The 56,061-nt window shown below is 60.7% G+C and carries 57 protein-coding genes and 1 tRNA gene (2 of these 58 running past the window's edge); 30 read left to right on the top strand and 28 right to left on the bottom strand.

What is annotated here, in order from left to right; translation table 11 throughout:
* The 4 genes from WNE31_RS14975 to WNE31_RS14960 all read right to left on the bottom strand — a co-directional run.
* Positions 1-1,792 carry the 5' portion of an ATP-binding protein gene (locus WNE31_RS14975; protein ID WP_349980757.1) on the bottom strand. The gene continues 899 nt to the left of window position 1, outside the view, so the window shows 1,792 of its 2,691 coding nt (coding positions 1-1,792); the start codon lies at positions 1,790-1,792; its stop codon lies beyond the left edge, outside the window.
* On the bottom strand, positions 1,793-2,077 hold the full coding sequence (locus WNE31_RS14970) for a hypothetical protein (RefSeq protein WP_349980756.1): 285 nt from the start codon (positions 2,075-2,077) through the stop codon (positions 1,793-1,795).
* A complete protein-coding gene (locus tag WNE31_RS14965) occupies positions 2,074-2,442 on the bottom strand; it encodes a response regulator transcription factor (protein WP_349980755.1) in 369 nt (122 codons plus the stop codon). Before WNE31_RS14965 ends, WNE31_RS14970 begins: the two co-directional genes overlap by 4 nt.
* 70 nt (positions 2,443-2,512) lie before the next feature.
* Entirely contained in the window at positions 2,513-3,811 is a 1,299-nt protein-coding gene (locus tag WNE31_RS14960; protein WP_349980781.1) for a helix-turn-helix domain-containing protein, read from the bottom strand.
* 218 nt (positions 3,812-4,029) lie between these two features.
* Here WNE31_RS14960 and WNE31_RS14955 point away from each other — a divergent pair, with 218 nt between their 5' ends.
* The 6 genes from WNE31_RS14955 to WNE31_RS14930 all read left to right on the top strand — a co-directional run bounded on the left by WNE31_RS14955 (position 4,030) and on the right by WNE31_RS14930 (position 10,376).
* Positions 4,030-5,367, top strand: a complete 1,338-nt coding sequence (locus tag WNE31_RS14955) for a substrate-binding protein (protein ID WP_349980754.1) — start codon at positions 4,030-4,032, stop codon at positions 5,365-5,367.
* A 166-nt stretch (positions 5,368-5,533) separates the two neighbouring features.
* Entirely contained in the window at positions 5,534-6,565 is a 1,032-nt protein-coding gene (locus WNE31_RS14950; protein WP_349980753.1) for a branched-chain amino acid ABC transporter permease, read from the top strand.
* Between the two features lie 3 nt (positions 6,566-6,568).
* Positions 6,569-7,771, top strand: coding sequence for a branched-chain amino acid ABC transporter permease (locus tag WNE31_RS14945; RefSeq protein ID WP_349980752.1), 1,203 nt, complete (start codon positions 6,569-6,571; stop codon positions 7,769-7,771).
* A gap of 12 nt (positions 7,772-7,783) precedes the next feature.
* Positions 7,784-8,539 (top strand): ABC transporter ATP-binding protein, encoded by a 756-nt coding sequence (locus tag WNE31_RS14940; protein WP_349980751.1) that lies wholly within the window; start codon positions 7,784-7,786, stop codon positions 8,537-8,539.
* Positions 8,540-8,554: 15 nt separating this feature from the next.
* Entirely contained in the window at positions 8,555-9,310 is a 756-nt protein-coding gene (locus WNE31_RS14935) for an ABC transporter ATP-binding protein (RefSeq protein ID WP_349980750.1), read from the top strand.
* 157 nt (positions 9,311-9,467) lie between these two features.
* Positions 9,468-10,376: a DMT family transporter gene (locus WNE31_RS14930; RefSeq protein WP_349980749.1), complete on the top strand. Its 909-nt coding sequence runs from the start codon at positions 9,468-9,470 to the stop codon at positions 10,374-10,376.
* Here WNE31_RS14930 and WNE31_RS14925 read toward each other — a convergent pair.
* Entirely contained in the window at positions 10,303-10,959 is a 657-nt protein-coding gene (locus WNE31_RS14925; RefSeq protein WP_349980748.1) for a thiamine diphosphokinase, read from the bottom strand. The genes WNE31_RS14930 and WNE31_RS14925 overlap by 74 nt on opposite strands.
* Before the next feature lie 195 nt (positions 10,960-11,154).
* Here WNE31_RS14925 and WNE31_RS14920 point away from each other — a divergent pair, with 195 nt between their 5' ends.
* Complete coding sequence (locus WNE31_RS14920) at positions 11,155-13,338, top strand: hypothetical protein (RefSeq protein WP_349980747.1); 2,184 nt, start codon at positions 11,155-11,157, stop codon at positions 13,336-13,338.
* 115 nt (positions 13,339-13,453) lie between these two features.
* Here the strand turns inward: WNE31_RS14920 and WNE31_RS14915 are convergent, their stop codons facing one another.
* Positions 13,454-13,696, bottom strand: coding sequence for a DUF2842 domain-containing protein (locus WNE31_RS14915; RefSeq protein ID WP_349980746.1), 243 nt, complete (start codon positions 13,694-13,696; stop codon positions 13,454-13,456).
* A 14-nt stretch (positions 13,697-13,710) separates the two neighbouring features.
* On the bottom strand, positions 13,711-15,024 hold the full coding sequence (locus WNE31_RS14910) for an adenylosuccinate synthase (RefSeq protein ID WP_349980745.1): 1,314 nt from the start codon (positions 15,022-15,024) through the stop codon (positions 13,711-13,713).
* Positions 15,025-15,160: 136 nt separating this feature from the next.
* Between WNE31_RS14910 and WNE31_RS14905 the strand changes: the two genes are divergently transcribed.
* From WNE31_RS14905 to lpdA, 4 genes are all read left to right on the top strand, one after another.
* On the top strand, positions 15,161-15,556 hold the full coding sequence (locus WNE31_RS14905; protein WP_349980780.1) for a DUF6524 family protein: 396 nt from the start codon (positions 15,161-15,163) through the stop codon (positions 15,554-15,556).
* A gap of 275 nt (positions 15,557-15,831) precedes the next feature.
* Positions 15,832-18,486: a pyruvate dehydrogenase (acetyl-transferring), homodimeric type gene (gene aceE, locus WNE31_RS14900; RefSeq protein ID WP_349980744.1), complete on the top strand. Its 2,655-nt coding sequence runs from the start codon at positions 15,832-15,834 to the stop codon at positions 18,484-18,486.
* 85 nt (positions 18,487-18,571) lie between these two features.
* Positions 18,572-19,828 carry a dihydrolipoyllysine-residue acetyltransferase gene (aceF, locus tag WNE31_RS14895; protein ID WP_349980743.1) on the top strand — a complete coding sequence of 419 codons (1,257 nt, stop codon included), beginning with the start codon at positions 18,572-18,574 and terminating at the stop codon, positions 19,826-19,828.
* A 14-nt stretch (positions 19,829-19,842) separates the two neighbouring features.
* Entirely contained in the window at positions 19,843-21,570 is a 1,728-nt protein-coding gene (gene lpdA / locus WNE31_RS14890) for a dihydrolipoyl dehydrogenase (protein WP_349980742.1), read from the top strand.
* A 214-nt stretch (positions 21,571-21,784) separates the two neighbouring features.
* On the opposite strand, the gene WNE31_RS14885 is transcribed toward lpdA, so the two are convergent.
* From WNE31_RS14885 to WNE31_RS14870, 4 genes are read right to left on the bottom strand one after another with little or no spacing between them, the layout of a single operon-like run.
* On the bottom strand, positions 21,785-23,245 hold the full coding sequence (locus WNE31_RS14885) for an adenylate/guanylate cyclase domain-containing protein (protein WP_349980741.1): 1,461 nt from the start codon (positions 23,243-23,245) through the stop codon (positions 21,785-21,787).
* A 51-nt stretch (positions 23,246-23,296) separates the two neighbouring features.
* Complete coding sequence (locus WNE31_RS14880) at positions 23,297-25,075, bottom strand: SLC13 family permease (protein ID WP_349980740.1); 1,779 nt, start codon at positions 25,073-25,075, stop codon at positions 23,297-23,299.
* A gap of 44 nt (positions 25,076-25,119) precedes the next feature.
* Entirely contained in the window at positions 25,120-26,019 is a 900-nt protein-coding gene (locus WNE31_RS14875) for a DMT family transporter (protein WP_349980739.1), read from the bottom strand.
* On the bottom strand, positions 26,016-26,834 hold the full coding sequence (locus WNE31_RS14870) for a TIGR00282 family metallophosphoesterase (RefSeq protein ID WP_349980738.1): 819 nt from the start codon (positions 26,832-26,834) through the stop codon (positions 26,016-26,018). Before WNE31_RS14870 ends, WNE31_RS14875 begins: the two co-directional genes overlap by 4 nt.
* Before the next feature lie 202 nt (positions 26,835-27,036).
* Between WNE31_RS14870 and WNE31_RS14865 the strand changes: the two genes are divergently transcribed.
* Positions 27,037-27,273 (top strand): putative hemolysin, encoded by a 237-nt coding sequence (locus WNE31_RS14865; protein ID WP_349980737.1) that lies wholly within the window; start codon positions 27,037-27,039, stop codon positions 27,271-27,273.
* 3 nt (positions 27,274-27,276) lie between these two features.
* On the opposite strand, the gene WNE31_RS14860 is transcribed toward WNE31_RS14865, so the two are convergent.
* Together WNE31_RS14860 and mgtE are read right to left on the bottom strand one after the other, a co-directional pair.
* Complete coding sequence (locus WNE31_RS14860) at positions 27,277-27,831, bottom strand: 5-formyltetrahydrofolate cyclo-ligase (protein WP_349980736.1); 555 nt, start codon at positions 27,829-27,831, stop codon at positions 27,277-27,279.
* Between the two features lie 16 nt (positions 27,832-27,847).
* Positions 27,848-29,239 (bottom strand): magnesium transporter, encoded by a 1,392-nt coding sequence (gene mgtE / locus WNE31_RS14855; RefSeq protein ID WP_349980735.1) that lies wholly within the window; start codon positions 29,237-29,239, stop codon positions 27,848-27,850.
* 217 nt (positions 29,240-29,456) lie between these two features.
* Between mgtE and guaD the strand changes: the two genes are divergently transcribed.
* Complete coding sequence (gene guaD / locus WNE31_RS14850) at positions 29,457-30,749, top strand: guanine deaminase (RefSeq protein ID WP_349980734.1); 1,293 nt, start codon at positions 29,457-29,459, stop codon at positions 30,747-30,749.
* 103 nt (positions 30,750-30,852) lie between these two features.
* Here the strand turns inward: guaD and WNE31_RS14845 are convergent, their stop codons facing one another.
* On the bottom strand, positions 30,853-31,092 hold the full coding sequence (locus tag WNE31_RS14845; protein WP_349980733.1) for an Lrp/AsnC ligand binding domain-containing protein: 240 nt from the start codon (positions 31,090-31,092) through the stop codon (positions 30,853-30,855).
* 132 nt (positions 31,093-31,224) lie between these two features.
* On the opposite strand from WNE31_RS14845, the gene hisB reads away from it, so the two are divergent.
* Together hisB and hisH are read left to right on the top strand one after the other, a co-directional pair.
* The gene (gene hisB, locus WNE31_RS14840) at positions 31,225-31,812 is read left to right on the top strand and encodes an imidazoleglycerol-phosphate dehydratase HisB (protein ID WP_349980732.1); all 588 of its coding nucleotides are present in this window, start codon (positions 31,225-31,227) and stop codon (positions 31,810-31,812) included.
* A 3-nt stretch (positions 31,813-31,815) separates the two neighbouring features.
* The gene (gene hisH, locus WNE31_RS14835) at positions 31,816-32,454 is read left to right on the top strand and encodes an imidazole glycerol phosphate synthase subunit HisH (protein ID WP_349980731.1); all 639 of its coding nucleotides are present in this window, start codon (positions 31,816-31,818) and stop codon (positions 32,452-32,454) included.
* Between the two features lie 43 nt (positions 32,455-32,497).
* Here hisH and WNE31_RS14830 read toward each other — a convergent pair whose 3' ends face one another.
* Positions 32,498-33,238: an AraC family transcriptional regulator gene (locus WNE31_RS14830; protein WP_349980730.1), complete on the bottom strand. Its 741-nt coding sequence runs from the start codon at positions 33,236-33,238 to the stop codon at positions 32,498-32,500.
* A 94-nt stretch (positions 33,239-33,332) separates the two neighbouring features.
* On the opposite strand from WNE31_RS14830, the gene WNE31_RS14825 reads away from it, so the two are divergent.
* Positions 33,333-33,869 carry a peroxiredoxin-like family protein gene (locus tag WNE31_RS14825; RefSeq protein ID WP_349980729.1) on the top strand — a complete coding sequence of 179 codons (537 nt, stop codon included), beginning with the start codon at positions 33,333-33,335 and terminating at the stop codon, positions 33,867-33,869.
* A gap of 125 nt (positions 33,870-33,994) precedes the next feature.
* Positions 33,995-34,246 (top strand): WGR domain-containing protein, encoded by a 252-nt coding sequence (locus WNE31_RS14820; protein WP_349980728.1) that lies wholly within the window; start codon positions 33,995-33,997, stop codon positions 34,244-34,246.
* A 1-nt stretch (position 34,247) separates the two neighbouring features.
* On the opposite strand, the gene WNE31_RS14815 is transcribed toward WNE31_RS14820, so the two are convergent.
* Positions 34,248-34,646 carry a DUF2147 domain-containing protein gene (locus tag WNE31_RS14815; RefSeq protein WP_349980727.1) on the bottom strand — a complete coding sequence of 133 codons (399 nt, stop codon included), beginning with the start codon at positions 34,644-34,646 and terminating at the stop codon, positions 34,248-34,250.
* Positions 34,647-34,782: 136 nt separating this feature from the next.
* On the opposite strand from WNE31_RS14815, the gene hisA reads away from it, so the two are divergent.
* The 4 genes from hisA (at position 34,783) to WNE31_RS14795 (ending at position 37,296) form a co-directional block, all read left to right on the top strand.
* Positions 34,783-35,505: a 1-(5-phosphoribosyl)-5-[(5-phosphoribosylamino)methylideneamino]imidazole-4-carboxamide isomerase gene (gene hisA / locus WNE31_RS14810; protein WP_349980726.1), complete on the top strand. Its 723-nt coding sequence runs from the start codon at positions 34,783-34,785 to the stop codon at positions 35,503-35,505.
* Between the two features lie 107 nt (positions 35,506-35,612).
* Entirely contained in the window at positions 35,613-36,374 is a 762-nt protein-coding gene (gene hisF / locus WNE31_RS14805; protein ID WP_349980725.1) for an imidazole glycerol phosphate synthase subunit HisF, read from the top strand.
* Positions 36,371-36,688, top strand: a complete 318-nt coding sequence (locus WNE31_RS14800; RefSeq protein WP_349980724.1) for a phosphoribosyl-ATP diphosphatase — start codon at positions 36,371-36,373, stop codon at positions 36,686-36,688. The genes hisF and WNE31_RS14800 overlap by 4 nt, the downstream gene beginning before the upstream one ends.
* 68 nt (positions 36,689-36,756) lie before the next feature.
* Positions 36,757-37,296 carry a hypothetical protein gene (locus WNE31_RS14795; protein ID WP_349980723.1) on the top strand — a complete coding sequence of 180 codons (540 nt, stop codon included), beginning with the start codon at positions 36,757-36,759 and terminating at the stop codon, positions 37,294-37,296.
* Between the two features lie 4 nt (positions 37,297-37,300).
* Here WNE31_RS14795 and WNE31_RS14790 read toward each other — a convergent pair whose 3' ends face one another.
* The 3 genes from WNE31_RS14790 to rlmB all read right to left on the bottom strand — a co-directional run bounded on the left by WNE31_RS14790 (position 37,301) and on the right by rlmB (position 39,148).
* Positions 37,301-37,768, bottom strand: a complete 468-nt coding sequence (locus tag WNE31_RS14790) for a CoA-binding protein (RefSeq protein WP_349980722.1) — start codon at positions 37,766-37,768, stop codon at positions 37,301-37,303.
* A 203-nt stretch (positions 37,769-37,971) separates the two neighbouring features.
* Positions 37,972-38,274 (bottom strand): hypothetical protein, encoded by a 303-nt coding sequence (locus WNE31_RS18470; RefSeq protein ID WP_463407437.1) that lies wholly within the window; start codon positions 38,272-38,274, stop codon positions 37,972-37,974.
* Positions 38,275-38,368: 94 nt separating this feature from the next.
* Positions 38,369-39,148: a 23S rRNA (guanosine(2251)-2'-O)-methyltransferase RlmB gene (gene rlmB, locus WNE31_RS14780; RefSeq protein ID WP_349980720.1), complete on the bottom strand. Its 780-nt coding sequence runs from the start codon at positions 39,146-39,148 to the stop codon at positions 38,369-38,371.
* Positions 39,149-39,284: 136 nt separating this feature from the next.
* Between rlmB and WNE31_RS14775 the strand changes: the two genes are divergently transcribed.
* Positions 39,285-39,368 (top strand) — tRNA-Tyr (locus WNE31_RS14775).
* Positions 39,369-39,441: 73 nt separating this feature from the next.
* Here WNE31_RS14775 and WNE31_RS14770 read toward each other — a convergent pair.
* Genes WNE31_RS14770 through WNE31_RS14755 form a run of 4 tightly spaced genes read right to left on the bottom strand, consistent with a single transcriptional unit; the run spans position 39,442 to position 43,350 of the window.
* Positions 39,442-40,200: an SDR family NAD(P)-dependent oxidoreductase gene (locus WNE31_RS14770; protein WP_349980719.1), complete on the bottom strand. Its 759-nt coding sequence runs from the start codon at positions 40,198-40,200 to the stop codon at positions 39,442-39,444.
* On the bottom strand, positions 40,197-41,135 hold the full coding sequence (locus WNE31_RS14765; protein ID WP_349980718.1) for an SDR family oxidoreductase: 939 nt from the start codon (positions 41,133-41,135) through the stop codon (positions 40,197-40,199). The genes WNE31_RS14770 and WNE31_RS14765 overlap by 4 nt, the downstream gene beginning before the upstream one ends.
* Entirely contained in the window at positions 41,132-42,034 is a 903-nt protein-coding gene (locus WNE31_RS14760; RefSeq protein ID WP_349980717.1) for a bile acid:sodium symporter family protein, read from the bottom strand. The genes WNE31_RS14765 and WNE31_RS14760 overlap by 4 nt, the downstream gene beginning before the upstream one ends.
* Entirely contained in the window at positions 42,031-43,350 is a 1,320-nt protein-coding gene (locus WNE31_RS14755; RefSeq protein WP_349980716.1) for a flavin-containing monooxygenase, read from the bottom strand. The genes WNE31_RS14760 and WNE31_RS14755 overlap by 4 nt, the downstream gene beginning before the upstream one ends.
* A gap of 65 nt (positions 43,351-43,415) precedes the next feature.
* Between WNE31_RS14755 and WNE31_RS14750 the strand changes: the two genes are divergently transcribed.
* A complete protein-coding gene (locus WNE31_RS14750; RefSeq protein WP_349980715.1) occupies positions 43,416-44,078 on the top strand; it encodes a TetR/AcrR family transcriptional regulator in 663 nt (220 codons plus the stop codon).
* 9 nt (positions 44,079-44,087) lie between these two features.
* Here WNE31_RS14750 and WNE31_RS14745 read toward each other — a convergent pair whose 3' ends face one another.
* Together WNE31_RS14745 and WNE31_RS14740 are read right to left on the bottom strand one after the other, a co-directional pair.
* Positions 44,088-44,543 carry a hypothetical protein gene (locus WNE31_RS14745; RefSeq protein ID WP_349980714.1) on the bottom strand — a complete coding sequence of 152 codons (456 nt, stop codon included), beginning with the start codon at positions 44,541-44,543 and terminating at the stop codon, positions 44,088-44,090.
* 52 nt (positions 44,544-44,595) lie between these two features.
* Positions 44,596-45,039: a hypothetical protein gene (locus WNE31_RS14740; RefSeq protein WP_349980713.1), complete on the bottom strand. Its 444-nt coding sequence runs from the start codon at positions 45,037-45,039 to the stop codon at positions 44,596-44,598.
* A gap of 121 nt (positions 45,040-45,160) precedes the next feature.
* Here WNE31_RS14740 and WNE31_RS14735 point away from each other — a divergent pair, with 121 nt between their 5' ends.
* Together WNE31_RS14735 and WNE31_RS14730 are read left to right on the top strand one after the other, a co-directional pair.
* The gene (locus WNE31_RS14735; protein WP_349980712.1) at positions 45,161-46,165 is read left to right on the top strand and encodes a hypothetical protein; all 1,005 of its coding nucleotides are present in this window, start codon (positions 45,161-45,163) and stop codon (positions 46,163-46,165) included.
* An 80-nt stretch (positions 46,166-46,245) separates the two neighbouring features.
* Positions 46,246-47,061, top strand: a complete 816-nt coding sequence (locus WNE31_RS14730) for a phosphatase PAP2 family protein (RefSeq protein WP_349980711.1) — start codon at positions 46,246-46,248, stop codon at positions 47,059-47,061.
* Positions 47,062-47,067: 6 nt separating this feature from the next.
* Here WNE31_RS14730 and WNE31_RS14725 read toward each other — a convergent pair whose 3' ends face one another.
* The gene (locus WNE31_RS14725) at positions 47,068-47,997 is read right to left on the bottom strand and encodes a hypothetical protein (protein WP_349980710.1); all 930 of its coding nucleotides are present in this window, start codon (positions 47,995-47,997) and stop codon (positions 47,068-47,070) included.
* Between the two features lie 190 nt (positions 47,998-48,187).
* On the opposite strand from WNE31_RS14725, the gene WNE31_RS14720 reads away from it, so the two are divergent.
* Positions 48,188-49,480: an O-acetylhomoserine aminocarboxypropyltransferase/cysteine synthase family protein gene (locus WNE31_RS14720; RefSeq protein WP_349980709.1), complete on the top strand. Its 1,293-nt coding sequence runs from the start codon at positions 48,188-48,190 to the stop codon at positions 49,478-49,480.
* Between the two features lie 73 nt (positions 49,481-49,553).
* Here WNE31_RS14720 and WNE31_RS14715 read toward each other — a convergent pair whose 3' ends face one another.
* Positions 49,554-50,249: an SIMPL domain-containing protein gene (locus tag WNE31_RS14715; RefSeq protein ID WP_349980708.1), complete on the bottom strand. Its 696-nt coding sequence runs from the start codon at positions 50,247-50,249 to the stop codon at positions 49,554-49,556.
* Positions 50,250-50,412: 163 nt separating this feature from the next.
* On the opposite strand from WNE31_RS14715, the gene WNE31_RS14710 reads away from it, so the two are divergent.
* Positions 50,413-52,860, top strand: a complete 2,448-nt coding sequence (locus WNE31_RS14710; RefSeq protein WP_349980707.1) for a hypothetical protein — start codon at positions 50,413-50,415, stop codon at positions 52,858-52,860.
* A gap of 149 nt (positions 52,861-53,009) precedes the next feature.
* On the top strand, positions 53,010-53,870 hold the full coding sequence (locus WNE31_RS14705) for a 1-acyl-sn-glycerol-3-phosphate acyltransferase (protein ID WP_349980706.1): 861 nt from the start codon (positions 53,010-53,012) through the stop codon (positions 53,868-53,870).
* Between the two features lie 55 nt (positions 53,871-53,925).
* On the opposite strand, the gene hppD is transcribed toward WNE31_RS14705, so the two are convergent.
* A complete protein-coding gene (gene hppD, locus WNE31_RS14700; protein WP_349980705.1) occupies positions 53,926-55,023 on the bottom strand; it encodes a 4-hydroxyphenylpyruvate dioxygenase in 1,098 nt (365 codons plus the stop codon).
* Positions 55,024-55,175: 152 nt separating this feature from the next.
* Between hppD and WNE31_RS14695 the strand changes: the two genes are divergently transcribed.
* Entirely contained in the window at positions 55,176-55,631 is a 456-nt protein-coding gene (locus tag WNE31_RS14695) for an Lrp/AsnC family transcriptional regulator (protein WP_349980704.1), read from the top strand.
* A gap of 23 nt (positions 55,632-55,654) precedes the next feature.
* Positions 55,655-56,061, top strand: the 5' portion of a protein-coding gene (locus WNE31_RS14690) for a monovalent cation:proton antiporter-2 (CPA2) family protein (protein WP_349980702.1). It continues 1,468 nt past the right edge of the window; the window shows 407 of its 1,875 coding nt (coding positions 1-407); the start codon lies at positions 55,655-55,657; its stop codon lies beyond the right edge, outside the window.

The following is a 56,061-nucleotide window of genomic DNA, read 5'->3' as shown; positions in this document are numbered from 1 at the left end:
ATTCACGTTCCAGCTTGCGCAGGAAATCGGGGCTCGGTTCGGGCAGATAGCCGGATACGCCCTGCCGCCGCGCTTCGCGTTCAAACAGGGTCTGTGCCTCGCGCGCGCCCAGAATCCTCTGAGCCATGATCATCAGGTCTTCGGATTGGGCAGCAGTCCCACTCCAGCCCTGCGGGGTGGCGGAATGTTCATACACATTGACGAATTGCGCGCCCTGCAAGCGTTCCAGAGGCGATGGGAACCCGACCAGCGACGCGATGTAAAAGGTCAGCGCATTGAGCAGGATCGACCATAGGATCGCGTGCACCAGCGGGTCCAGCCCCTCGATCCCGAACAGGGCATAGGGGCGCAGCCATGACAGGCCGAACAACCCGTTTTCCATCGTCTCTGCCGACAGGAACGCCCCGCTGCCAAAGCTGGGCAGAAGCAGGCAATAGGCCCAGATCACGAATCCCACGGTGAGACCGGCAAAGGCCCCCGTACGCGTGGCCCCGCGCCAGAAAATACCCCCGATCATCACCGGCAGGAACTGGGCCACTCCGGCAAAGGACGTCAGGCCAATCGAGGCCAGCGCCGTTCCGCCCCCCGACAGGCGGAAATAGAGATAGCCGAGCACCACCACGCTCGCGATGGAAAACCGGCGCGCCATGATGACAACGGTTCTGACATCTCCCGACATCTGCGCCCCACCCCCCGTCGCGGCCAGCCAGATCGGCATCACGATATGGTTTGACACCATCGTCGACAGTGCCAGCGCCGCCACGATCACCATCGAGGTGGCCGACGAAAAGCCACCGATGAAGGACAACATCGCCAGCCCCTCTTTGCCGCTGGCCAGGGGTAGGGTCAGGACGAACAGGTCGGGGTTTGACCCTTCGGGCATCAGCTCCAGACCCATCACCGCGATGGGCACGACAAACAGGCTCATCACCATAAGATAGGCAGGGAAGGCCCAGGAGGCGGTTCTTAGGTGGCTTTCCGAGTCGATCTCGACCACCATCACCTGAAACATGCGCGGCAGGCACAGGAAGGCTGCCGCCGACAGGAAGATCAGGGTTGCCCAGCGGTCGCTTTGCAATTGCCACTGGCCGATCTCCGAAGTGTCGATCTTGTGCAGGATTTCCCCGACTCCGCCCGCCAGCCCCCACACGACAAAGGCCCCCACCGCCAGCAACGCAAACAGCTTCACAATGGCTTCGACCGCGATGGCGATCACCACACCGTGGTGGCGTTCGTTGACGTCAAGGTTGCGCGTGCCAAAGATGATCGTGAACACCGCCAGCCCCGCCGCGACCAGCAAGGCCGTTGAATCCTTGTCCACCGGGCCAGAGGTATCAAGCTGCGTCCCGGCAAAAACCTGAAAGCTGAGCGTGACCGATTGCAGTTGCAGCGCGATATAGGGCGTGGTGCCGATCACCGCGAAAATCGTGACGCCCACGGCCAGCAGGTTCGACTTGCCATAGCGCGACGAAATCAGGTCAGCGATCGAGGTAATATGCTGGCTGCGCCCGATGCGGACCAGCTTGCGCAACAGCCACCACCAACCAAGCATCACCAGCGATGGACCGATATAGATCGTCAGGTATTCAAGTCCGGACCGCGCGGCATTGCCCACCGCGCCATAGAAGGTCCAGGCGGTGCAATAGATTGACAGGGACAGCGTGTAGATGACCGAGGATCGCAACCAGCGGCTGCGCCCGCGCCGCGCAGCGCGTTCGGCAAGAAAGGCGATTGCGAACAGGAACAGCACATAGACAAGGCATACCGCGACAAGAATATTCATCGTGGCCATTCAGCGCCCCTCGTCCGTGGCATCGTCCGCGTCAAACTCTTCAAGCCCGAACCGCTTGATCGCCCGGGCAAAGGTCAAGCCAAGCACAATCAACGCCAGCCAACAGCCAAACAGGTAGATGATGGCCTGCGAGGTTGAAATGACGGACACTGGACCGGTGGGCCAAAGCACCGGTATGAACCACAACAGCGCCCCGATGAGCGGCAACATGCGGATCGAGTCAATCAGCCGGCGACGGCGATAGCTCTGTCGCTCGAGAAAAACGGGAGAACGGCGGTCGCTCACGCCGACGCCAGGTCGCGCACGACCTCGAGTACTTCCGAGTTGGAAAACGGCTTGGTCATGAAATGTGTGGCTCCAGCCCGTTCGGCCATTTCGCGGTCTTTCAATTGTCCGCGCGCGGTTAACATCAGCACCGGCAATCGGTCGGCATCATGTGTTTCACGAAGCTCTCGCAGGATGTCGAAGCCGCTCTTTCCCGGCAGCATGACATCAAGGATCAGGATATCCGGCGGATCCGCCAGCACCACCTCGACCGCGTCATGCCCGTTGGAATGTGTCGCGACGGTCCACCCATCCCGTGACAGGATGAAACTCACCGCTTCAATAATGTTCGGCTCGTCTTCAATAAGAAGAACGCGTTTCCCCATTCAGTTGTCCCTCCCGTGCGGTCTTAAGCCGCGTTCTGACATTCTTAGCCGCATGGCGCAAAATTCCAAGCTAAATCCCATCAACAAGGATCGAAGGTTCGCGACGTCCCATGCAGTCGACGCTGGGGCAGACGCGGCAGGTCGAGCCGACCTCGCGCCCTTCGGCCGTGCCACCCTCGACCGGCACCACAAGCATGTAGGCATGATAAAGGGGATCCTCGTTGAAGGTCACCTGACCAACGGGTTCGGTCACGGCATAGCAGTCAAACCGCTGCGCGTCGCGACCTGTGACCTTGACCGTTTGCCGGATCGGCCGCAAGGGCCGGTTCAGGGCTTGGAACAGTGGCCATTTCGGACAGGCCGCCGAGAAGCGCGGCACCGGAAACCCCTCGACCGGTTTGCGCAGGATCAGCGTGCCGGCCCCGTCACACATGATCAGGCCCATGCTGACCGGCAGGATATCCTCGGACAATACTGCAAGACGCCTGAACACGGCGGCAAGCGGTACGCGGAAGCGCCGCGCAAGGGCGGCCGGATCAATGCCGGTATCCGCAACAGCCTCTTGCATCTCCTCGCGCGGCATCCTGCGGGCATCGGCGCGCAACTGTTTCAGGGTCTGCATGGCCATATCGCGCGAGGCGCTGGTCTTGAGTGTGGCCTGGGCGGACACGAAGCTTTCAATCTCATCTGTTTCTTCTTCCAGATGCGGGAACCGGTATTTGTGCTCGGCCAGCATCATCTCGACCTCTTCCATAGGCGAAGTCAGGGTCGCCCCCGCATCCCCTGCCCCGTCAAGGTAAGACACCAGCCGCTGCGAGCTTTCGGCAAGACGCTGGCTGTCCTCGTTCAGGTTGCGATGAAACCGGTTGCGCCATTCGGGTTCGATCTCCTCGGTATCAACCAAAATCCCGGCAGTCGAGCGGATCGCCGTCACCATGGTCAATACCTCGTGCATTGAGGTCGCAAGATGCGGATCATGGGTCAGCCGGTCGGTCAGCGTGGCCGCCGTGCGTTCCAGCGCAGAAATACGCCGGTGCGATTCCGCCACCAACGCGGCCCAGCCGGGAAACCGCCCGGCGAATTCGTCGATCCGGTCCAACTCGGGTTTGGTCTGCGCCCCGTCCGCTGCCGCCTCTCGCAGGGTCGAAATCAGCGCCGCCTCGGCCCCCTCGCTCAGAAGTGAGGGTTCGACGTCCAGCACCTGCGCGATATGCACCAACAGCTTCCCGCCGATTCTGCGCCTGTTATGTTCGATCAGATTCAGGTACGAAGCGGAAATTCCGACCTCGCGGGCCAGTTCCGCCTGGCGCATTCCGGCCATCACCCGCCGCTCGCGGATACGGCTGCCTGTCAAAGTGTCGCGGGCCATAGTGTTTTCCTTGGCTTTTTCAATGGCTTTCTGCATTGCGGAAAAATTTCTTTACAATGCATACCGTGGTATTGTGGATTACTTTACAAAAAAATTGTTACTTTGAAAGCAGTTGTTGCGAAATTTTCCATCTAAACCCGATAATGGATTTGCACAAATGTGCCTATGGCGTGCGGAAGAGGAGCCGAACGCCATGATTCACAAAACGGGAGGATTACATGTCCAAAACAACCATGACTCGTCGTGGCGTACTGAAGTCGGGTGCTGTGGCCGGTGCAGGCGTTGCACTGCCCACCATTTTCACCGCGTCTTCGGCTGCTGCCTACACAAATGAGCCGACCGGCGGCTCCGTCACGCTGGGTTTCAACGTGCCGCAAACCGGCCCCTACGCTGACGAGGGCGCCGACGAACTGCGCGCATATGAGCTGGCTGTCGAACACCTGAACGGTGGCGGCGACGGCGGCATGATGAACACCTTCTCGTCCAAGGCGCTGAAGGGCAACGGCATCCTGGGCAAGAAAGTTGAATTCGTCACCGGCGATACCCAGACCAAATCGGACGCGGCCCGTGCATCGGCCAAGTCGATGATCGAAAAAGACGGCGCGGTGATGATCACCGGCGGTTCGTCCTCGGGTGTGGCCGTGGCCGTACAGGCGCTCTGCCAAGAGGCCGGCGTCATCTTCATGGCGGGTCTGACCCACTCGAACGACACCACCGGCAAAGACAAACGTGCCAACGGTTTCCGTCACTTCTTCAACTCGTACATGTCGGGTGCCGCTCTGGCGCCGATCCTGGCCGCCAACTACGGCAATGACCGTAAGGCCTATCACCTGACCGCGGACTACAACTGGGGCTACACCACCGAGGAAGCCGTGCGCACCTCGACCGAGGCCCTGGGTTGGGAAACCGTCGCCGCCGTGAAAACGCCGCTGACGCAGACCGACTTCTCGTCCTATATCGCGCCGGTTCTGCAATCGGGCGCCGACGTTCTGGTACTGAACCACTATGGCGGCAACATGGTGAACTCGCTGACCAACGCGGTTCAGTTCGGCCTGCGTGACAAGATGGTCAACAACAAGAACTTCGAAATCGTCGTTCCGCTCTACTCGCGTCTGATGGCGAAGGGTGCAGGCGCCAACGTGAAAGGCATCTACGGCTCCACCAACTGGCACTGGTCGCTGCAGGACGAAGGCTCGAAAGCATTCGTCAAGTCGTTCGGCACCAAATACGGCTTCCCGCCGTCGCAGGCCGCACACACCTGCTATGTGCAGGCGATGCTCTACGCGGACGCATGTGAACGCGCAGGCACCTTCAACCCGTGCGGCGTGGTCGAGGCACTCGAAGGCTTTGAGTTCGACGGCATGGGCAACGGCAAGACCTTGTATCGTGCCGAAGACCACCAGTGCTTCAAGGACGTTCTGGTTGTGCGCGGGAAAGAGAACCCGACTTCGGAATTCGACCTTCTCGAAATCGTGGAAGTCACCCCGACTGCACAGGTTACCTATGATCCGTCGATCTTCGGCGGCGAGCTGGGCACCTGCAACCCGGGCGCCTGATACGCCACTAACGGTCGCGCGCGCATCGTGCGCGACCGATCTCTTGGTCCGTCCCTCATTCAAGCTGTTAACCACTTGAGTGCTGCCCAAGTCTGGGCAGGCTGACGGACTTTTCATTCCGCTGACCGGGCGGAGCGACCCCAGACAAAACCTACGGGTGGGAACGATGGACGCAATAATTCTTCAAATCCTAAACGGGCTCGACAAGGGCTCGGCCTATGCGCTTATCGCGCTCGGGCTTACACTGATCTTCGGCACGCTGGGTGTGGTGAACTTCGCCCACGGCGCGCTTTTCATGATCGGCGCCTTTTGTGCCGTCACTCTGTCGCGGCTGTTCAACCTGAGCCACAAGGTCGCCGTTCCCGGAGAAACCGACTTCCTCGGCAATCCGCTGATGCGGGACCAGCCCTATCTCTACGATATCTTCGGCGAGGCCACGGGAGCCGCGCTGATTGACTGGGCGGTGCCGCTTTCGATCCTGTTCTCGATCCCGATCATGCTGGCCGTCGGCGTCATCATGGAGCGCGGCCTGATCAAGCATTTCTACAAGCGCGAGCACGCGGACCAGATCCTCGTGACCTTTGGCCTTGCGATCGTGCTGCAGGAAATCATCAAGTACTACTTCGGCGCGAACCCGATCCCGACCCCGGCCCCCGAGGCCTTCAAGGGATCGTTCGATTTCGGCGCGGCCATCGGGTTTGATCCGAACACGATCATCTATCCTTACTGGCGCCTTGTATATTTCGTCTTCTCGGTGATCATCATCGGGGCGGTATTTGCCTTCCTGCAATTCACGACCTTCGGCATGGTGGTGCGCGCCGGCATGGCCGACCGCGAAACCGTGGGCCTGCTGGGCATCGACATCGACCGTCGCTTTACCATCATGTTCGGTCTGGCCGCTGCGGTCGCCGGTCTTGCCGGGGTCATGTACACCCCGATCAACCCACCGAACTATCACATGGGTATGGACTTTCTCGTGCTGAGTTTCGTGGTCGTGGTTGTTGGCGGCATGGGCTCGCTTCCGGGTGCGGTTGCAGCAGGCTTCCTGCTGGGCATCCTCGAAAGCTTTGCCTCGATGCGTGAAGTCATTGACCTCATTCCGGGCATCAACCAGATCATCATCTACTTGGTTGCCATTATCATTCTGCTGACGCGTCCCCGCGGCCTGATGGGTCGTAAAGGCGTGATGGAGGAGTAACTCATGCTGGGCCTCAATAAAAAAGACACATCCCTGCTGTTGATCGTTGTGGTGCTGACGCTGTTCGCTCCGTTCATCCTCAACCCCTTCCCCGAAGGCTCTGCCATGGCGCAGTTCAATGCGGGCTATCCCGACCTGATGCAGCGTTTCGTGATATTCGGGATTTTCGCCATCGGCTTTAACATCCTGTTCGGTCTGACCGGATACCTGTCCTTCGGCCACGCCGCCTTTCTTGGCATCGGCTCTTACGGGGCGGTCTGGATGTTCAAACTCATCGGCATGAACGTGCTGCCCGCACTTGTTCTGGCCGTGATCGTATCGGGCCTGTTTGCAGTGCTGATCGGTTATGTCTCGCTGCGCCGCTCGGGGATCTACTTTTCGATCCTGACGCTGGCCTTTGCGCAGATGATGTTCGCGCTGGCCTATTCAGTTCTGACCCCGATCACCGGTGGTGAAACCGGCCTGCAACTGGCGCTGGACGATCCGCGGATCCTGGGCAGCTCGGTCGCCGAAGGTGGCAACATTCCGGTCCCGAGCCTGTTCGGTCTGGAAATGCGCAGCAGTTCGACGCTTGATATCGGCGCGTGGGAATTCACCTTCAACGTGGGCTATTACTTCTCGGCCCTGGTGATGATCCTGGCCTTCTACCTGTCGATCCGGATCTTCCGGTCGCCCTTTGGCATGATGCTGCGTGCGATCAAGTCGAACCAGACCCGCCTGAACTATACCGGTCTGAACCCCAAGCCCTATACGCTGGCCGCGTTCGTGATCTCGGGGATGTATGCTGGTCTGGCCGGGGGCCTGATGGCCTCGATGGACCCGCTGGCAGGCGCCGAGCGCATGTTCTGGACGGCCTCGGGCGAGGTGGTTCTGATGACCATCCTTGGCGGTGTCGGCACGCTGATCGGTCCGGTACTGGGTGCAGGCATCATCAAGTACATGGAAAACATCCTGTCCAAGATCAACTCGGATATCCTGCACAGCTGGTTCGCCTTCCTGCCCGATGGTCTCGAGGATTTCGTGGTCGCCATCATCTATCCGTTCATCGGTAAAGGCTGGCACCTGACCCTCGGCATCATCTTCATGCTGGTCGTGATCTTCCTGCCCGGCGGCCTCGTCGAAGGGGGACAGCGCATCGGCAAATGGATCAAGTCGCGCGGCAAGTCGGATAGCTCCGGCAAAGCCAAAACCGAACCCGCAGAATAAGGAGACTGACAGATGGCAATTCTTGAAGTCAAAGACGTTGGCAAACGGTTCGGTGGCCTGCAGGCTCTGGGCGACGTCAACCTCAGCGTGAAAGAAAACAGCGTTCACGCGATCATCGGCCCCAACGGGGCAGGCAAATCCACGCTGCTCAACTGTCTCGTGGGCAAGCTCATCCCTGACACCGGGTCTGTCATGTTCGACGGCCAGTCGGTTCTGGGCCGCACCCCTTACGAGATCAATCAGATGGGCATCAGCCGCGTATTCCAGACCCCGGAAATCTTCGGAGATCTGTCGGTTCTGGAAAACATGATGATCCCATGTTTCGCCAAGCGCGACGGCGCATTCCGGATGCATGCAATCGAAAACATGATGTCCGAAAAAGAGATCGTCGACAAAGCCGAGCACATGCTCGAAGAGATGAACATGGCCGACAAAAAGGACATGCACGCTGCTTCGATGTCGCGCGGTGACAAGCGGCGTCTCGAAATCGGGATGTGCCTTGCGCAGGAACCGCGCCTGTTGTTGCTGGACGAACCCACCGCCGGGATGGCACGGGCCGACACCAACAACACGATCGACCTGCTCAAGCAGATCAGCGACGAGCGCGACATCACCATCGCGATCATTGAACACGACATGCATGTGGTGTTCTCGCTGGCCAACCGGATCACCGTGCTCGCACAGGGCACGCCGCTGGTCGAAGATGATCCCGAGAACATCCGCGGTAACCCCAAGGTACGCGAAGCGTATCTCGGCGAAACGGCATAATCAGGAGAGACCCCAATGAACGTCAAACCCGACTTCTCCAAGGGCCATAACCTGGCCGAAACCGCCCCCGCCTTCCTGTCCGTCTGGAACATGGAGAGCTATTACGGCGAAAGCTACATCGTGCAGAACATCTCGTTCAACGTGCACGAGGGGGAAATCCTGGCCCTTCTGGGACGCAACGGCGCAGGCAAGACCTCGACCCTGCGCTCGATCGCCCGGATGGACAGCCCGCAGGTCACTCACGGCGAAATCTGGCTCGATCACCAGCCGCTGCACCTGATGAAAAGCCATCAGGCCGCCGCAGCCGGGATCGGGCTGGTGCCGGAAGACCGTTGCATCATTCCCGGCCTGACGGTCGAGGAAAACCTACAGCTGGCGCAGATCGCCCCGCCCATCGGCTGGTCGATTGAACGCCTCTACGACTTGTTCCCGCGCCTTGGGGAGCGCCGCAAACAGGAAGGCGTCACTCTTTCCGGTGGTGAGCAGCAGATGCTGGCCATCGCGCGTGCGCTGGCGCGGGACATCAAAGTTCTTTTGCTGGACGAACCCTATGAGGGCCTTGCCCCGGTGATCGTGGATGAGATCGAAAAGACCCTCCGCGTCATCAAGGAACAGGGCATCACCACGGTGATCGTGGAACAGAACGCGGTGCGGGCACTCGAGCTCGCCGACCGGTCCGTGATCCTCGACACTGGTGGCATCGTCTTTGACGGTTCTGCCAACGAAGTTCTGGCAAACGAGGAACTGCGCGCCGAATATCTGGCGATCTGATCCCCTCTCCTTCCCCGATGTCCGGCACTGATCCATAGGCCGGACTCACTCCCTGTCGGGCCGGTCCTTGTACCGGCCCGTTTTTTTGCGGCGCATCCCTCGAAAAAACACGCATAAGATGATTGCCAACACAAACAATCGCGCCTAGCATCACGGAATGACCCATGATCGTCCCCTTCTTGGCATTTCGCTGATGCTTGGTTTCTGCGTGCTCGCCCCACTGGGCGACGCGGTGGTCAAACTGATCGGTCAAACCGTTCCGCTGGGGCAATTGGTGTTGGCGCGTTTCGCGATACAGGCGGCGATCCTTTTTCCCGTGGTCTGGATGACGCGCCGCACGGTGCGCATGTCGCGCCGCGCCCTGCGCCTGACCCTGCTGCGCACCCTGCTGCACATTACCGGCATTGCCGCCATGGTCACCGCCCTGCGCTATCTGCCCCTTGCCGATGCGGTGGCGATTGCCTTTGTCATGCCCTTCCTGATGCTGCTACTCGGGAAATACGTCCTTGGCGAAGAGGTCGGCGCGCGCCGTCTGATCGCCTGTATCGTCGGCTTTGCCGGCACGCTTCTGGTGATCCAGCCCAGCTTTAGCGAGGTCGGCTGGCCCGCCTTCCTGCCCTTGGTCGTGGCATTGGTATTTTCGCTGTTCATGCTGGTCACGCGCCAGATCGCCAAGGAAACCGATCCGATTGCGCTGCAGGCGGTTAGTGGCGGGATGGCCACCGTTTTGCTGGTCCCGTTCCTTGTGCTGGGGCCGCATCTTGCCCTGCCCGAACTGACTCTTGTCGCGATACCGCCGCTGGAAACCACGCTGATGGTGTTCATCGGTCTCTTGGGCACGCTCGCGCATCTACTGATGACGTGGTCCCTGCGCTATGCGCCCTCGGCGACGCTGGCGCCGATGCAGTATCTTGAAATTCCCTTTGCAACTCTTCTGGGCTGGGCCATGTTCGGAGACCTGCCCGACACGCTGGCCAGTCTCGGGATCATGATTACGATTTGCTCGGGGTTGTATGTCCTGCTGCGCGAGCGGGCCATGAGCCGGATGGCGCCACAAGTGCCCTGACCGCGATTTCCAGACAGCTGTGCGGCAGGATCACCAGCATGTTCGGCGCGTCGACGGTCACCGTGACAGGGCCCGTTGCGCGGTTCGAGGTGGCAATCCGCCCTTCCGGCGCAAGGGCCAGTCCGTCAATCGGCCATTCCAACCCGTCGGATGTGCCCTGTACCGCCCCCATCGGGAACAGCGACAAGCGCGTGCCCGCTGACAAGTCTATCGTGAACTGCGGCGGACAGAGAAACACGACATCCTCTTCCCCCAGCAGCAGGCAGCGCCGGTCAGGATGCCCAAGAAGGCTGCTGTAGCAGGACAGCTGGTGGTCGATCCGCCCGCCCGTGAAGCCGACCCCGATGACAAGCGGCGCCTCAATATGGCGCAGCGCCTTGTCGAAATCCGTGCTGTCCTGTTCTGCGATATGCCAGAGGCGGTCTTCGGGAATGTTTGCCCTATGATTGTCGCTCAGAGAGTCGAGATCCCCGATCACGCACCGGGGAATGATGCCATATGGTAAACAATGACCGACACCGCCATCCGCCGCCACCAGAGTCGGCGCCAGCGCGCGGCAAAGAGCAAGGTCGCCTTTTCCCAAGTTTCCGGCGCCAATTAGCGTCACTGGTTCCAAACTGTGAACAATCCGCGCTGACATCCCAGATTTCACCCCGTTTCAGGAAACCCGCCACATTTGCGACACAAAATGATACGCTGACTTCCACAGAATCGGTCAGCTTTCGTCTTGCCTATTGTAGTAAACAGAAGCTCGAGTAGTGCAAAGGACCCACGTCTGATGGTTACAAACAGTAAAGTTTTGACAGTCTCCTATGGGACGTTCAGTTGTACCCTGGAAGGGTTCGACGACTCGTTCGATACAATGAAATCCATCGCGGAGTACTTCCGCGACCTTGCTGCCGATGACAGGTATTTCGGCGCCGAGCCCCCGACCCCGGATGCAGAAATGCTGGCCCGGATCGCCGAGCGTGAAATCGCGCGCCGCGTACAGGTCCGCACCGATCAGGGCGCCATCGTCCTGAGTGCTGCCCAGGATACGGCAGAGGCCCCGGCCCCGGTCAAAGAGCCAGCGCCAGAGGCAGAGACGACCCCAACGGATGCTCCTGTTACGGCTGTGACCGAAGACGCCATCGAGGACGTGGCGTCCGACACCGCCTCCGACGACATCACCCAGCCCCCCGAAACGGACGACACGCAAGAGGCCGCCGATACGGACGAGGTTGCACCGGAAGCTGAAGCCGCCGAACCAGAGGTTGAAGACGTCACCGATGCCATTCTCGAGGCGGTCACTGCCCCCGACGAAGCTGGCGCGGCAGAAGACACCCCCGTCGTAGAAGAAGCCAAGTCCCCCGCACCTGCCGAAGACGACATGTCTGACGACGCGGTTTCGAACCTGGTTGCCGATCTTGCCATGGAAGACGCCATGGCTGCGACGGCCCCCGAGAACACGGCTGAGGTCGAGATCGTCGCCGGTGACATCGCCGCAGAAACCGAGGTTGACCTGACCCGTATTGCAGCCGCCCTGGACGACACCGCCGTCGAGGATGCGGAAGAGTTCGAGATCGCGGCCGAGGCCGAGGCCGAAACCGCGTCTGAAATCCTTGCGCCGGAAACTGCCGAGGAAGATCCGCAATTCGACGAAGACAGCATCGCCGCCAAGCTGCGCCGCATCCGCGCCGTGGTTTCGCGTGTCGAGGCCCTGCCCGAGGATGAAGATTTCTCGGAAGACGAACATGCCGACAACGTCATGGGCGATGTGCAGGACCGCGAGGAGAACGCCGATGTTCTGACGCTGGTCGATCCGATCGCGCCGGTCGACGTGGCCGTGGACCTGCCCGAAGACGAAGAAGAGGTTACGCCGGTCCAACCCCGTGCCCGTATCCTGCGCATGAAGAAAGCCGATTTCGAAGAGGCCAAGGCCCGGGGGCAGCTTCTCGAGGCGGAACCGGTCGAGGACGACGAAGAAGATGCGCCCGAGATCCTGCCGGAGGCCCCCGCCCCGTCCAGCAGCCTGACCCCCGAGGACGAGGCCGACCTTCTGGCCGAGCTCGCCGCTGTCGAGGCCGAGCTGAAAGGCGAGCCGGTGGAACCGGCGGCCACCGAGGTTGCGATCGAGGCAGACAGCCTTGACGCCATCGAGACCCCGGTCGAAGTGGACGCACCCGAGCAACCGCTGCGCAAACCCCGTCTCGAGCATCTCGCCGAAGCCTCGCCCACATCCGAGGAAGGTGTCTCGCGCCTTCTGGCCGAAGCGGACCAGCAGTTCGACGAACCCGAAGGCAGCCGCCGCCGCAGCGCGATTGCACATCTGCGTGCCGCCGTGGCCGCGACCAAGGCCGAGAAAGGTCTCGCCAAATCGGACGAAGACGATTCAAGCGCCTATCGCGACGACCTTGCCAGCGTGGTGCAGCCTTTGCAGCGCGCCTCCGACCCGGAACCGGTAACGGAAGCCCCTGCCAAGCCTGCACGGCCCCGCGCCCCGGCCACTGCCACCGCTGCACGCGAAGCGACCCCGCTCAAACTGGTGGCGGAACAGCGCATTGATGCGCCCGAAAGCCCCGCACAGACTGACCGCACCCGGCGCGATCCTGTTCGCCCGCGCCGCGTGTCGTCTGCCGACCGGATGGAGCGTCCTGCCGCCGCTCCTGCTGCCCCGGTCGGCGCCCCCGAGGATGCAGACAGCTTTGGTGCCTTTGTCGAACAGACCGGCGCCCGGTCGCTGCACGATATTCTCGAAGCGGCCGCCGCCTACCTGACCTTCGTAGAGGGCCATCCGCGCTTCTCGCGTCCGATGGTGATGCGCCTGGCCCGCGATCTGGACGAAGACAACTTCAACCGCGAAGACAGCCTGCGCGGCTTTGGCCAGCTTCTGCGCGACAACAAGATCGAAAAGCTTGAAGGTGGGCGTTTCACCGCGTCTGACCGGATCCGCTATAAACCCGATGACCGCGCTGTCGGCTGAGGGTGGTTTTGTCCCGCGGGCAGGTGTTGTGCATCTTGAGTAGAGCACCTGTTCGCGGGACGATTTTTTCGAAATCTGAAAAAAGAAACGCGCCTCGAACGAGGCGCGTTTTGCTTTAAAAACCCTGCTCTTCCGGCGGGGCCTCGGGGTCTGCCTGACCAATCCCCTTGAAGATCGGTTTGAGCGGGAACACCCAGGCCAAACCGGCAACGACATAGATGATGAACTCGACAGCGGTCGGCAATTGCCACAGCGAAAGGCGGCTCAGGATGCCCCACGCCACGATCAGATACAGCGGCATGCCGATCAACAGCACCACCAGAGCCCAACGTCGTCTTGCCTTGTAGCTCAGAGCCATCTTGTTTTCCTTCGTCAGTCGGCGAACGGGTCCGTCACAAGGATCGTGTCGTCACGTTCTGGCGACGTTGAAAGTAGCGCGACCGGGCAATCAATCAACTCTTCCACGCGGCGCACATATTTGATGGCATTCGCCGGAAGCTCGGCCCAGCTGCGCGCGCCTTCGGTGGATTCGCTCCAGCCCGGCATTTCTTCGTAAATCGGCTTGCAGCGCGCCTGTTGATCGGCGGCGGTCGGCAAGTAATCAAGACGTTCGCCGTCCAGCTCATATCCGACGCAGATTTTCAGCGTCTCGAACCCGTCCAGCACGTCCAGCTTGGTCAAGGCAATACCGGTCACACCCGAGGTGGCACAGGTCTGGCGCAGCAGTGCCGCGTCGAACCAGCCACAACGCCGCTTGCGGCCGGTGGTGGTGCCAAACTCGTGCCCACGCTCGCCCAGACGCTGCCCGTCTGCATCGGGTTCACCATCCGGCCCCAGCAATTCGGTCGGGAACGGACCTTCACCCACGCGGGTGGTATAGGCCTTGACGATGCCCAGCACGAAATCAATCGCATTCGGGCCGATACCAACGCCGGTGGCCGACTGACCCGCGATCACGTTGGAGGAGGTCACAAAGGGATAAGTGCCAAAGTCGATATCCAGCAGTGCGCCCTGCGCCCCTTCGAACAGAATGCGTTTGCCCGCCTTGCGCTTTTCGTTCAGCACCTTCCAGACCGGCGCTGCATAGGGCAGGATCTTGGGGGCAACTTCTTTCAACTGCGCGATCAGGGCGTCGCGGTCGACCGCTTCGATGCCCAGACCCTTGCGCAGCGGATCATGGTGTTGCAGCGCACGGTCTACGCGCGCGACCAGCGTGGCCTCATCGGCAAGGTCGGCCACGCGGATGGCGCGACGCCCGACCTTGTCCTCGTAGCAGGGGCCGATGCCGCGGCCCGTGGTGCCGATCTTTGTGCCTTTCGAAGCCGCTTCTTCCCGCGCGCGGTCCAGCTCGCCGTGGATCGGCAGGATCAGCGGGGTGTTTTCAGCGATCATCAGCGTTTCGGGCGAAATATCGACGCCTTGCGCCACTACGGTTTCAATTTCCTTAATCAGGTGCCAGGGATCCAGCACGACGCCATTCCCGATCACCGACAGCTTGCCGCCGCGCACAACGCCCGAAGGCAGCGCGTGCAGCTTGTAGACCTTTCCGTCAATAACCAGCGTATGGCCTGCATTGTGCCCGCCCTGGAAGCGCGCGATCACATCTGCGCGCTCGCTCAGCCAGTCCACGATCTTGCCTTTGCCTTCATCGCCCCACTGGGCGCCAACGACGACGACGTTTGCCATATCCGGTCCTTTCACAGGTCAAACCCGCGCCCTTTTAGCGACCTTGCGTGCGACGCGAAACCGCAAATGTGCCGCAGGGCTGGACAGAAGCCGCAATTTTTCGCAAACCATTGGAGAAAAATTGATTGGAGACATGATGGGGCTGTTCCTGCGCTGGCTGTTTGCCTTCATCCTGCTGGCGATGACCTATAATCCGACCGAGTGGAATTATGTTCGCTGGTCGATGGCCCATTACGTTGACGAAACCCCTCTGACGGTGCTGCTTGGGCTGTTGCTGGCCATTGGCTACATCATCTACCTGCGCGCCACGCTGCGCTCAATCGGCGGGTTCGGCATGTTCCTTGTGCTGGCTGTGGTCGCCGCACTTGTCTGGGTGCTTTATGATTGGAAGATGCTTAGCCTCGAAAATCCGGACCTGAATACATGGATCGGCATTCTTGCGCTGTCTGCGGTGCTGGGCATCGGTCTGGGCTGGTCCATCGTGCGCCGCATGCTGTCGGGGCAGTATGATATGGACGACGTAGACGGCTAGCGCCGACTCAGTTCTGGCGGCTTCGGTCCTTTCCCCAAACTCTCTTCTGTATACTCCTTGCGCTGCCTTGGCAGCGACCCTGCCCCTTTGGGCGGATCGCAAACCCTTGGCTGGACAAGTTTATTTACCTTTTTTGTCATTTAGGGCCGAAATACCCAGAACTACGAGTTTCCCACTGGGTGCATGGCTGATATGACGCAGCGACACTACCCAATTGGTTTAATATTAAACTATAAGACCGAAACGCTACGTCAATCAGGAGGAGGACGCTGCGCATGGCGACCCAATTCGAAGACATCGACCCCATTGAAAGCCGCGAATGGCAAGAAGCCGTCGAGGATGTCATTGCCCGCGACGGGGCCGACCGGGCCCATTATTTGTTGGACAAAGCGGTTCAGCAGGCGCGCGCCGCCGGGGCCAACCTGCCATTCTCGGCAACCACCCCTTACCAGAACACCATCCCGGCCGACGATCAGGCGGATTTTCCGGGTGATCTGGAAATGGAATGGCGCATCCGCACCATCAACCGCTGGAACGCCATGGCCACGGTGGTGCGTCGAAACAAGGAATCTTCGGAATACGGCGGACATATCGCGTCCTTTGCCTCGTCGGCGGTGATGTATGATATAGGGTTAAACCATTTCTGGCGCAGCAAATCTGCCATCCATGGTGGTGACCTTGTGTTTTTCCAGGGCCACGTGATCCCCGGTATCTATGCCCGCTCGTTCATGGAAGGGCGCCTGACCGAAGAACAGCTTGAAAACTTCCGTTCGGAAGTGTCGGGCGAAGGTCTGTCCTCTTATCCGCATCCCTGGCTGATGCCCGACTACTGGCAGTTCCCCACTGTCTCTATGGGCCTCGGCCCACTCATGGCGATCTATCAGGCGCGGTTCATGAAATACATGCACAACCGCGGTCATATTGACATGGCCGACCGCAAGGTCTGGTGTTTCCTTGGCGACGGCGAGATGGACGAACCGGAATCGCGCGGCGCGATCGACCTTGCCGTGCGTGAAGGTCTGGACAACCTGATTTTTGTCATCAACTGCAACCTGCAGCGTCTTGACGGGCCGGTCCGCGGCAACGGCAAGATCGTTCAGGAACTTGAAGGCGACTTCCGCGGCGCGGGCTGGAACGTGATCAAGCTCCTTTGGGGCAAGGGCTGGGACCAGCTTCTTGAGAAGGACACCTCCGGCAAGCTGCGCCAGTTGATGGATGAAACCGTCGATGGTGACTACCAGACGTTCAAATCCAAGGACGGCGCTTTTATCCGCAAGCATTTCTTTGGCAAGTATCCGGAAACCGCCGCTCTGGTCGAAGATTGGACGGACGAGCAGATCTGGAGCCTCAACCGCGGCGGCCACGATCCGCAAAAGGTCTACACCGCTTTCAAGAAGGCAACTGAAAACAAGAACACGCCCACCTGCCTTCTGGTGAAAACCATCAAGGGCTATGGCATGGGCACCGCTGGCGAGGGGCAAAACACCACCCACCAGCAAAAGAAAATGGCCGAGGATCAGCTGCGTGCCTTCCGCGATCGTTTCAAGATCCCGGTAAGCGACGAAGACCTGCCCAAAGCGCCCTTCGTCAAGCTGAACAACGCGCAACAGGCGTATCTGGCCGACCGTCGTAAGGCGCTCGGTGGGGAATTCCCCAAACGCTTCCATGACGCGCCCAAGCTTGAAATTCCGCCGCTCGAGAAATTCGACGCCCAGCTCAAAGGCACGGGCGAGCGCGAGATTTCGACCACCATGGCCTTTGTCCGCATCCTGACCACGCTGTTGCGTGACAAGCAGATCGGCAAGAACGTGGTTCCGATCGTGCCGGATGAAAGCCGCACCTTCGGCATGGAAGGGCTGTTCCGCTCGGTCGGGATCTACAACCCGATGGGTCAGAACTATACCCCCGAAGACGCCGATCAGATGATGTATTACAAAGAATCGGTCAACGGTCAGGTGCTTCAGGAAGGCATCAACGAAGCCGGCGCCATGGCCGACTGGATCGCGGCGGCAACCGCCTACAGCAATCACGGCGTGCCGATGATCCCGTTCTTCATCTACTATTCGATGTTCGGCTTCCAGCGGATCGGCGATCTGGCATGGGCCGCAGGCGACAGCCGCGCACGTGGTTTCATGCTGGGCGGGACCGCCGGGCGGACAACGCTGAACGGCGAGGGTCTACAGCACGAGGACGGCCACAGCCATATCCTTGCCGGGACCATCCCCAACTGCATCACCTATGACCCGACCTTCCAATACGAAGTCGCCGTCATCGTGCAGCATGGTCTGAAGCGGATGTATCAGGATCAGGAAGACGTGTTCTTCTACCTCACGCTTATGAACGAAAACTATGCCCACCCCGACATGCCCATGGGCGTCGAGGCGGAGATCATCAAAGGGCTTTATCGTTTCAAAGAGGTTAAGAAACCGACCAAGAAGCACGTGACCCTGATGGGATCGGGTACGATCCTTGTGCAGGCGATCAAGGCCGCAGAGATGCTCGAAGAGGATTTCGGCGTCACTTCGGAGATCTGGTCTGCGACCAGCTTCAACGAACTGGCCCGCGATTGTCAGGACGTGGCACGTTTCAACCGCCTCAACCCGCTGGAAGAGCCCAAAACCTCTTTCGTGGCCGAGCAGTTGAGCAAAGCCAAGGGTCCGGTTATCGCCGCCACCGATTACATGAAGAACTACGCCGAGCAGATCCGGTCTTGCGTACCGGGCCGGTACACGGTTCTGGGCACCGACGGGTTTGGCCGCAGCGACAGCCGCGTCAACCTGCGCCGGTTCTTCGAGGTGGACGCAAACCACATCGCCGCTGCCGCCATGGTGGACCTGTATCGCGAAGGCAGCATCACCAAATCGGTGCTCGAAAAGGCACTCAAGAAATATGACATCGACGGCGCCAAGCCGAACCCGCGCCTGGTGTGATCGGGAACAGGACGCTTGCCGAGCAAAAGTGGAAACCGGTTTTGCGGTTAAGGCAAGCGCCCAACAAGAATGAGGAGACATTACAATGACTGTTGAAGTGAAAGTTCCCGATATCGGCGATTTCTCGGATGTGCCGGTTGTGACCGTTCTGGTCAGCGAGGGCGACGTGATTGCCGTCGAAGACCCGATTGTTGAGCTGGAAAGCGACAAAGCCACGATGGAAGTGCCGTCCTCTGCCGCCGGTAAGGTGGTCGAGATCAAGGTCAGCGAAGGCGACACCGTGTCCGAAGGCTCTTTGATCCTGATCCTCGAAGGCGAAGGCGCCTCTGAGGCCCTGGCAGAGAAACCCGCCGAAGCCCCTGCGGCAGCCCCTGCCCCTGCAGCACCTGCTGCGGCACCGGCCGCGCCGGTTGTGACCGATGCCGGGTTTGGCAAAGCTCATGCGTCGCCCTCCGTGCGCGCCTTTGCCCGCCAGCTGGACATTGATCTGGCATCGGTGAACGGCTCGGGCCGCAAGGGGCGCATCCTGCGCGAAGACGTCACCGCGTACCTCAAATCCTCGACCGCTGCAGCCCCGGCGGCTGGTGGCGCAGCGCAGGGCGGCATGGGCATCCCGCCGATCCCGGTGGTGGATTTCTCGAAATTCGGCCCTGTCGAAGACGTCGAGATGCCCCGCATCAAGAAGATCAGCGGCCCAGCCCTGCATCGCTCGTGGCTGAACGTGCCGCATGTTACCCACAATGACGAAGCCGACATCACCGATCTGGACAAGTACCGCAAGGAAATGGACACGCTGGCCAAGGAAGACGGCTATCGCGTGACGCTTCTGAGCTTTGTCATCAAGGCCAGCGTTTCGGCGCTGAAACAGCACTGGGAAGTAAACTCGTCGATCCACCCGGATGGCGACAAGCTGATCAAGAAGGACTACTACAATATCGGCTTTGCGGCGGACACGCCCAATGGCCTCGTGGTGCCGGTGATCAAGGATGCCGACCGCAAAGGTCTGGTCGAGATTTCCAAGGATCTCATGGAGTTGTCGGGCAAAGCGCGCGCAGGCGAGCTGAAGGCGGCGGATATGTCCGGTGCGACCTTCACCATCTCGTCGCTGGGCGGCATTGGCGGCACCTCGTTCACGCCCATCGTGAACGCGCCCGAAGTGGCCATCCTTGGCCTGACGCGCAGCAAAATGGCGCCGGTCTGGAACGGCGAAGAGTTCGTGCCGCGCCTGATGCAGCCCTTGTCGCTGTCCTATGATCACCGCGCCATCGACGGGGCTCTGGCCGCACGCTTCTGCGTGACGCTCAAGACCCTGCTTGGCGACATGCGCAAGCTGATGTGGTAAGGGAGAACATTAAAATGGAAATTCAAGTCCCTGATATCGGTGATTTTTCCGATGTTCCCGTGGTCAGCATCCTTGTCTCGGTCGGCGACACTATAGCCGCCGAAGACCCGCTGATTGAGCTGGAAAGCGACAAGGCCACGATGGAAGTGCCTTCGCCCGCCGCTGGCGTGGTGAAAGAGATCAAGGTGGCCGAAGGTGACACCGTCTCGGAAGGCAGCGTCATCATGATCTTTGAAGGCGCCGCAGCCGCAGAGGCCCCCAAGGCCGAGGCCCCTGCCGCCCCCGCCGCACCGCAGGCCGTTGCCGCGACCGGCACCGCAACAGGTGCGGGTGACGTGCATGCCGAGGTCGTCGTGCTGGGCTCCGGCCCCGGCGGCTACACGGCAGCATTCCGTGCTGCCGATCTTGGTAAGAAGGTTGTGCTGATCGAGAAAGACGCCTCGCTCGGCGGGGTGTGCCTTAACGTTGGCTGTATCCCGTCCAAGGCACTGCTGCATGCCGCCAAGGTCATGACCGAGGCCGAAGACATGGCCCATCACGGCATCACCTTTGCCAAGCCAGAGGTCGATATCGACGCGCTGCGCGGTTGGAAAGAGAGTGTGATCAACCAGTTGACCGGCGGTCTGGCTGGATTGGCCAAGGCGCGCAAAGTGCAGGTCGTGAACGGGTATGGCACCTTCACCGGCCCCAATATGATCGAGGTCGACAATGACGGCGCCAAGAGCACCGTCAGCTTTGACCAGTGTATCATTGCTGCCGGGTCCGAGCCTGTCACCCTGCCCTTCATCCCGCATGACGACCCGCGTGTGATCGACTCGACCGGTGCGCTGGAACTGCAGGACATCCCCGAGCGTCTGCTCGTGCTGGGTGGTGGCATCATCGGTCTGGAAATGGCCTGTGTCTATGACGCGCTGGGGTCGAACGTGACCATCGTCGAGTTCATGGACCAGATCATCCCCGGTGCGGACAAGGACATCGTCAAGCCGCTGCACAACCGTATCAAGGGCCGCTACGAGGCGATCCTGACCAAGACCAAGGTCACGGGCGTTGAGGCCACCGACGCAGGTCTGAAAGTGACCATGGAAGGCCCCGATGGCGAAAAGGTAGATACATTCGACAAGCTGCTCGTCGCGGTGGGCCGTCGCCCGAATGGCGCCAAGATCAACGCCGCCGCAGCTGGCGTGGCCGTAGACGAGCGTGGCTTTATCGCGGTCGACAATCAGCAACGCACTGGCGTGCCTCACATTTTCGCCATCGGCGACGTGGTTGGCCAGCCGATGCTGGCCCACAAGGCCGTGCACGAGGGCAAGGTCGCAGCAGAGGTCTGCGCAGGGCACAAGCGCTTCTTTGACGCGCGCGTGATCCCGTCGGTGGCTTATACAGACCCCGAGGTTGCATGGGTGGGCGTCACCGAAACGCAGGCCAAGGCCGAAGGTATCAAACTGGGCAAGGGATCGTTCCCATGGGCCGCTTCGGGCCGCGCGCTGTCGATCGCGCGTTCGGAAGGTATTACCAAGGTGCTGTTTGACGAACATGAGCGCGTGATCGGTGCAGGTATTGTTGGCCCCAACGCGGGCGACCTGATTGCCGAGGTGGCGCTGGCCATTGAAATGGGATCGGACGCGGTGGACCTTGGTCACACCATCCACCCGCACCCCACGCTCAGCGAAACGGTGAACTTCGCCGCAGAGATGTTCGAAGGCACCATCACCGACCTGATGCCGCCGAAGAAGAAAAAGTAAACGCAGCGCGCCGCCCTCACTCAAGGGCGGCGCGAAGCACTTGAATAACGATCATTAAGTCTCTGATACCAAGCCAAAAGTGCCTTCGGTATCACGTCGGTATTACGTCGGCATCGCGTCGGTACTGCAGTGCAGAAATTGCCGGGTCACGCGGCATTTCGGAAGCCCTTGGACTGCGCGCAAAACCTTCGGCTCGAACCTAATCTCCTTCCGCTTACCCTTTCCCGGCGCTTAGATCCTTCAACGCGGATCTCAGGAGCGCGACAATCTCTTGCCGCTTTCCGTCTTTCAGAAGCGCACGGTTGATCGTCAGCGAGATTGCATCATCGCTATGATGGATAATTTGCCCCTTCTCTGCCAGACCGTCATAAAGACCCGCCACGCGGTAGGTCCTGACCGGTTTGGCAAACCCCTTGACCGAAATCTCGCCCACAGGTTCGGCCAGCACCGTGTCTCGCACAAGGGACCAGGTTTCGTGCGCCAATAGAATGCCTCCCGTCTCTGCGGCGCTTTCCAGCCGTGCCGCAAGGTTCACCTCGCCGCCGATAATCGTGTAGTCCATCCTGTCCTCGGACCCGAAATTGCCAACCGTGCAATACCCGGTATTTATGCCGATGCGCATTTCAAAGGGGCGCTCGAGCCCCTGATCAAGCCAGCGCTGCCGCAGTTCGTACATGCGGCGCTGCATGGCGATGGCCATGCGTACAGCCTGAAGAGCATCCTGCTTGACTCCCAATGTGTCAGGGTCGCCAAAGTAGAGCACGATGGCATCGCCGATGAACTTGTCAAGATTTGCACCGTGTTCCTGCGCAATGCGGCTCATTTCCGTGAGGTATTCGTTCAATAGGTCGGTGAGCTCCTCGGACTGCATTTGGTCGGTGGTTTCCGTGAAACCCACGATGTCGGAGAAAAACACCGTGAGCTTCTTGCGTTTGCTTTCGACACGCACCTCCTGATCCCCCCTCAAAATCGCCTGATACAGTTGTGGAGAGATGTACTTGGCCAATTGACGGGAGACATTTTCGAGTGATTGGTTTGCCATTTCGACGCGAAACCGAGACTCCATCAGACCTTTCTCGGCGGTCGTTGCAGCCCACTCAAAAAGCCCAATCATTGTCGCCATCAGGAACGGCAAGCAAACTGAATTGAAAGCAAAAAACAGCGTGTCAAAGCGCGGTCCCATCGGTGTGAGTGGTCCATTTTGCAACGTCCAAGCCCCGGATAGAGCCAGAGCAACGACGAAGAGCGCGGCAATGGCCGCACGTGCAGGGCGCGGTGCAAAAGGCATTATCACCGCCATTAGGACGGAGTTCACGATGTAGAAAAAGAACGCTGGCTCGACGCCAAAGTAAAGTGTCGCGACCACCCCGTGCAACGGAATCTCAATCAAGACAGCAAGAATGTAAGCCACAACGCTGAAACGGTTCTGCACGCAGACTATCCAAACCGCCCAGCCCCAAATCACCACGCTGGCGAGGTTGAACAGAAACATAGGCATGTGCCCGAGCGCATAAAATATGAAAACAAATCCTAGATGCACCAGAAATGCCGATGGATAGCCGACACGCCCCATGACGTGCATTCGCATTTCTTGATCGCTCAAGCCGTCGGGACGAACCGAGAAGTAGTCCCGGACTTTTTGTGAGATGTCAGCCAAAGCCAATGCTTTTTCCATTTATTTCCTGGAAACAGCATACAGAAGTCAGGCGGATATCCTAAACCCGAATTATAGCGGCCAGATGAACGGAATGACAAAAGACGCCAGCAGGCCAATCGACAGGTTCAGCGGAATGCCGACGCGCATGAAATCGGTGAATTTGTACCCGCCCGGACCGTAAACCAGCATGTTGGTCTGGTATCCGATGGGCGTCGCGAAGGACGCCGAGGCCGCCACCATGACCGCCACGACAAGCGGGCGCGCATCGATGCCCATATGGGCGGCAAGACCAATCGCAATCGGGGTTACGACCACGGCGACGGCATTGTTTGACACCATTTCCGTCAGGACCGAAGTCAGCAGGTAAATCGCCCAGACGACAAGGAAGGGCGGCAACATCCCGAGATAGGGTGCGACCGCCTCGACAATCAGGGTCACCGCGCCCGAGCTCTCCAATGCCACCCCAATAGCCAGCATCGAGAAAATCAACGCCAGAAGACGCCCGTCCACGAAAGAAAACGCCTCGTCGGCGTCGATGCAGCGCGTCACCAGAACGATGGCGACAGCCAGAAGCGACAGCGCGAAAATCGGGGCCAGACCGAACCCCGCAAGAATGACAATGCCCGCTAGCGCGGCAAGGGCTATGGGCGCATGGCTGCGGCGGAATTCACGTTCGGACGGTTGCGACACGTCCACCATGTCCATTTCCTGAGCCAGCCTCTGGATGTCTGCTGGTGCCCCTTCCAGCAACAGCGTGTCCCCGACCCGCACAACCAGTTCGTCCAGCTGGCGGCCGATATTCTGGTTCCGGCGATGCACGGCCAGCGGATAGACCCCGAACCGGCGCCGCAGCCGCATCGAGCCAAGACGCCGCCCCACCATTTTACAGCCCGGCGTGATCAGCACCTCGACTGTGGTGGTCTCGACCGCGGAAACCTGGTCCACGCGCTTGAGCGACTTGTCCCGCTGCAGCGACAAAAGCTCGGTCATGCGTGTCCGCAGCACCACGCGGTCACCCACCTCCAGCACGACACCTTCAAGATTGCGCCGCAGAGACTCATCACCACGCACCACGTCGATCAGGCGCACGCCCTGCCGTTTGAACAGTTGCACGCTCAGAACCTCGCGGCCGATCAGGTTGGAGTCGGGGGGAATGACGGCCTCGGTGAAAAACTTCATCTTTGATTTGTCGGACAGGAGATTTGCCATGCTGTCCCGGTCCGGCAACAGGCGCGGCCCAAGAAAGCGCAGGTAAATCATACCCCAGATCACAAGGACAATACCAAGAGGCGTGACTTCGAAAATGGTGAAGGGGGCCATGCCCTGTGCCCGCGCAACACCGTCGACCAGCAGGTTGGTCGATGTTCCGATCAGGGTCAACGTCCCGCCGAGGATCGCCGCATAACTCAGCGGAATCAGCAACTTGGAGGACGACACACCCAACGTGCGGGCCAGTTGGATGAACACCGGGATCATGACCACCACAACCGGCGTGTTCGACACCACCGCCGAGGCCACGATGACGAACGCCATCAGCATGGCAATCGCCAGTTTCGGGTTCGTCTGTGCCTGTTTGTCGGCCATATGGGTAAAGGCACTGAGCGCGCCGGTACGGACCAGCGCCCCCATCACGATAAACATGGCGGCAATGGTCCATGGCGCCGGGTTGGCAAGCACCTTCAGCCCCGCATCATACGGCAACACCCCCAGCACAAGCAGGGTTGCGACACCGGCAATGGCAACCACCTCGGTCGGAAAGCTTTCGCGCAGGAACAGCACGAACATCACGCCGACCGTGGCCAGTGTCAGAACGGCTTGGGTTGTCTGGGAAAAGGTAAAGAAATCCATGTAGGTTCCGAATATCGCTTTGGCTCACCTTGTCCGAAGCTGACCTATTGAGCAATAGACGCTTTTTGACGCGGCTGCACAAGCGCCATCCCCGCAAGGATCAGCATCATCGCCCCCCAGACCCAGAGCGAATACCGCTCGCCCAAGAGGATCATGGACCAGATCACGCCAGCCCCCGTGACGATATAAGCCACCTGCGCAGCAAACACCGCCCCGGCCTGCGACACAAGCCAGACATATCCGGTATAAACGCTCACATGGATCAGCGAGGACAGGATCAGGGCGTATTCCGGCGCATTCCATGTGGTGCGCGGGTCGATGAATTGGCCCGACATCACCGCCAACGGCAGCGCCACGATGGCCCCAAGCGCCGAAGCCCCGAACAACACGTGTCCCGGCCCCAACTCGTGCATGCCCCAACGCGCCACGACATTGCCCTCGATCCCGTAGCAAAGCGGCGCCACAAGGGCCACCGGCACCCACCAGACCATGGCCGGATCCGGTAGACTGTCGGGTCCCGCCAAAACAACAACGCCCGCCAACCCCATGAGAAGACCACAGAATCTTAGCCAGCCAAACCGGTCCGTCCGCAACAAAAGCGCCACCGGAAAGGCAAAGATCGGCACCAGCGAGATGATGACCGACATCACACCCGCAGGCAGATGCGCCGCGGCCCGGTAGGAAAAACTGTTGGGCAGGATCGTACCCAGAAGCGCGATCATCAGGAAAAACCACCAAAGCCCGCGCGGCAGCGCCAGCGGCTTGCCGCGAAAGGCGCGAAACACCCCCAGCACCACCGCCCCGATGGCCAACTGCCAGAAGATCAAGCCCAGGGGTTCATAGCCTTCGCTGACGGCAATCTTGGTCAGCGGCTGTGTCATGCCCCAGCCCGCGCCCAAAAGGCACAGGATCGCCATCAGGCGCCATGGCTGCATGGTGCTCATGCGGGGCCAGACGGGCTGAGCCGCCCGCCCTGGCGCACCATTTCGATGCGCGTGGCCGTGCCGGTCCGGTCGTCGGTTTCAACATAGACCCCGGATAGGGTTGCTTCGCCCATCGCCGGGGTAAAGCGGCTTTTGGGCATGCCGGTCACAAAGCGGCGCATCGGTTCTGCCTTTTCCATTCCGATCACCGAGTTGTAATCACCGCACATGCCCGCATCGGACTGGAACGCCGTGCCACCCGGCAGAATCTGGGCGTCGGCGGTCGGCACATGGGTATGTGTCCCCACCACCAACGACGCGCGCCCGTCACAGAAATGGCCCATGCCCATCTTTTCCGACGTCGCCTCGCAATGAATGTCGATGATCGACGCCTGCACCAGCCCCCCGCGCGGATGCTTGCGCAGCTCGGCATCCACGGCCGAAAACGGATCGTCGAAGGGCCGCTTCATGAACACCTGTCCCAGCGCCTGCGCCACCAGCACCTTGCGACCGCCGCGCGCTTCGAACACCCGTGCGCCGCGCCCCGGTACATCGCCATGCGCATAGTTGATTGGACGGATGATCCGCGGTTCGGTCTGGATGAACTGCAACATATCCTTCTGATCAAACGCGTGATCGCCCAGCGTGATACAGTCGGCCCCTGACTCGAGCAGTATCTTAGCGTGATCACCCGACAGGCCCATGCCGTTCGAGGCGTTTTCACCGTTCACCACCACAAAATCGAGCCGCCACTCTTCGCGTAGGCGGGGCAGCTCTGCTTTGATGGCCGCGCGCCCCGCGCGCCCCATCACATCTCCGAGAAACAGAATTTTCATGAGAGCATGGCCTAGCCCCAACCGGCGAGTCCCGCAAGAGGCCTGATCCGGCACCTTGTTGTTTTTCGAACACCGCGCCGCAACGCCCTGCCCCGGTTCTATGGGCTTCCGTCACGACACACTTGGAAAAAGCTTGAAATGACCAAGCTGCCCCCTGATCTTGCCAAAAACACCCCGGAATATCTGTAGAAAGGTCCTAGAGATGAAATTGCCCGCCCTGATCGCTACCGGCCTGCTTGCGGCCAGTCCCGCCTTGGCCCAACCGGCCAAGACCACCACCACGCTTGCCAATCCCGCGGCCACGTTTTGTGTGGAAAATGGCGGGGTTTACGAGATCAAATCCGATGCCAATGGCAACCAGTCGGGCCTATGCGTCTTTCCCGATGGTGCCAAGATCGACGCCTGGGACTTTCTGCGCTCCCATTTCGAAGGGAACTGACACTCAGAAGCTACGCACACCGCTTTCCGTGACGATCATGTCCAGCGGCTGATCCGTGGGTTCCAGTGGCAGGTCCTCGGCCTCTTGCGCGTCAAAGGCAAAGCCAATGGCCAGCGTGGCACGCCGCGCCCGCAGCTGTTCGAGCGTCCGATCATAGAACCCGCCGCCATAGCCCAGACGCCCGCCCCGCGCATCAAACGCAACCAGCGGCACGATCAGGATCTCGGGCTCGAAAAAGTCATCCTCGACCGGAACCATGGCACCAAACGGCCCCTCGCGCAGGGGGGCGTCCGGTTCCCAGCGTGAAAACGCGAGGGGTCGACCTGCGCCTTGAATGACCGGCACCCCCACCGGCCCGTGGGCCGACGCCTCGGCCATGGCGGCCAAAGGGCTGATTTCAGTGCGGATTGGCATGTACCCCGCCAGCGGCACGCCACGATATCCTGCCAGAACTTCGGAAAGATGCCCTGCCTGCCCCGGCCCGACATGGTCGAACGCCACCTTACGTCGTGCAAAAGCGGCTTTGCGCGCCGCTGCCTTGATTGCACTCAACTCCATGCGGGATCCCCCGGATTCAGGCCAACATCACGGCGGCAAACCCGAGGAAGGCAAAGAAGCCGACCACATCCGTCACCGTGGTGACAAACGTGCCCGATGCCAGCGCAGGGTCAACGCCTGCCTTTTCCAAGACCACGGGAATGATCGCCCCGGCAAGTCCGGCCACGACCAGATTGATGACCATCGCGACAGCAATGATATAGCCGATCTGCATGGATCCGAACCAAAGCACGCTGATCCCGCCCATAAGCACCGCAAAGGCCAGCCCGTTCGCCAGCCCGACCAAGGCCTCGCGCCGGATCACCCGCCAGACGTTCGCGCCGGTCAAATCCTTGGTCGCCAGCGCCCGCACCGCCACGGTCAGCGACTGTGTGCCCGCATTCCCGCCCATCGAGGCCACGATCGGCATCAATACCGCAAGCGCCACGTATTTCTGAATGGTGCCTTCAAATTGCGCAATCACGAGCGAGGCAATGATCGCCGTCAACAGGTTCACCGCCAGCCAAGGAAACCGCTGGCGCGCCGTGTCCGACACGGTGTCGGTCAAGGATTCGTCGCCCACCCCGGCCAGCCGCATGATGTCTTCCTCGTGCTCTTCATCCAGCACGATCATGGCGTCGTCGATCGTGATCACCCCGACAAGGCGGTCGTTCTCGTCCACGACGGGGGCCGAAATCAGGTGATACTGGTTGAAGGCATAGGCCACGTCTGCCTCGTCCTGCGTGACGGGAATGGTCTGGAACACGTCTTCCTTGATGTCACGCAACAGGACCTCGCGCCGCGCCCCCATGATCCGGCCCAGCGTGACATTGCCCACGGGGCGCATCCGCGGATCGACCAGAATGACGTGATAGAACTGTTCCGGCAGGTCCTCGGAACTGCGCAGGTAATCGATGCATTCCCCGACCGTCCAGTGTTCCGGCGCCATTGCCGTTTCGCGCTGCATCAGACGACCGGCCGATTCCTCGGGGTAAGACAGCGCCTGTTCCACGGCCACGCGGTCAGCATCTTCAAGATGTTCGAGAATCGCTTCCTGCTGTGGCTCGTCCAGATCCTCGACCAGATCGACCACGTCGTCGGATTCCAGCTCGCGCACCGCCTCGGCCAGAACCGCCGGGTTCAGCACCGCGATCACCTCTTCGCGGACGCCTTCATCCAGTTCCGAGAGGATTTCCCCATCGAATTCGCGGTCATAAAGCTCGATCAGACGACGACGGTCAAAGGCGTTGATCTGTTCCAGAAGGTCGGCGATGTCCGCCGCGTGCAGTGGCTCCATAAGGGCGGTCAGCCGCGCCTTGTCGCCGGTCTCCACCGCATACAGGATCGCCGAGATTTCCTTGCGATCAAGGGTGTAGGCGTCATCTTCGTCAAGAACTTCGGAAGGTGTGTTTTCGGTCGTCTGGCTCATGGCTCACCCTCCTGTCGTGTCTGGCCGGACCCTAGAACATTCCATAAAAAACGTGAAGCGCAACTTTGTCCCGACAGCGCCTAAAACCTTGGCGTCGCGCCGGTTTTTGCGCATTTCGGACAGGCACAGGACCGGATGGGAATTTCCGGCTGGCCCCGGCCTGCCCACATGATAGGTTTGTCGCGTTTCCGCCGCTTCTCCGGGAAGGACCCGCGCCATGTCCGAAAAATCTCTGCTGCTGGGCCAGACGCTCGACTTCGTGACCTCGCCTTTCGAGGCCCCCCCGGAACAGGCCGCCCGCATCCGCAGGCGCGGCGCGGTCATGATCGAGGGTGGCCAGATCGCCGCCGTGGGCGAGGCCGACACCCTGCGCCGCGACCATCCCGAGGCTGCGATCACGGATTATGGCGAGGACCTGATCTGCGCCGGTTTCGTGGACGCCCATGTGCATTACCCGCAAACCGGCATCATCGCGAGCTGGGGCAAACGCCTGATCGATTGGCTGAACAGCTACACCTTTCCCGAAGAAATGCGCTTTCACGACGCCGAGTATGCCGCTGAAATCGCGCGACTTTACCTCGATCTGACCCGGGCACACGGGGTCACGACCATGGCCAGCTACTGCACCATCCATCCCGAATCGGTGACCGCCTTCTTTTCCGAGGCGCAGCGACGCGGGCAGCGGGTTGTCGCGGGCAAGACCTGTATGGACCGCAACGCGCCCGAGGGCCTGCGCGACACACCGAAATCCGCCTATGACGACAGCAAGGCCCTGATCGAGACATGGCATGGTGTCGACCGCCTGTCCTATGCCATCACACCGCGCTTTTCCCCGACCTCGACCCCGGACCAGCTTCAGGCCCTTGGCGCTCTCTGGGGCGAATATCCCGACTGTCTCATGCAGACCCATCTCAGCGAACAGACCGACGAAATCGATTGGGTAAAGGGTCTGTTCCCCGACGCCCGCGATTACCTCGACACTTACGAGGCGTATGGGCTTCTGGGGACAAACGGCCTTTACGGCCACGCCATCCACCTTGAACCGCGCGAAAAGGACCGGCTGAAAGAAGTCGGCGCGGGTCTGGTGCACTGCCCCACCTCGAACACCTTCATCGGCTCGGGCCTGTTCGACATGGGCGGGCTCACGGCGTCAGGCCACCGCGTCGGGTTGGCCACGGATACCGGTGGCGGATCCAGCTTTTCCATGCTGCGCACCATGGCCGCCGCATACGAGATCGCCCATTTGCGCCACAACTCGCTACATGCCGCGCAACTGATGTGGCTGGCCACCGTCGGCTCGGCCCGCGCGCTGCACATGGAAGACAGGATCGGCAACCTGAAACCGGGGCTCGAGGCAGATATCGTCGTGCTGGACCTCGCCTCGACCCCCGACATCGCCCAACGCGCGGCCCGCGCCGAAACCACGTGGGAGGCGCTTTTCCCTACCATCATGATGGGCGACGACCGCGCCATCCGTGCCGTCTGGATCGACGGCAAGAACGCGCTCTAGCCCATTCTTTTTCTTGGGAAAATACCTCCGCCGGAGGCACACCGCCGGCCCGCCGGGGCCGGCAAGACCTGCGCGCCCGCAGGGCGCACAATCCTATTACGCTCTAAAACGCCTTGAACGTCAACGTGGTCAGCGACCTTTCAATTCCGTCGATATCCAGCAGGTTGTCATTGATGAACTTGCCCACATCCTCGCCCTCTGGGATATATAGCTTCATCAACAGGTCATACTCCCCGCTGGTCGAAAACAGCTCCGAATGGATTTCCTTCAGCGCAATGCCTTCGGCCACGCGATAGGTGGTCCCGGGCTTGCAGCGAATCTGGATGAATACACAGGTGGTCATATTTGGTCCTCGTCCGGTTTGGATGCAGGCTGGCACAATTAGCACGCCTTCCACAATCCCGAAACAACGCCTCTTGGCCCCGAAGAACACCCCCCCTATAAGATGGCGCAACCCGAACCACGAGGACGCACCATGCGCACAGCAGAGGTCAGCCGCAGCACCGCGGAAACCGACATCACCGTTCAGATCAACCTGGACGGCACCGGCATCTATGACAACCAGACCGGCGTGGGTTTCTTTGACCACATGCTCGACCAGCTGTCGCGCCATTCGCTGATCGACATGACCATTCGCGCCGAGGGCGACTATCACATCGACGATCACCACACGGTCGAGGACGTGGGCATCGCGCTGGGTCAGGCGTTGACACAGGCGCTTGGCGACAAGAAGGGCATCCGCCGCTATGCCGCGTGCCACCTGCCCATGGACGACGCGCAGGTGCGCGCTGCGCTTGACCTCTCGGCCCGGCCCTACCTGATCTGGAATGTCGACATGCCGACCCAGAAGATCGGCAGTTTCGACACCGAACTGGTGCGCGAGTTCTTTCAGGCCTTGTCGACCCATGGCGGCATCACGCTGCATGTGGACCAGATCCACGGGTTCAACAGCCACCACATCGCCGAGGCCACCTTTAAGGCCGTGGCCCGCGCCCTGCGCGAAGCGGTCGAGACCGACCCGCGCAAGGCTGACGCCATCCCCTCGACAAAAGGGGCGCTGTAAAACATGCTGACAGCCATCATTGATTACGAGAGCGGCAACCTGCACTCGGCCGAAAAGGCCTTTCAGCGCATGGCGCGCGAAGTAGATGGTGGCGAGGTCGTGGTCACATCAGATGCCGATACCGTGGCCCGCGCCGACCGTCTTGTTCTGCCGGGCGATGGCGCCTTTCCGGCCTGTGCTGCGGAACTGCGCGGCCACAAAGGCATCTATGACGCCATGGTCGAGGCCGTCGAAGACAAGGGCCGTCCGTTCCTTGGCATTTGCGTCGGCATGCAGCTCATGGCCACCATGGGCCATGAATACGAGGAAACCGCCGGTCTGGACTGGGTCGCGGGCGATGTCGAACGCATCACCCCGACAGACAAATCCCTCAAGGTGCCGCATATGGGCTGGAACGATCTGGTGATCGAACGTCCCCACGCCGTTCTTGACGGAGTCGAAAGCGGCGACCACACCTATTTCGTGCACTCCTACCAGTTTCACGTCGCCCACCCCGAAGACCGGATCGCCTATGTCAACTATGGCGGTGATGTCACTGCGATCATTGGAAAAGACACGATGCTTGGCATGCAATTCCACCCCGAGAAAAGCCAGCATGTGGGCCTGCGCATGATCGGCAACTTCCTGCGCTGGACACCCTGATCCGCCCTTGGGGGCTCTGGCCCCCAATTCATCGGAAGTATTTTTACAAAGAAGAAGACGGTGCCGGGCGCAAACGGCTTGGGGCGGTGCCATAGGCCTTGCGAAAGGCACGGGTAAAACTTTCGGGCGAGGCATAGGCATAGCGATGTGCCACGCGCTCGATCCGGTCGCCGTTCATCACATCCTGACGCGCCAGGATCAGGCGCCAGCGTCGTAGATACCCCATCGGCGTTTCCCCCACGACCCCGGCAAACAACTCGCAAAAGCGCGACAGGGACAGCCCCGCGATCTGTGCTAGGTCGGCATTGGTCCACAGACGGCCCGGGTGGTCATGCATGGACACGATGGCGCGGCTGAGACGCGGATCAGCCATGCCCGCCAGAAGCCCGGCTTCTGTGCTGCCACGTTCGATCTGGTCGCGCAGAAGACGCACCATCAGAGCCTCGCCCAGCCGATTGATCACCGACTGAGCGCCGCACCGGTTGGCCACGGCCTCATGATGCATCAACCCGACCAGCGCGGCGGTTTCGGGATGCGGGCGCAGGTCCAGTTCTACCTTGTCAGGCAGTGAAGCCAGCAAAGGGTTTGAAGCCCCCGCCCAATCAACCGAGGCAGCAAACAGGACAGCCTCCGCGCAACTGCGGGGTTCAGTCGCGCGCGCGAAAAACACCACCCGCTCGGGCGTGGCTCCGTCTTTGGCACAGGCGATGAGATTGGCCCGGCCCAAAGGCGCAGGGCGCACCGAAAGGTGAAAGCGCTCAACAAGTGTGGTTAGACGATCCATGGATTTTCGGTTTCTATGCACGGTTATTCGGATTTATCAAACCATAAATCCTGACAAAATCTGAATCAATCACAATCGACAGATAGGAAATCCGATGCTGATCCCACGCCAGAAAACCCCGAACCTGACCCTGCCAATGCTTGGCGGTGGCACTTTTGACCTCGCCTCCGAAGGCTCCGAGCGGGGCACGGTCATCTGCTTTTTCCGGGGTTTGCATTGCCCGATCTGCGCAAACTACCTGAAAGAGCTGGAAAAGCGCGTTGCCGATTTTGCCGAACGCGGCGTGTCCTGTATCGCCGTCAGTTCGGACGGCGAAGAGCGCACCCAAGCCATGGCCGACAAGATCGAAGCCAAGGGGCTGCGCTTTGCCTATGACCTGCCGCTTGATGTGGCGCGTGACTGGGGGCTTTATATCTCGACCTCACGGGGCAAGACCTCGATCGGGCTCGAGGAACCCGCCCTGTTCTCGGAACCGGGCCTGTTCATGGTGACGCCGCAACAGACTCTGTACTACGGCTCGGTGCAGACCATGCCCTTCGTGCGTCCGCATTTCTCGGAACTGGTCGGCGCACTGGATTTCGCAATCGCCAACGATTATCCGGCCCGCGGCGAATATACCGGCGCCGTCTGACCCCGGGGGCGTGTCCCTGCAGACACGCTGACGCAAGAATGAACGCCGCCCTTCTGGACCGGAAGGGCGGCCTGTGTGTAAGTGGAGGTCCGACCCCGAACCGCCACTTCAACTGGTTTCCCTAAGTGCATATCAGGCTTGAGAAATTCAATCACATCAAACGCCAGAAACGGTATCATGTTCTGCGCGTGACGCAGACCTTGTTCGGCGATTGGTGCCTTGAGCGGGAATGGGGGGCGATTGATGGCAGCGCCAAACAGAAAGAGCGCCGCTACCTGCCCGGCCTTGACCAGGCCCAAAACGAAGTCGAGCGCCTGAAGGCGCTCGATTTGGAAAAGGGCTATGCGGTGATCCCCGTGCAGATGGGGCTGTTCTAACTCACTGGATCCGGGTCCAGTCCTGCCCACGGCAGATCATGCCCCCGGCCACACAGCCTTTTACGTTCAGTTTCGATCCGCTCAGCGACATTTTGGATTTGTAGGTCTTGTCCGAATCCGGTGCCCAGATCTTGCCGCCGCCATAGGCACCATTGCCCTCGGCCTTCATGTCCCAGAGCATTTTCTTGCCCTTGTGCTCGTAATTTGGCGAGACATTGCCGTTCTTGTCATAGGCTTCCTTGATGGTCCCGCAGATGGCACTGCCACAGGGGGCAATGGTCACATGCAGATAGCCGCCGGTATCACCCGGCGCGGTTTTCCAGACACCCGCTGCGGGATCGGCTGCCGCAACAGTGGCGCCCGCAATCAGAACGGCACCGGCCAGAATGAGTTTTTTCATGGTTTTCCTCCCGAAATCTGAGCAAAACTCTGATACAGGGGGCGGTTTCGATCAACCCTGACTTGGGGTCACGTTGCATTTCCGGCAACTCCGTGCCAAACCGCGCCTGACCTCATATTCAGACCGGAATACCGCCATGATCCTTTACCCCGCCATCGACCTCAAAGACGGAAACGCCGTGCGCCTTGTGCACGGGGATATGGCACAGGAAACCGTATTTAACGAAAACCCCGCCGCGCAGGCGCTGGAATTCGTCAAGGCAGGCTGTGAATGGCTGCATCTGGTCGACCTGAACGGCGCCTTCGCCGGTGAGCCGGTGAATGCCGCACCGGTCGAGGAAATCCTGAAACAGACCAAGGTGCCCGCCCAGCTGGGTGGCGGCATCCGCGACATGAAAACCATCGCGAACTGGATCGACAAGGGGCTGGCCCGCGTGATCCTGGGCACCGTCGCCGTCGAGAACCCCGATCTCGTACGCGAGGCCGCGCGTGAATTCCCCGGCAAGGTCGCCGTGGGCATCGACGCCCGCAACGGCAAGGTCGCCACCAAGGGCTGGGCCGAGGAAACCGACGTGATGGTCACCGATCTGGCCAAATCCTTCGAGGACGCAGGCGTGGCCGCGATTATCTATACCGATATTATGCGCGATGGTGCGATGAAGGGCCCCAATGTCGAGGCCACCGCCGATCTGGCCAATGCCGTGTCGATCCCGGTGATCGCCTCGGGCGGGGTGTCGTCACTGGACGATCTGCGCAACCTGAAAACCTGCGGCGCGCCCCTCAATGGCGCAATCTCGGGGCGTGCGCTTTATGACGGGGCGATTGATTTGAAAGAGGCACTGGCCGTGATGAAGGCCTGATCTTCACCTTTGCAGAAATACTCTGGGGTGAATTGCCCCGGACCTGATCCGGGACAAGAGGGGCAAAGCCCCTTCCCCTGCCCCCAGAAAAAGCGGATAACATCGCCATGTTGAAAACCCGTCTGATCCCTTGTCTTGATGTGGCCGATGGCCGTGTGGTCAAGGGCGTGAACTTTGTCGGCCTGCGCGATGCGGGCGATCCGGTCGAAGCCGCCCGCGCCTATGATGCCGCCGGTGCGGATGAAATATGTTTTCTCGATATCCACGCGACGCATGACAATCGTGGTGTGATGATCGACATGGTGCAACGCTGCGCCGAACAGTGTTTTGTGCCGCTGACGGTGGGTGGCGGGGTGCGCACCGTGCAGGATGTGCGCCGTCTGCTTCTGGCGGGGGCCGACAAGGTGTCGTTCAACTCGGCAGCAGTCGCAAACCCCGATGTGGTGGCCGAGGCCGCCGCGCAGTTCGGCAGCCAGTGCATCGTGGTCGCAATCGACGCCAAGACCGTGAGCCCCGGCAAATGGGAAATCTTCACCCATGGCGGGCGCAAACCCACCGGCATCGATGCGGTCGAATTCGCGCGCCTTGTGGTCGAAAAAGGCGCAGGTGAAATCCTGTTGACCTCGATGGACCGCGACGGCACCAAGGCGGGGTTCAACCTGCCCCTGACCAAGGCCATTTCCGACGCTGTGGACGTGCCGGTAATCGCCTCGGGCGGGGTTGGCACGCTGGATCACCTGGTCGAAGGCGTCACCAAGGGCGGGGCCAGTGCCGTGCTGGCGGCGTCGATCTTCCACTTTGGCGAATATTCCATACAGGAAGCCAAGGAATACATGAACAATGCCGGCATCCCGATGAGGCTCACATGACCACGCTGACCGATCTTGCCGCCACCATCGCAGACCGCGCAGAGGCCGACCCCGAGTCAAGCTGGACCGCGAAACTGCTCGCCAAAGGGCCCGAGAAATGCGCCGAGAAATTCGGGGAAGAGGCGATCGAGGCCATCATTGAAGCGGTTAAAGACAATCGCGAAGGGCTGATCTCGGAAAGTGCCGATGTGCTGTTCCACCTGCTGGTGATGCTGCAATCGCGCGGCGTGACTCTGGACGAAGTTCTGGCCGAACTCGCGCGGCGTCAGGGCACCAGCGGCATCGCCGAAAAGGCCGCGCGCCCCAAAACCTGACAAGCCGCTTCCTCACCGGCGACGCCCGCGCCTATAGTGAACAGGATTTCTGTCAGGTTGAGGCGCGCATGTGGCGTTGGGCTTTTCTTCTAGTCATCACTTTCCTTGCGGCTTGTGGCGTGCCCTCCGAGCAAAAGGTCGCGGATGTCGACGGGCTGGCCCGTGCCTTGCAGACCATGGACAGTACCAATCGGGTCGCTCCGCAAGAAGCGCGGCGCGCGGCCGAGATCGCCTATGCCTATTCGCTTGAGCAACGCGAAGCCTACAAGGTCAGCGACCCACCCCTGATCCATAACACCAAGGTCAATCAGGGGCTGCGGCCACGCGGCCTGTGCTGGCATTGGGCGGATGATCTCGAAGCGCGCCTGCGCCGAGAAGGGTTCAAGAGCTTTTCCTTCCACCGTGCCATTGCCAATATCGACAACCTGCGCGTGGAACACAGCACCGTCATCCTGAGCGCAAAAGGTGCCCCCATGCAGGACGGGATCGTTCTGGACGGCTGGCGTTACGGCGGATACCTGTTCTGGGCGCCTTTGCCCGAGGACACACGCTATACGTGGGTGCCCCGCGCCGAAGTCTTTGCCACACGGCGCAAGGGCGCTCTGTAAGACCTCACAGCTTGGAAGAAATCACACCGGTGTTGAAGCCACCCATACGCAGCTCTCCGAATAGGCGTTGGTATTCCATTTTGGGGCACAGGTTCTGGATCACGGTCACGCCGTGCGCCTCGGCCTTGGCAGCAGCATCTGCGTGTTCGACGCCGATCTGCATCCAGACGGTTTGCAGGTTTGGAAAGCACGCGAGGGCCTCGTCCACGATGGGGGGCACGGCCTCGGAGCGGCGGAAGATGTCTACCATATCGACGGGCGTGTCGATCTCGGACAGGCTGGCCCGGACGGTTTCACCGAACAAAGCCTTGCCCGCGTGGCCGGGATTGACCGGGATCACCCGATACCCCTTGAGCCCGAGATACCGCGCCACATAGTAGCTGGGCCGCACAGGGTTCATGGACACGCCGACCACCGCAATGGATTTGGTGCGGTTCAGGACGTCTTTGAGAAGGGTATCGGAATAGGTCATAGGCAGACGCTAACCGGATTCTGTAAAAAGAAAAAGCGCCCAAGAAACTCTTGGGCGCCAGTTACGGAACGAGGGACAGTGAAGTCAGAGACAGCGGTTCCATGTCTGCCTCTTGTGCACTTCAGATATGTATCACCGGGCAAGTTTAAAGGGCTGATAAAACATCTGTGATCGCGCGTGGGAAACCGGCAAGATTCCGCCAGTCAGTCGAAGATATCCTCGACCACGTCGAACAGTTCTTCCGCCATCCAGCGTGCCCAGCCCTTGCGTTTCTTGCTTTTCTTTTTGTGTTTCTTACGGGGCTTGTCATGGGCAAAGGCCGGGGCCTTCATCACCGGTCGCTCAGGGTCTTTGCGGGGACGGTCCGGCACGGGCATCTGCTTGAGATCGTGCAGCGGTGCGCCACAGCTGGAACAAGCCAGTTCGTGACGGGTCTTGCCCTTGAGGACAAGAGCGGCGCGCGTTCCGCAATAGTTGCAGGTGGCAATTTTGGTCGGGTATGGAATCGGTCTTCTCCGGCGCTGCTTATATCCCACATGTAGGGCGCTGCAGGCATGTATGGGAGGGCGGCACCGGAAAAAGTGACGACGCCCTTCCCCCCTAATGCGGCAAAGACGCGTAGAGCGCCACCGCGGCAGCATTCGACACGTTGAGAGAGCCGAATCCACCGGTAAAGTCGATCTTGACCAGTTGATCTACGGTGTCCTTGGTTTTCTGACGCAATCCCGGCCCTTCGGCGCCCAGAACAAGGGCCACGGGCAAGTCGCGTTTGCCGTCCAGCGCCTGTTCGATGCTTTGTTCGGCTTCGCCATCCAGGCCCAGCACAAGATACCCCATCTGCTGCAACTCGTTGATGGTGTCTGCCAGGTTGCGCATCCGAAGATAGGGCTGACGTTCCAGCGCACCACTGGCGGTCTTGGCCAGCGCGCCGGTTTCGGGGGCCGAATGGTGGCGGGTGCCGATCACGGCCAGCGCGCCAAACACTTCGGCCGAGCGCAGGATCGCGCCCACATTGTGCGGGTCGGTCACGCGGTCGAGAAGGATCAGGCGCTGTGGCCGGTCGTCATCGGCAATGGCACGGTCCGACAGGCTGCCCCAGTTCAGCGGCTTGACCTCAAGCGCCGCCCCCTGATGCACGGATTGCGGATCAATCGGCGCCGAGAATTTACGCGGATCGACGATTTCAGGCGTCATGCCCGACTCGGCGATGGCCTCATCCAGCTTGTCCGCCGCGTTCTTGGTCACGATGAGTCGCAGTTTCTCGCGGGCCGGATTCGACAGGGCGTCGCGCACGGCATGCAACCCGAACAACCAGACGGTTTCTGCCTCGGCCTTGCGCTTTGACTGCTCTTTTTCGACAACCCATTTTGGTTTTTTCATCGCTCATGCGTCCTGTTTTCCACGGGAATTTACCAATGCGCCGGTTCTGGGTGCACCGCAAGCAATTTTCTTGTTGACGCCCCCTGCCCGCACCGGTAATCAGCCCCTCACACCGAGACCGCAAGGTCTGGAAAGTGGGCGACAGGCCGCAAGGTGTGGCAGGGGACTGTAACTCCCTCGCGGAGACGCACGCTTGGTTCGATTCCAAGGTCGCCCACCACTTTCCCTAAAAGTTCAAATGGTTAGCGCGCAGTTTATGCGTTGGAACAGACCATAAGCGGATGCGTATGGGGCTAGTGCCCCTTGACGTTTTTCTCCATCAGGCGCTGGAACAGGCGCGGGCTGAGGCGGTTGATATAGTAACTCAGCCGCGCCACCCGCCCCACCGGAATAAAATCGCGCCCCTTGTCCAGCCCTTTCAGGATCACGGCGGCGGCTTCGTCCGGAGTCATCACGTCAAATCCGTCAGACGCCGAGCCGGGTCGCGTGGTGCCGTCTTGCCCTGCAGGCACGTGGCCCGTATTGGTCGCCACGAAGGACGGCGCGGCAATGATTGTCCTGACGCCATAAGGCCGCTCTTCTGAACGCAGCGATCCGAACAACCCTTCCAGCGCATGTTTCGACGCGGCATAGGCCGTGCGATGATAGAGCGGCGAAAACCCCGCAACTGAAGATATGGCCAAATGTGTGCCGCGCGCGTCGCGCACCGCTTGCAGGAAGGCCTGCGCCATGTTGGCGGCTGCAAAGAGATTGATTTCAAACACTTTACGCAAGGCGGCCTCGTCCAACCCGTCAAAGGCACCAAGATGGGTGATTCCGGCGTTATAGACCACCAGATCGATCGACTCGCAGCGCGACAGCACGGCCTTGGTCGCCCGCGCCAGGGCTTCGGGATTGGTCAGGTCACAGGTGATCGGGATTTGCGTCGGGGTGTCCTCCATCCCTTCAGTGTGAAGGTCCAGCAGCACCACGCGCCAACCCCGCGCCTGCAACGCCGCAGACAAAGCACGGCCCAGACCGCCATTGCCGCCCGAAATAACCGCCGTTTTCACACGCCTGCCCTTTCGCGCCAGAACTCGAATACCTCGGCGCTGGTCTTTTCGGGCACATAGCCGAACTCACGCTTCAGGGCGTCATTGGCGAGCACGGGCCGGTATTGCAGGAACCGCACCTGTTCGGGGCCATAGCGGCTGAGGCCAAGGGGTTTGGCCACCGCAAGGGCCGATTTCAGCACCCAGGCCGGAATGCGTTTGACCGGTTTGCCCATGGCACGGGCCAGATCCGTGACGCCCAGCGCCCCATCGCCAGCCACGTTGAAAATCCCCGTCGGCCCGTCGGTGGCGGCCCGTTTCAGAATCCGCGCAAGATCACGGCTCCAGATAAAGACAAAGGGGCTTTCGCTGCCAGTCACGGCCAGAAGGCTGGGCTTGTGGAACAACGCGGTAATCTGGTTCTCGGTTCCCTGCCCCAGCACGGTGCCCACCCGCAGCACAACCTGTTCCAACTCGGGGTCGGTGTCGCGGGCCTCGGCCAGCATTTCCTCGACCAGCCGTTTGTGGTGGCTATAGGGGAAGGCCTCGTTGCCGCGTACCGGATCGCTTTCGCGCAAGGGCACAGGGTTGTCCGGGTGATAGCCATACGCCGCCCCAGAAGACGTCACGACCAGACGCCGTGTGCCCGCCGCCAGCGCCGCCTCGAGCACGTTTTCGGTGCCACGCACATCGACCGCATATTCAAGATCTCGGGTCGACCCCCTGGGCGGGGTCACGATCGAGGCCAGATGCACGATCACCTCGGGCCGGGTCTCGGAAATGACGCGCGCAGGGTCATCCGTGGTCACGTCCATCTTGTGAAACGCGGTGCCAGCGGGCAGGTTTGCGGGCGCATTCAGATCGGTGGCAATGACCTCGTGGTCCGTGTCGGCCAATTCTTCGAGAAGGGCGCGGCCTATCATGCCCGCCGCGCCAGTAATCAGGATACGTGTCATCGTGCGGCCTCGGTTCTGCTCATGAATTTTGCCAGCACGATCCCCGACAGGATGTGCCAGATCCCCCAGAAGGCCGCGACAACGGCCATGCCGCCAAGCCCATGGAAAAAACCGAAGATCAGAACCAGCCCAAGGCCCGAGTTCTGGATTCCGGTCTCGATAGTGATGGCACGGCGGTCAAAGGGCGACAGCCCGGCCAGCGTCGCAAGGGCAAAGCCTCCGCCCAGCGCAAGGCCGTTGTGCAACAGCACCAGCACCGCCACCAACCCGGCATAGGTCAGGAAGTAGCTCCAGTTCGCTGCAATCGCGAGCAGCACGAAGGCGATGAAAATCCCCATCGACACCCATTGCAGCGGCGTACGCAGCTTTGCGGTGATGTCAGGGCGCCGGATATTCAGGGTAATGCCCAACACCAGCGGCAGCACCAACATGAACCCGACCGTGATCGCGACCGACACCGGATCAACCGACGTCGCGCGCAGGATTTCGCGGGTGGGTTCATAAAGGCTGCCCCAGAAGGCGATGTTGAACGGGGTCAGGAAAATCGCCCCCACGGTGGAAAACGCGGTCAGGCTGACCGAAAGCGCGGCATTGCCCCCCGCCCGATGGGTAATGAAGTTCGAAATATTCCCCCCCGGACAAGCCGCAACCAGCATCAGGCCCAGCGCAATCGAGGGCTGGGGGGTGGTCAACAGGACCAATCCGAACGTCAGCGCAGGCAACAGCAGGAATTGCGATACCAGCCCAACCAGTACGGGTTTCGGCCCGCGCGCCAGACGTTTGAAGTCTTCGGGCACAAGGTCGATCGCGATCGAGAACATGACCACTGCCAGAATGCCGTTCAACAGCATCAGGGACCCGGGGCTGAAATTCAGAACAACGTCATCGACCGGCGTCATGCGCGCACTCCCTTGGCAAGGCGGTCGATCCATTTGGTCACGGCACCGCGATAGGTGGCCTTGTCCACGTAATAGGCCATGCGGGCGAGCTTAAGGTAATTCATCCCCCCTGTCGCGCGTTCAAACCCGGCGGATTTTTCGGCTCTCAGATCACGCGCCGCGGGGTTATCGGTTTCCAGCCCCTTGATATAGCGGGCCACCATCTCGGCCTGTTCGTGACGGCCCTGCCAGCCAAGGCCCGTGGCCTCGACCATGCCCAGCACGAACAGGTCATCGCGGTCGGGGTGAAAGGCATTCAGATACAGATGCGGCGCATCCCCCTGCCAGTTGAGCAGGTCTTTCGCGATGAACGGATAATGCAGCTTGTACCCCGTCGCGGCCAAAACAAGGTCATAGTCGGCCTGCGAGCCGTCCTTGAAATGCACGGTCTTGCCTGCGAAATGGTCTATGTCGGGGCGGATGGTCAGATCCCCGTGCCCCGCATGGTATAGTACCAGCGAGTTGACGACCGGATGGCTCTCATAGAGTTTGTAGTCCGGTTTCGGGAAGCCGTATTTCTGCGGGTCGCCAACGAACCATTTCAGGATCAGGCTGTCCATTGGCCGCTTGATCCACATCGGCAGCTTGACGGCCCCGCCCAACGTGTCGGCAGGTTTGCCAAAGACGTATTTCGGCACGAAGTAATACCCCCGCCGCATGGACAGGTCGGTTTTCGTGGCGTGGTGGATGGCGTCCACGGCAATGTCACAGCCGGAATTGCCCGCCCCGACCACCAACACCCGTTTGCCGTCGAACTGACTGGCGCGACGGTACTGGCTGGCGTGGATCAACTCTCCGTCGAACGTGCCCTTGAAGTCGGGCATATTCGGTTCCGAGAGTGTTCCGTTGGCGATCAGGACCCCTTTGAAGGTGGCTTCATGGACCCCGTCCTGATCCTGCCAACTGACACGCCAGCCTTCCCCGCTCTCCCCCAGCGGGGCCACTTGGGTCACACGCGCATTGAACCTGTAATGCGCCCGCAACCCGAAGTGATCTGCAAACCGACGAAAATAGCCGGTCAGGTCTTTGTGTGACGGATACTCCGCGACGGCATCATCCATAGGGAAATCCGCGAACTCGGTCATCCGCTTGGATGAAATCAAATGGGCGCTTTCGTACATGGTGGACAGCGGGGCCTCGATATCCCACAGCCCCCCGACATCCGAGTGCAGCTCGAATCCCTGAAATGGAATATCCTGCTCCTTGAGAACCTTGGCTGCGGCCAAACCCATCGGCCCCGCCCCAATCAGGGCGAATTGTTCGCGCGTATCAGTCATGCTCCCTCCCCGAGCAAAATTTTTCTTATATTGAACAGATGACCAAAATAAGGCAAGATAAATCCATGAAGACAGATTTTACCGATGAAAAACAACGACAACGCGCCCCGTCCAAGCGTTCGTTAGAAACCCGCGCCCGCATTCTTGACGCGGCGGAAAGACTGTTTGCCGAAAGGGGATTCGAGGGGGCATCGATTCGCGATATCGCCCGCGAAGCCGGGGTACAGGCGGGGCTGGTAACGCATCATGGCGGCCCGAAAGAGGACCTTTTTGCGCGGATCGTGGCGCGCCGTGCGGACGAATTGTCGGCCGGACGCCTAAGCGCGCTGGCCTCGCAACGCGAACTGGGGCCGCTCAAGCTGGAAGACGTGATGCGGTGTTTCTTTGAGCCTTATCTCTACAAGGCTGAAACGGGGGGGCCGCAATGGGTGGCCTACGCGCGGCTGATTGCGATGATCTCGGCCGATCCGCATTGGCGCCCGCTGGCCGCGCGGTGCTTCGACCCCACGGCAAACAGGTTTATCGACGCGATCTGCGCGCTGTACCCCGACACGCCGCGCGAAACCATTGCCGCCGGGTTTGTCTATTCTGTATCAGCCATGCTGGCGCTGATCACGTCGCGGTGGCGGGTCAACGCGCTGGGGGATCCGCGCCCCGATGCCGCCAGCCATCTGGACGAGCTGGTCACCTTCTGTGCCGCAGGCATTGATGCGTGTGCCCGCAAATAGACCCGACCATTACTCGAAAAGAACATCCGCACGCGTGAAAACTTCGGTCTGGGTGCCAAGATCGTCATAGAGAAGATCGATCGTCACTGTTTCGATCCCGCCGGGGGCATAGGTGACGGAAAAACCCTGGTCGTCGGGAATCGCCTCGGGGTCGGCCGGATCACAGGCCGTCAGGGGAAACACCGTGAGCGGCCCGTCGTTGATGGCATAGCGCAGTTGATGCAGCCCGCAGCGCCAGTCCACCAGATGCGTGAAATAGAGCCAGTCCTGCCCTTCATATTCGCGCACACCGATCCAGACACGCTTGGTGCGCTCAAGGATCGGGCGCACCTCGGTCGCGGTCAGGTATTTCCGCGTAGGTGTCTGGTCTTCGGCGGCGAACTCTTCCGTCGCACGGGCAGGCCCAGCGACAGCCCCGAGCATGAGTGAAGCGGCGCAAAGGCCCGCAATGACATCCGTTTTCAAAGCTGATCCCCTATCCTGTCACACTGGCTGTCCCACGACGCCGTTCCGCCCTTCAGGGCATCTGAACTTCTTCGCGCTGGAACGTCTCGGTCTGGACCTGCATGTCGTCATACAGGATTTCGACCGTCACGGAGGTGATGCCACCAAGGGGATAGGTCAAGGCGATCTGCGACTCTTGCGGGATGTGGTTGGGGTTCTTGGGATCACAGGGCGCGATCTCCAGCGCCTCAAGCGTGCCGTCATTGACCGCGTATTTGATCTGGTGCAACCCGCAGCGCCACGAAATCAGATGCGTAAAGTAGAGCCAATCCTTACCATCATATTCCCGCACGGCCACCCAGTTGCCCTTGGTCATCTCGAGGATCGGGCGCACCTCGGTCGCGGTCAGGAACTTACCGCTCGGGGTCTGGTCCTCGGCGGTGAATGTCTGGTCTGCTGAGACCATTGTGACCACACAACTGGCCAGCACGACAAAAAACGGGACAAGTCTTTTCATTCCACGGATCCTTTGCAAAAATATGCCCTTACAGGCTTGAAAATCACGCAACTCCCTACTGTCCTGCAGGGGATAACCGGCCTATAGTCGGTGCGAGGTATGGTGCAGGGTATTGATAAAAATGGCAACAAAAGCGTCGAAAAGCGACCCGTTCAACATTCTGATCGTGGCACAGGCAGGACGTCTGCAATATGAGGCGGTGCTGTTCATCGCGTCATTGCGGGCCATGTCCCCTAAGTTTCCGGGCCGTGTGATCGTCGCCGAACCCCAGCCCGGCCCGCTATGGCAGCAGGATCCGCGCATCCATCAGGATGTCGTGCGCGATTTCCTCATAGAAAACGGGGCCGAGATCATCCCCTTCGAGTCGCGGCTTTTCGGACAGACCTATGTTTATGGCAACAAGATCGAGGCGCTGTCCGTCTTGCCGGAGGGCGAACCCTTCGTGTTTTTCGACACGGACACGTTGGTGACCGGCGACCTGATGACGGTGCCGTTTGATTTCGAGCGGCCCGGGGCGTCGCTGCGCGTCGAGGGTACGTGGCCCAAGCTTGAACTCTACGGGCCGGGCTATACCGAGACCTGGAAATCGCTTTACGACAAGTTCGGGCTGGACTTCGAAAGCTCGCTCGACTTGTCGCAACCCGACGAATACTGGCGGCGCTATCTTTATTTCAACGCCGGGTATTTCTTTTACAAATGCCCCAAACTGTTCGGAGAGCGGTTTGCGGACTACGCCACCGCGATCCGCGATGACGCCCCGCCCGAGCTGGTCTGTCAGGAACTGCACCCGTGGCTGGATCAGGTGACCTTGCCCCTGGTGATCCATTCTTTCGGCGGCGGGCGCGATGCCCTGCCTGCGGGGTATCTGGACGGGGATATCACGTGTCACTACCGCCTGTTGCCGCTGCTTTACGCCCGCGAGAGCGACAAGGTGGTCGAAGTACTGGAAGAAATCACGGCCCCCAACAAGGTCAAGAAGGTACTGAAACAGCACGACGCGATGAAGCGGATGATCTATCAGGGCCGCGGCCAGAAGGTGCGCGCCCTGTTCGACCGCGACCACCTGCCCCGCCGCGAACAGGCGATCCGTAACACCATCAAGCGCAACGGATTCTGGATGCGGTAAACACAACCGTGCCACGCGCTGTTACGGTCTTGTCGCGCGACCATCACCGACCTGTTACGCAACGCTTTTAGGCGCGGGGCATGACCCGCTACGCCCAAATACACGATCGCAACACTGGCCTTGCTGGGTTGGACCACCCCAGCCTGATCCGTCCATGGATGATCGCGATGGGCATATCTGCCACGCTGTTCACCCTGTTTCCCGGCACGGATCTTTGGGCCAGCGCCCTGTTCTATTCGGACGGGTTCATCTTGCAGGACCGGGCACATATCGAGGGGGTGCGCCACGCTTTGTTGGGGCTGTCCCTGATCCCCTGTGTTCTGGCGTTGCTTGAGCTGGGCATCTCGCTGGTCACGTCACACCCCATCCTGATGCTGCGCCGACACATGGCTTTTATCCTCTGCCTGTTTGCCCTTGCGCCGGGGCTATTGGTGAATGGCCTGTTGAAACGGCACTGGGGTCGGGCGCGCCCCGTCCGGACTGAAGAGTTTGGCGGGCAGGCCGAATTTACTCCGGCCCTTGAGATCACCAACCAATGCGGGGGCAATTGTTCTTTCGTGTCCGCCGAGACGGCCTCTGTCACGGCGGGCGCGATTTCTGTCTATCTTCTGACCGCCCGCCTGCAGCACAGAGGCTGGCGCCTGTCCCTGCGCGCCTTGGCCTGTCTGGTGCTGTTTTCTGTTGCGGTGATGCGCATCGCGCTTGGGCGGCATTTCCTGTCGGACGTAGTGTTCGCGGGGCTGTTTACACTGGGATGTGCGTTGCTTCTGGCGCGGCAGGGTCAGGTCAGCCCGCGAAAGGCGCTGGCCCGGTTGCGGCGACGGGCACGGATGCTTGGCCTTCCCGCGCCCCTGCTCTCCAAGGGTCCGGGCGCCCGCCCTGTCAATCTGCCATGACGTTCCTCAGAAAACCTCGCCCTGCAAAACCCGGGTCAGGTCCAGCGCAAAGGGCAGATGCGTGTTCAGGTGGTGCCCCGCCCCCGCTACCGTGTGGAACGTGGCGGCGGGGTGCGTATTCAGGCCGCCGAACAGGTCCAGCGCCCCAAGGTATTGCCGGACATGGGAAAAGGGTTCCGGCAACAGGATCGGCGCGCCAAGGGTCACGATATCGGCACGACGTATCTTCTCAAGACTCTGCCCTGCGCCGGACATGGCCAGAACCTCGAAAGCAAAGGAGATCGACAGGCACCCCTTGCTGTGGCCAGACAGGGACAGGATTTCACGCCCCTCATCCTGCAACAACGCGACAAGCGTCGCGGCATCGGCGCGTTTGGCGGCATGGTCGCGCATGTCCTGTTCCGGAGCCGACAGAATGGCGACATCCGCCGCAGCCTCGGCGGCCTCTTTCTGGGCCATGTGCAACAGATGCTGGACCCGCCCGGGCGCGGCTAGGATCACGCCGCCGCCCAAAACCTCAGACAAAAGATCGCCCAGCCCATAGCCCGCGACGATCGCCCCGACCGGTTCGCCATAGATATTGGCCAGCGCCCGGGCAAAGGCCGCTGCGCCAAGGTTCGAACATCCCAGCCCCGCCACAGCAAAGCGGCGCAGCGTCCGGCCCGGCGCACGTTTCAGAGCGGCGGCATCTTCAAAGAGTTCAAGGCTGATCTCGCCCTTCCGGCCCTCGGGCCATGCGACAACGATGGCCCCCGCCTGTACCGGGCTGCGCAACATCAGCGCGCGTTCTCCCGCCTGCAGGGCGACCACATCATACATCACCCAGTCCAACCCCGCATTGCGCAAACGCATTCCCGCCAGAACGGGGGTCAAGGCGGGCGGAATCGTACCGCTCGGATCAAAGGAAGTAGGCAACGGTCCAACAGGCAGGCGCATGGCACGGTTTTCCAGAAGATTTGCTGCATTGCAGCATAAACCATTTTCACCCGCATTTCAATCACGGCGGACCCTGTTCCGGTGCAAAGCACGGATCAGGTAGATTTTCCCGAATATGTTGAATGCGTTGCACCCCCGCGGCCAACCCCCTAAAGATTTCCGCAACGGAATTTCAACGGGAGGAACATCCATGTCCGAAGGCCCCAGCTACGGCTTCGATACTTTGCAAATTCACGCGGGCGCGCGCCCCGATCCGGCGACCGGCGCACGCAATACCCCGATCTACCAGACCACGGCCTACGTGTTCCGCGATGCCGAACACGCCGCCGCGCTCTTCAACCTGCAGGAAGTGGGCTATATCTACTCGCGCCTGACCAACCCGACCGTGGCCGTGCTGCAAGAGCGGCTGGCGACGCTGGAAGGCGGCGTCGGGGCGGTGTGCTGTTCCTCGGGTCACGCGGCGCAGATCATGGCGCTGTTCCCGCTGATGGCGCCAGGGCGCAACGTGGTGGTGTCGACCCGTCTTTATGGTGGCTCGATCACCCAGTTCAGCCAGACCATCAAGCGTTTTGGCTGGACCGCGAAATTCGTGGACATCGACGATCTGGACGCGGTCGAGGCCGCGATTGACGACGACACCCGCGCGGTATTCTGCGAGGCAGTCGCCAACCCAGGCGGCCATGTCGCCGATCTCGACGCGATCTCTGCCGTCGCCGACAAGGCGGGCCTGCCGCTGATCGTCGACAACACCTCGGCCACACCTTACCTGTGCCGTCCGATCGAACATGGCGCGACACTGGTGGTGCATTCGATGACCAAATACCTGACTGGCAACGGTTCGGTCACAGGCGGTGTGGTGATCGACTCGGGCAAGTTCGACTGGTCGGCCAGCGACAAGTTCCCGTCGCTCTCTGAACCCGAACCCGCCTATCACGGCCTCAAGTTCCACGAGACCTTTGGCCCGCTGGCCTTTACCTTCCACGGCATTGCCATCGGTCTGCGCGACCTCGGCATGACGCTGAACCCGCAGGCGGCGCATTACACGCTGATGGGGATCGAAACCCTGTCACTGCGCATGGAGCGTCACACCCAGAATGCCGAGAAAGTCGCGGCCTGGCTGGAAACGCACCCGCATGTGGACGGCGTGACCTATGCCGGTTTGCCGTCTTCGCCCTATTACGAACGCGCCCAGCGGATCTGCCCCAAGGGCACCGGGGGTCTGTTCACCGTGGCGCTGAAAGGTGGCTATGACGCCTGCGTCAAATTCGTCGACAGCCTGGAACTGTTCAGTCACGTCGCCAACCTCGGTGACACGCGCAGCCTTGTGATCCACTCGGCCTCGACCACACACCGCCAGCTGACACCGGAACAGCAGGAAGCGGCTGGCGCAGGTGCGAACGTGGTGCGCATCTCGATCGGGATCGAGAATGCCGAAGACCTGATCGCAGATCTGGACCAGGCGCTGAACGCGGCGCACGCCTAAGACACCGCCCCCGGGACAACAAAAGGCCGCGCAGGACTGCGCGGCCTTTTTCGTGGTGCCGAGAAACCGCGCCCTACTCTGCAATCGCGAAGACCATCCTGACCTGCGCGCGCACGGTCATTTCTCCTTCGGCCACGGGCATCGCCGCATCCGCGACCATCTCGGCGCGCATCATGGGAACGGGGCGTGGCAGGTCGCCGCCGCCTTCGGACAGCTCAACCACGGGCCCGAGTGTGACGCCGGCGGCCTCGGCATAAAGGGCGGCCTTTGCCTGTGCGTCGGCCACGGCAGCCCGGCGCGCAAGGTCGTGGTAGCCGTCCATTTCCTGAACTCCGAACCGCAACCCATTGAATTCATTTGCACCATCCTGAACCACATTGGTCAAAACCTCCCCAAGCGTGGACAGGTCTCGCACCCGTACCGTTACGGTGTTGGTCGCGCGATACCCTTCCACCACGGGGGGCTTGCCATCATTCGAATGCCGCCGCACCGGATGCAGCGACAGGTTGCTGGTCTGGATATCACGCGTTGCGACGCCCATCGTGTCCAGCCGGGTCAGGATGTCATTGGCCTTGTCCGCGACCTCGGAAATGGCCGCGCGGGCCTCTTTTGCCTCGTGCGAGACGCCCAATGTCATCACCGCCATATCCGGCACGACCTCGATCCGGCCTGCGCCGGTCACGACGATCCGACCTGCCTTTTGCGGGGTTTCGGCCGCAACCGCGACGACGCATCCCAAGTAAACCAGAAATCCTAATATTATCCGCATCTTGCAGCCCTTTCTTGCCTGTTGTGACCCCCACCCTAGCAAAGCTGGCGGGACAAAGCGCGCCCGTCACCGTCTTTTCCTTTCTTTCGGCAATAAGCTGCCTTAAACTTTCGCCACACAGGAAATGCTTCTTTGTTTTGTTACCAGGTGCTAAAGCCGCAACATGAAACCGAATTTTGCGCTATCGCTGTCGTTTGAGGGGATCGGCCTGCTACGCCGTGTCGAAGGTGGCTGGCACCTGTTGGCCGAGGTGGCGCTTGATTCGGACGATTTGGCGGGCGACTTGGCCGCGATGCGCCAAATGGCGGTTGATCTGGATGGTCCGGATTTCCGCACCAAGCTGATCCTGCCTAATGATCAGATCAAATATCTGACGCTGGACACCGGCCGCCAGAGCGAAGCCAACCGCCGCCTTGCCGCCGAAACCGCGCTGGAAGAAAGCACGCCCTACCGCGCAGAGGACCTGTGTTTCGACCTTGCCAAAGACGGTCGGAAAACCCATGTCGCCGCCGTGGCCCGCGAAACGCTGGAAGAGGCCGAGTCCTTTGTGGCCGAGCATGCGTTCAACCCGGTCAGCTTTGTTGCGACCCCCGACCCCGAAACCGGTTTCGCCCGCGAGGCATTCCTGGGCGATACCCAAGCCAGTACAACGCTTCTGGCGGGGGCCACACTCGAACGTGACACCACCCCGGTGGTGATCGTGGGCTCCGGTCCATTGCCTTTGCCAGAGCCTGAGCCTGCCCCAGAGGCAACGGACGCGGCAGAGCCCCTAGATGACGGGGCCTTGCTGTCCCTGCCGCAAGAGGCCGGGGACACGCCCCCCGAAGACGAAGGCGCAGCCCGCACGGCCGACCCCGGCGACAGAGCAGACGAAACACCTATCGAAGCCCCAGCCGATCCCACACCCGGCTTTGCCAGCATACGGGCGCGCAAGGAGGCGGATGCCGCACCTGCGGCTGCGCCGGCACTTGGTGCGGCTGCGTCATCACAGACCGGCGTCAACGCCCCCGACCTGCCCCCGGCGCCAAGTGCAAGCCGTCTGACCGAACAGACCGAGCCGCGTTTTGATCCGGCCAAACTTGTGGCCGGATTCAAGATCGACGAGGACGAGGTCGAGGAAGAGACAGGCACGACCGGCGGCACGGTCACGTCTTTCTTCAGCCGCCGTAGCAAACCCGAGGCAACGTCCGCACCAGAGCCGGAAACCAAGCCCGAAAGCAAAGCCAAGGTCCCGGAGACAAAAGCAGAGACTGCCGCAGCGAGTTCCGAAAAGCGCCGCATGACCGTGTTCGGTGCGCGCGAGACCGAAGTCGCGGGCAAGCCGCGTTTTCTTGGCCTGATCCTGACTGCCCTGCTGTTGGTCGGGTTGGCCCTTGTGGCGGCCTGGGCCTCGTTCTTCCTTGAGGATGGGGTCAGCAGCCTTTTCCCGGATGAAGAGGAAATCGCCCCCCAGATCGTCGAGATCGCACCGGCGCCGCTGCCGGGCGATACGGTGCCTGCCCCGGCGCCCGAAGATCTTGAAATCGTGACCATCCCCGAAGGCCACGCCGAGAAACCGCCCGTTGAAACGGTGCGGGTCAGCCCCGAGGCTGTCGAAACCCTTGAGACGGGCACCGTCGATGCCGCGGGCAATCTGGTCGACAGCGCGCTGGTGGAAGCCACAGAAGAAGACATGGCCCATCCCACCGCCCCGACCGAGCAGGAAGCCCGCGCGCGTTATGCTGTGACCGGCATCTGGGAACGCGCGCCCGAACCGCCGGCGACGCTGACCAGCGGGGGTACGGATGACCTTTACATCGCTTCAATTGATGCGCCGATTCCGGGCGTGGATGCGCTGGCGCTGCCGGATGTGAGCGGGCTGATGCTAGACGCGTCATTGCCGCGCCAGATCTCGACCCCCGCCGTGGGTACCACCTATGATCTGGACGAGCGTGGCCTCGTAATTGCGACCCCAGAAGGTGCGTTGACACCCTCGGGCACGCTGGTCTATCTCGGGCGTCCGCCTGTGCTGCCCGACACATTCCCTGACCGCGAGGCACTGGCCCAATCCATCCTGTCGGAAGAGGCCGCGCGGCTTGCCGAGCTTCGCCCACGCGCACGCCCCACCGACCTTGTTGAAAACAGCGAACGCGCCGCGAATGGTGGTCTGTCGATCGCCGAACTTGGCAACAAGCGCCCCAAGGCCCGCCCGTTCACCAGCAAGGAAGAGCAGGAGCTAGATCAAACCCCGACGCGGTTGGCGGTGAAAGAGTCTCTGAAACCGCGCCAGCGCCCGGCCAATATTGCGCAGCTTGCCAACCGCGCGAAACCCGCCGATCCGGTGGTGGCTTCGCCTGTTGCGGCCAGTGTGACACCCTCGATCCCGTCCAAGGCGTCGGTGGCACGTCAGGCCACAATCAAAAACGCGATCAACCTCAACAAGGTCAACCTGATCGGCGTCTACGGCACTGCCTCGAGCCGCCGCGCGCTGGTGCGTTTGTCGTCGGGGCGGTACAAAAAGGTACAGGTCGGCGACCGGATCGACGGCGGCAAAGTGTCCGCTATCGGCGAGACCGAGCTGCGCTATCAGAAATCCGGCAAGAACATCGTGCTGAAGCTGCCAAAAGGGTAACGCGGCGCGTTTTCCAGACCTCGAAACGTCTTTGCTCTGTCCGGGCGCGCAAATTCATGATGCGCGCGCGCGATAACTTGTGCTAGCGTGGCCGAACCTTGCGCGGGAACGACGAGACGACCTTGGAAAAGAAGAACAAAACCAATCCCATGGACGACCTTCTTCGTGCACGGCTTCAGATCACAGAAGGGGCAGCGTTGCGCATCAAGGCGCTGCGGATGGCCATGTCAGTGATCGACGCCTTCAACCGCACCTTTACGGGCCAGAGTTTCTTTGCCTTGCGCGAGGTAGAGAACATCCTGATCCGGCTGGATGGCCGACAAGGGCGCGACCTGATCCAGATGCTGCTGGATGAAAACGGCGGCACGCCGGTGACGCCCCATGGTCTTGAGAATATCCCAAAAACCGGCCCCACGATCATCGCCTCGACGCATCCCGTGGGGACGTTTGATTTTGTGGCCCATGCGGCCGCGCTGATGGATCACCGCACCGACATCAAGGTCGTCGCCAACCGCGAGGCCGAGCGGTTTCTGGGCGAAGACACAATCATTCCGGTGGACGTGGACAAGAACAACCGCACCCAGCGCGCCCGTGCCACGCAGCACGAGATGAAAGCCCATCTTGAAACCGGCGGCGCGCTGCTGATCTTTGGATCGGGGCGCGTGCCGTTCGAGGACAAGAACGGGTATCTTGTCGAACCCGAATGGCGCAGCGGCACCACCCGCGTGTCCGCCGCCTGCAATGTCGAAATCGTGCCTGCCTCGGCCAACATGCGCAATTCGCGCCATTATTATCGCACCCGCAACATCGCGCGGTTCCTGAGCGGCGGCAACGAGGGCTTTGCCCGCACCGTCGCCTCGTTGCGCTATGCGTCGGAATTGTTTGCCAAGCTGGGGCAGAAACATGACGTGTTCTATGGCGCCCCCCTACCGCCGGGCACCCCGCCCGAGCAGATCAAAGAAGCGGCCGAGACACTCGCCCCCGGCCTCTACCGCCCTGCCCCTGTATAAAAAACGCCGCCCGACCCATTGGCCGGACGGCGCACCTCCCTGAAGACTTCGGGCCTTATTCGGCGGCCTGAATTTCTCCGGTTTCGATCTGTTCCCGTTCGATCGACTCGAACAGGGCCTTGAAGTTGCCTTCGCCGAACCCGTCATCGCCTTTGCGCTGGATGAATTCAAAGAAGATCGGGCCGATCACGGTTTTCGAGAAGATCTGAAGCAGGATCTTGGTCTCGCCGCCGTTCACCACGCCTTCTCCGTCGATCAGGATGCCATGCTTCATCATCCGGTCCTTGGGTTCGTCATGACCCTTCACGCGCTCATAGCTGAGATCGTAATAGGTTTCGTTCGGACCGGGCATGAATTTCAGGCCCTTCTCGGCAATCGCATCGGTCGAGCCATAGATGTCGTCGCTGCCCACGGCGATGTGCTGGATGCCTTCGCCATTGTATTTTTTCAGATAGCTGACGATCTGGCCCGTTTCGCCGCGGTCTTCGTTGATCGGGATGCGGATTTTGCCACAGGGCGAGGTCAGCGCACGGCTGAACAGGCCGGTGAATTTGCCCTCAATGTCGAAGAACCGGATTTCACGGAAGTTGAACAGGTCACCGTAGAACTTGAACCACTTGTCCATGTTGCCCTTGTAGACATTGTGGGTCAGGTGGTCGAGGTAATAGAACCCGTCGCCCTTGGGCTTCGAGGTCGCGATCCAGTCGAATTCCTCGTTATAGGGCGAGGTGTCGAAATACTGGTCGGTAAAATACAGCAGGCTGCCACCGATCCCCTTGATCGCAGGCCAGTCGAGTGTTTTGTCGTCGGCCTCGTAAGGTTCGGCACCCTGTGCCACCGCGTGGTCGAACGCCTTTTGCGCATCCACCACGCGCCAGCCCATCGCCGGGGCGCAGGGGCCGTGCTCTTCCACGAAACGCGCAGCAAAGCTGTTTGGATCGGTGTTCAGGATATAGGTGATATCGCCCTGCTGCCACAGCTCGACGGCCTTGGCCTTGTGGTTGCCCACATGGGCAAAGCCCATCTTGGCAAACAGGTCGCGCAGTTCCTGCGGTTCGGGATGGGCGAATTCGACAAATTCGAACCCGTCGGTTCCGGCGGGGTTGAAATCGGAAATCTCGGCCCGGGGGGCATCATGCGGGAAAGGACCCATATCGCGTCTCCTTGGTGTGATGTGCTGAAGTAATGTTCGCTGCACATAATATATGCGGGGCCGCACACGGATTTTGCGCAAAGTGACGTGCAACCTTCACATGAAACGCGTAAACTAAGCATCAAATACACAAACCATGCGGAAAACGTGCAATGCTGGATCACATGGACAAACGCCTGCTGGCGGCTTTGCAGAAAAACGCCCATCTGACGGCGCAAGAGTTGGGAGAGATTCTGAATCTTTCGCCCAGCCAGGCCGGTCGGCGGCGGCAACGGCTGGAATCCGAGGGCTATATCCAGTCTTACACGGCACGGCTTGATCCGGGAAAACTGGGTCTGAACGTGCAGGCCTTTATCCAGATCACGCTGGGGGTGCACGGGCCGGAACATGGCCGCGCCTTCCTGTCCCTGGTCAGCACCCGCCCCGAAGTCATCAGCGCATGGACCCTGACGGGGGATGCGGATTACCTGTTGCGCATCTATTGTGAAGACCTGAGCGCGCTCAATACCTTGATTCACGAAGTGTTGCTGCCACATCCAGCTGTAAGCCGTGTGCAAAGCCAGATTGTGATGGACCAATTCAAACGCGATGCCCCCCTGCCCACCTGAGGCGGCCGCAAAAAGGATAGAAAATGGACGGAGTTCTGTTTCAAGCAACTGTTTTCCTGTTGGCCGCCGTCATCGCGGTGCCTATTGCGGCGCGGCTCGGGATGGGGTCGGTGCTGGGGTATCTGCTGGCCGGTGTGGTAATCGGGCCGGTGCTGGGGTTGATTCACCAACCCGAGAGCCTGCTGCACTATGCCGAATTCGGCGTGGTGATGATGCTATTCCTGATTGGTCTGGAACTCGATCCGCGCGCTCTCTGGGCGATGCGACACAAATTGCTGGGTCTTGGGGGGATGCAGATCGCGCTGACCGGCGGCGCCATCATGGTTGGCACCATGCTGTACGGGTTCTCGATCAATATATCGATCGCCGTTGGCATGATCTTTGCCCTGTCCTCGACCGCGATCGTCCTGCAAACGCTGAACGAAAAGAA

This window comes from Shimia fortis, assembly GCF_040225985.1.
GTDB lineage: Bacteria > Pseudomonadota > Alphaproteobacteria > Rhodobacterales > Rhodobacteraceae > Shimia.
This window is presented reverse-complemented; position numbering and strand designations above follow the sequence as displayed.

Bases quoted from the DNA above. Each gene is read 5' to 3' on its own strand.
- WNE31_RS14965 (WP_349980755.1), bottom strand. From the start codon at position 2,442: ATGGGGAAACGCGTTCTTCTTATTGAAGACGAGCCGAACATTATTGAA.
- WNE31_RS14960 (WP_349980781.1), bottom strand. From the start codon at position 3,811: ATGGCCCGCGACACTTTGACAGGCAGCCGTATCCGCGAGCGGCGGGTG.
- WNE31_RS14955 (WP_349980754.1), top strand. From the start codon at position 4,030: ATGTCCAAAACAACCATGACTCGTCGTGGCGTACTGAAGTCGGGTGCT.
- WNE31_RS14950 (WP_349980753.1), top strand. From the start codon at position 5,534: ATGGACGCAATAATTCTTCAAATCCTAAACGGGCTCGACAAGGGCTCG.
- WNE31_RS14945 (WP_349980752.1), top strand. From the start codon at position 6,569: ATGCTGGGCCTCAATAAAAAAGACACATCCCTGCTGTTGATCGTTGTG.
- WNE31_RS14940 (WP_349980751.1), top strand. From the start codon at position 7,784: ATGGCAATTCTTGAAGTCAAAGACGTTGGCAAACGGTTCGGTGGCCTG.
- WNE31_RS14935 (WP_349980750.1), top strand. From the start codon at position 8,555: ATGAACGTCAAACCCGACTTCTCCAAGGGCCATAACCTGGCCGAAACC.
- WNE31_RS14930 (WP_349980749.1), top strand. From the start codon at position 9,468: ATGACCCATGATCGTCCCCTTCTTGGCATTTCGCTGATGCTTGGTTTC.
- WNE31_RS14920 (WP_349980747.1), top strand. From the start codon at position 11,155: ATGGTTACAAACAGTAAAGTTTTGACAGTCTCCTATGGGACGTTCAGT.
- WNE31_RS14915 (WP_349980746.1), bottom strand. From the start codon at position 13,696: ATGGCTCTGAGCTACAAGGCAAGACGACGTTGGGCTCTGGTGGTGCTG.
- WNE31_RS14910 (WP_349980745.1), bottom strand. From the start codon at position 15,024: ATGGCAAACGTCGTCGTCGTTGGCGCCCAGTGGGGCGATGAAGGCAAA.
- WNE31_RS14905 (WP_349980780.1), top strand. From the start codon at position 15,161: ATGGGGCTGTTCCTGCGCTGGCTGTTTGCCTTCATCCTGCTGGCGATG.
- aceE (WP_349980744.1), top strand. From the start codon at position 15,832: ATGGCGACCCAATTCGAAGACATCGACCCCATTGAAAGCCGCGAATGG.
- aceF (WP_349980743.1), top strand. From the start codon at position 18,572: ATGACTGTTGAAGTGAAAGTTCCCGATATCGGCGATTTCTCGGATGTG.
- lpdA (WP_349980742.1), top strand. From the start codon at position 19,843: ATGGAAATTCAAGTCCCTGATATCGGTGATTTTTCCGATGTTCCCGTG.
- WNE31_RS14885 (WP_349980741.1), bottom strand. From the start codon at position 23,245: ATGGAAAAAGCATTGGCTTTGGCTGACATCTCACAAAAAGTCCGGGAC.
- WNE31_RS14880 (WP_349980740.1), bottom strand. From the start codon at position 25,075: ATGGATTTCTTTACCTTTTCCCAGACAACCCAAGCCGTTCTGACACTG.
- WNE31_RS14875 (WP_349980739.1), bottom strand. From the start codon at position 26,019: ATGAGCACCATGCAGCCATGGCGCCTGATGGCGATCCTGTGCCTTTTG.
- WNE31_RS14870 (WP_349980738.1), bottom strand. From the start codon at position 26,834: ATGAAAATTCTGTTTCTCGGAGATGTGATGGGGCGCGCGGGGCGCGCG.
- WNE31_RS14865 (WP_349980737.1), top strand. From the start codon at position 27,037: ATGAAATTGCCCGCCCTGATCGCTACCGGCCTGCTTGCGGCCAGTCCC.
- WNE31_RS14860 (WP_349980736.1), bottom strand. From the start codon at position 27,831: ATGGAGTTGAGTGCAATCAAGGCAGCGGCGCGCAAAGCCGCTTTTGCA.
- mgtE (WP_349980735.1), bottom strand. From the start codon at position 29,239: ATGAGCCAGACGACCGAAAACACACCTTCCGAAGTTCTTGACGAAGAT.
- guaD (WP_349980734.1), top strand. From the start codon at position 29,457: ATGTCCGAAAAATCTCTGCTGCTGGGCCAGACGCTCGACTTCGTGACC.
- WNE31_RS14845 (WP_349980733.1), bottom strand. From the start codon at position 31,092: ATGACCACCTGTGTATTCATCCAGATTCGCTGCAAGCCCGGGACCACC.
- hisB (WP_349980732.1), top strand. From the start codon at position 31,225: ATGCGCACAGCAGAGGTCAGCCGCAGCACCGCGGAAACCGACATCACC.
- hisH (WP_349980731.1), top strand. From the start codon at position 31,816: ATGCTGACAGCCATCATTGATTACGAGAGCGGCAACCTGCACTCGGCC.
- WNE31_RS14830 (WP_349980730.1), bottom strand. From the start codon at position 33,238: ATGGATCGTCTAACCACACTTGTTGAGCGCTTTCACCTTTCGGTGCGC.
- WNE31_RS14825 (WP_349980729.1), top strand. From the start codon at position 33,333: ATGCTGATCCCACGCCAGAAAACCCCGAACCTGACCCTGCCAATGCTT.
- WNE31_RS14815 (WP_349980727.1), bottom strand. From the start codon at position 34,646: ATGAAAAAACTCATTCTGGCCGGTGCCGTTCTGATTGCGGGCGCCACT.
- hisA (WP_349980726.1), top strand. From the start codon at position 34,783: ATGATCCTTTACCCCGCCATCGACCTCAAAGACGGAAACGCCGTGCGC.
- hisF (WP_349980725.1), top strand. From the start codon at position 35,613: ATGTTGAAAACCCGTCTGATCCCTTGTCTTGATGTGGCCGATGGCCGT.
- WNE31_RS14800 (WP_349980724.1), top strand. From the start codon at position 36,371: ATGACCACGCTGACCGATCTTGCCGCCACCATCGCAGACCGCGCAGAG.
- WNE31_RS14795 (WP_349980723.1), top strand. From the start codon at position 36,757: ATGTGGCGTTGGGCTTTTCTTCTAGTCATCACTTTCCTTGCGGCTTGT.
- WNE31_RS14790 (WP_349980722.1), bottom strand. From the start codon at position 37,768: ATGACCTATTCCGATACCCTTCTCAAAGACGTCCTGAACCGCACCAAA.
- rlmB (WP_349980720.1), bottom strand. From the start codon at position 39,148: ATGAAAAAACCAAAATGGGTTGTCGAAAAAGAGCAGTCAAAGCGCAAG.
- WNE31_RS14765 (WP_349980718.1), bottom strand. From the start codon at position 41,135: ATGACACGTATCCTGATTACTGGCGCGGCGGGCATGATAGGCCGCGCC.
- WNE31_RS14760 (WP_349980717.1), bottom strand. From the start codon at position 42,034: ATGACGCCGGTCGATGACGTTGTTCTGAATTTCAGCCCCGGGTCCCTG.
- WNE31_RS14755 (WP_349980716.1), bottom strand. From the start codon at position 43,350: ATGACTGATACGCGCGAACAATTCGCCCTGATTGGGGCGGGGCCGATG.
- WNE31_RS14750 (WP_349980715.1), top strand. From the start codon at position 43,416: ATGAAGACAGATTTTACCGATGAAAAACAACGACAACGCGCCCCGTCC.
- WNE31_RS14740 (WP_349980713.1), bottom strand. From the start codon at position 45,039: ATGAAAAGACTTGTCCCGTTTTTTGTCGTGCTGGCCAGTTGTGTGGTC.
- WNE31_RS14735 (WP_349980712.1), top strand. From the start codon at position 45,161: ATGGCAACAAAAGCGTCGAAAAGCGACCCGTTCAACATTCTGATCGTG.
- WNE31_RS14730 (WP_349980711.1), top strand. From the start codon at position 46,246: ATGACCCGCTACGCCCAAATACACGATCGCAACACTGGCCTTGCTGGG.
- WNE31_RS14725 (WP_349980710.1), bottom strand. From the start codon at position 47,997: ATGCGCCTGCCTGTTGGACCGTTGCCTACTTCCTTTGATCCGAGCGGT.
- WNE31_RS14720 (WP_349980709.1), top strand. From the start codon at position 48,188: ATGTCCGAAGGCCCCAGCTACGGCTTCGATACTTTGCAAATTCACGCG.
- WNE31_RS14715 (WP_349980708.1), bottom strand. From the start codon at position 50,249: ATGCGGATAATATTAGGATTTCTGGTTTACTTGGGATGCGTCGTCGCG.
- WNE31_RS14710 (WP_349980707.1), top strand. From the start codon at position 50,413: ATGAAACCGAATTTTGCGCTATCGCTGTCGTTTGAGGGGATCGGCCTG.
- WNE31_RS14705 (WP_349980706.1), top strand. From the start codon at position 53,010: ATGGACGACCTTCTTCGTGCACGGCTTCAGATCACAGAAGGGGCAGCG.
- hppD (WP_349980705.1), bottom strand. From the start codon at position 55,023: ATGGGTCCTTTCCCGCATGATGCCCCCCGGGCCGAGATTTCCGATTTC.
- WNE31_RS14695 (WP_349980704.1), top strand. From the start codon at position 55,176: ATGCTGGATCACATGGACAAACGCCTGCTGGCGGCTTTGCAGAAAAAC.